The organism is Clostridium sp. CS001, from assembly GCF_020443565.1.
In the GTDB taxonomy this organism is placed as follows: domain Bacteria; phylum Bacillota; class Clostridia; order Clostridiales; family Clostridiaceae; genus Clostridium_AD.
In genome coordinates, this window is record NZ_JAIZZN010000015.1 from 1 (window position 1) to 57,671 (window position 57,671).

At 31.9% G+C, this 57,671-nt stretch carries 50 protein-coding genes and 1 pseudogene (1 of these 51 running past the window's edge); 20 read left to right on the forward strand and 31 right to left on the reverse strand.

Features of this window, described 5'->3' with window-relative positions:
• The 4 genes and pseudogenes from LGK97_RS11235 to LGK97_RS11245 form a co-directional block, all read right to left on the reverse strand.
• The coding region (locus LGK97_RS11235; RefSeq protein ID WP_226259861.1) for a helix-turn-helix domain-containing protein at nucleotides 1-243 on the reverse strand (243 nt) is incomplete at its 3' end.
• Between the two features lie 9 nt (nucleotides 244-252).
• Nucleotides 253-348 (reverse strand): annotated as a pseudogene (locus tag LGK97_RS11240) (transposase); the annotation flags it as partial.
• Between the two features lie 46 nt (nucleotides 349-394).
• The gene (locus LGK97_RS19790) at nucleotides 395-520 is read right to left on the reverse strand and encodes a hypothetical protein (protein ID WP_264175020.1); all 126 of its coding nucleotides are present in this window, start codon (nucleotides 518-520) and stop codon (nucleotides 395-397) included.
• 2 nt (nucleotides 521-522) lie between these two features.
• Nucleotides 523-714, reverse strand: coding sequence for an RNA polymerase sigma factor (locus LGK97_RS11245; RefSeq protein WP_319001563.1), 192 nt, complete (start codon nucleotides 712-714; stop codon nucleotides 523-525).
• Between the two features lie 295 nt (nucleotides 715-1,009).
• Between LGK97_RS11245 and LGK97_RS11250 the strand changes: the two genes are divergently transcribed.
• Nucleotides 1,010-2,029, forward strand: a complete 1,020-nt coding sequence (locus tag LGK97_RS11250; RefSeq protein ID WP_226259863.1) for a GGDEF domain-containing protein — start codon at nucleotides 1,010-1,012, stop codon at nucleotides 2,027-2,029.
• Nucleotides 2,030-2,193: 164 nt separating this feature from the next.
• Here the strand turns inward: LGK97_RS11250 and LGK97_RS11255 are convergent, their stop codons facing one another.
• The gene (locus LGK97_RS11255; protein WP_226259864.1) at nucleotides 2,194-3,978 is read right to left on the reverse strand and encodes an ABC transporter ATP-binding protein; all 1,785 of its coding nucleotides are present in this window, start codon (nucleotides 3,976-3,978) and stop codon (nucleotides 2,194-2,196) included.
• On the reverse strand, nucleotides 3,975-5,705 hold the full coding sequence (locus LGK97_RS11260; RefSeq protein WP_226259865.1) for an ABC transporter ATP-binding protein: 1,731 nt from the start codon (nucleotides 5,703-5,705) through the stop codon (nucleotides 3,975-3,977). The genes LGK97_RS11255 and LGK97_RS11260 overlap by 4 nt, the downstream gene beginning before the upstream one ends.
• A 143-nt stretch (nucleotides 5,706-5,848) precedes the next feature.
• Between LGK97_RS11260 and LGK97_RS11265 the strand changes: the two genes are divergently transcribed.
• The gene (locus LGK97_RS11265; protein ID WP_226259866.1) at nucleotides 5,849-6,679 is read left to right on the forward strand and encodes a MerR family transcriptional regulator; all 831 of its coding nucleotides are present in this window, start codon (nucleotides 5,849-5,851) and stop codon (nucleotides 6,677-6,679) included.
• 16 nt (nucleotides 6,680-6,695) lie between these two features.
• On the opposite strand, the gene LGK97_RS11270 is transcribed toward LGK97_RS11265, so the two are convergent.
• From LGK97_RS11270 to LGK97_RS11290, 5 genes are all read right to left on the reverse strand, one after another.
• The gene (locus tag LGK97_RS11270) at nucleotides 6,696-8,549 is read right to left on the reverse strand and encodes a hypothetical protein (RefSeq protein ID WP_226259867.1); all 1,854 of its coding nucleotides are present in this window, start codon (nucleotides 8,547-8,549) and stop codon (nucleotides 6,696-6,698) included.
• 3 nt (nucleotides 8,550-8,552) lie between these two features.
• Nucleotides 8,553-10,829, reverse strand: coding sequence for a glycosyltransferase family 2 protein (locus LGK97_RS11275; protein ID WP_226259868.1), 2,277 nt, complete (start codon nucleotides 10,827-10,829; stop codon nucleotides 8,553-8,555).
• A gap of 12 nt (nucleotides 10,830-10,841) precedes the next feature.
• The gene (locus LGK97_RS11280) at nucleotides 10,842-11,918 is read right to left on the reverse strand and encodes a bifunctional glycosyltransferase family 2/GtrA family protein (RefSeq protein WP_226259869.1); all 1,077 of its coding nucleotides are present in this window, start codon (nucleotides 11,916-11,918) and stop codon (nucleotides 10,842-10,844) included.
• A gap of 285 nt (nucleotides 11,919-12,203) precedes the next feature.
• The gene (locus LGK97_RS11285; RefSeq protein ID WP_226259870.1) at nucleotides 12,204-13,073 is read right to left on the reverse strand and encodes a methionyl aminopeptidase; all 870 of its coding nucleotides are present in this window, start codon (nucleotides 13,071-13,073) and stop codon (nucleotides 12,204-12,206) included.
• A 21-nt stretch (nucleotides 13,074-13,094) separates the two neighbouring features.
• Nucleotides 13,095-13,775 (reverse strand): DUF5680 domain-containing protein, encoded by a 681-nt coding sequence (locus tag LGK97_RS11290; RefSeq protein WP_226259871.1) that lies wholly within the window; start codon nucleotides 13,773-13,775, stop codon nucleotides 13,095-13,097.
• Nucleotides 13,776-14,079: 304 nt separating this feature from the next.
• On the opposite strand from LGK97_RS11290, the gene LGK97_RS11295 reads away from it, so the two are divergent.
• Entirely contained in the window at nucleotides 14,080-15,357 is a 1,278-nt protein-coding gene (locus LGK97_RS11295) for a M28 family metallopeptidase (protein WP_226259872.1), read from the forward strand.
• A gap of 20 nt (nucleotides 15,358-15,377) precedes the next feature.
• On the opposite strand, the gene LGK97_RS11300 is transcribed toward LGK97_RS11295, so the two are convergent.
• From LGK97_RS11300 to LGK97_RS11310, 3 genes are all read right to left on the reverse strand, one after another.
• Entirely contained in the window at nucleotides 15,378-15,743 is a 366-nt protein-coding gene (locus LGK97_RS11300) for a hypothetical protein (RefSeq protein WP_226259873.1), read from the reverse strand.
• Between the two features lie 80 nt (nucleotides 15,744-15,823).
• The gene (locus LGK97_RS11305; RefSeq protein WP_226259874.1) at nucleotides 15,824-16,867 is read right to left on the reverse strand and encodes a Fic family protein; all 1,044 of its coding nucleotides are present in this window, start codon (nucleotides 16,865-16,867) and stop codon (nucleotides 15,824-15,826) included.
• Nucleotides 16,868-17,045: 178 nt separating this feature from the next.
• Complete coding sequence (locus LGK97_RS11310) at nucleotides 17,046-18,875, reverse strand: UbiD family decarboxylase (RefSeq protein WP_226259875.1); 1,830 nt, start codon at nucleotides 18,873-18,875, stop codon at nucleotides 17,046-17,048.
• A gap of 437 nt (nucleotides 18,876-19,312) precedes the next feature.
• On the opposite strand from LGK97_RS11310, the gene LGK97_RS11315 reads away from it, so the two are divergent.
• The 8 genes from LGK97_RS11315 to LGK97_RS11350 all read left to right on the forward strand — a co-directional run bounded on the left by LGK97_RS11315 (nucleotide 19,313) and on the right by LGK97_RS11350 (nucleotide 28,091).
• The gene (locus LGK97_RS11315; protein ID WP_226259876.1) at nucleotides 19,313-21,244 is read left to right on the forward strand and encodes a U32 family peptidase; all 1,932 of its coding nucleotides are present in this window, start codon (nucleotides 19,313-19,315) and stop codon (nucleotides 21,242-21,244) included.
• 64 nt (nucleotides 21,245-21,308) lie between these two features.
• On the forward strand, nucleotides 21,309-22,580 hold the full coding sequence (locus LGK97_RS11320; protein ID WP_226259877.1) for an aspartate aminotransferase family protein: 1,272 nt from the start codon (nucleotides 21,309-21,311) through the stop codon (nucleotides 22,578-22,580).
• A gap of 15 nt (nucleotides 22,581-22,595) precedes the next feature.
• The gene (locus LGK97_RS11325; RefSeq protein WP_226259878.1) at nucleotides 22,596-24,044 is read left to right on the forward strand and encodes a menaquinone biosynthesis decarboxylase; all 1,449 of its coding nucleotides are present in this window, start codon (nucleotides 22,596-22,598) and stop codon (nucleotides 24,042-24,044) included.
• The gene (locus LGK97_RS11330) at nucleotides 24,031-24,900 is read left to right on the forward strand and encodes a UbiA-like polyprenyltransferase (RefSeq protein ID WP_226259879.1); all 870 of its coding nucleotides are present in this window, start codon (nucleotides 24,031-24,033) and stop codon (nucleotides 24,898-24,900) included. The genes LGK97_RS11325 and LGK97_RS11330 overlap by 14 nt, the downstream gene beginning before the upstream one ends.
• 21 nt (nucleotides 24,901-24,921) lie before the next feature.
• Nucleotides 24,922-25,497, forward strand: a complete 576-nt coding sequence (locus LGK97_RS11335; RefSeq protein ID WP_226259880.1) for a UbiX family flavin prenyltransferase — start codon at nucleotides 24,922-24,924, stop codon at nucleotides 25,495-25,497.
• Between the two features lie 86 nt (nucleotides 25,498-25,583).
• Nucleotides 25,584-26,534, forward strand: coding sequence for an ABC transporter substrate-binding protein (locus LGK97_RS11340; protein ID WP_226259881.1), 951 nt, complete (start codon nucleotides 25,584-25,586; stop codon nucleotides 26,532-26,534).
• A gap of 61 nt (nucleotides 26,535-26,595) precedes the next feature.
• A complete protein-coding gene (locus LGK97_RS11345; RefSeq protein ID WP_226259882.1) occupies nucleotides 26,596-27,351 on the forward strand; it encodes an ABC transporter ATP-binding protein in 756 nt (251 codons plus the stop codon).
• The gene (locus tag LGK97_RS11350; RefSeq protein WP_226259883.1) at nucleotides 27,348-28,091 is read left to right on the forward strand and encodes an ABC transporter permease; all 744 of its coding nucleotides are present in this window, start codon (nucleotides 27,348-27,350) and stop codon (nucleotides 28,089-28,091) included. The genes LGK97_RS11345 and LGK97_RS11350 overlap by 4 nt, the downstream gene beginning before the upstream one ends.
• A gap of 89 nt (nucleotides 28,092-28,180) precedes the next feature.
• On the opposite strand, the gene rlmH is transcribed toward LGK97_RS11350, so the two are convergent.
• From rlmH to LGK97_RS11400, 10 genes are all read right to left on the reverse strand, one after another.
• Nucleotides 28,181-28,660: a 23S rRNA (pseudouridine(1915)-N(3))-methyltransferase RlmH gene (rlmH, locus tag LGK97_RS11355; protein ID WP_226259884.1), complete on the reverse strand. Its 480-nt coding sequence runs from the start codon at nucleotides 28,658-28,660 to the stop codon at nucleotides 28,181-28,183.
• Nucleotides 28,661-28,783: 123 nt separating this feature from the next.
• Nucleotides 28,784-29,581 carry an ABC transporter permease subunit gene (locus LGK97_RS11360; RefSeq protein WP_226259885.1) on the reverse strand — a complete coding sequence of 266 codons (798 nt, stop codon included), beginning with the start codon at nucleotides 29,579-29,581 and terminating at the stop codon, nucleotides 28,784-28,786.
• 90 nt (nucleotides 29,582-29,671) lie between these two features.
• Nucleotides 29,672-30,469, reverse strand: coding sequence for an ABC transporter permease subunit (locus LGK97_RS11365; RefSeq protein WP_226259886.1), 798 nt, complete (start codon nucleotides 30,467-30,469; stop codon nucleotides 29,672-29,674).
• A 5-nt stretch (nucleotides 30,470-30,474) separates the two neighbouring features.
• Nucleotides 30,475-31,359 (reverse strand): ATP-binding cassette domain-containing protein, encoded by an 885-nt coding sequence (locus LGK97_RS11370; RefSeq protein WP_226259887.1) that lies wholly within the window; start codon nucleotides 31,357-31,359, stop codon nucleotides 30,475-30,477.
• A 58-nt stretch (nucleotides 31,360-31,417) separates the two neighbouring features.
• Nucleotides 31,418-32,041: a TetR/AcrR family transcriptional regulator gene (locus LGK97_RS11375; protein ID WP_226259888.1), complete on the reverse strand. Its 624-nt coding sequence runs from the start codon at nucleotides 32,039-32,041 to the stop codon at nucleotides 31,418-31,420.
• A gap of 239 nt (nucleotides 32,042-32,280) precedes the next feature.
• Nucleotides 32,281-32,778 carry an SEC-C metal-binding domain-containing protein gene (locus LGK97_RS11380; protein WP_226259889.1) on the reverse strand — a complete coding sequence of 166 codons (498 nt, stop codon included), beginning with the start codon at nucleotides 32,776-32,778 and terminating at the stop codon, nucleotides 32,281-32,283.
• Nucleotides 32,779-32,913: 135 nt separating this feature from the next.
• Nucleotides 32,914-33,477, reverse strand: a complete 564-nt coding sequence (locus LGK97_RS11385; RefSeq protein ID WP_226259890.1) for a GerMN domain-containing protein — start codon at nucleotides 33,475-33,477, stop codon at nucleotides 32,914-32,916.
• A gap of 14 nt (nucleotides 33,478-33,491) precedes the next feature.
• A complete protein-coding gene (locus tag LGK97_RS11390; RefSeq protein ID WP_226259891.1) occupies nucleotides 33,492-34,277 on the reverse strand; it encodes an MBL fold metallo-hydrolase in 786 nt (261 codons plus the stop codon).
• 25 nt (nucleotides 34,278-34,302) lie between these two features.
• Complete coding sequence (locus LGK97_RS11395; protein WP_226259892.1) at nucleotides 34,303-35,559, reverse strand: UDP-N-acetylglucosamine 1-carboxyvinyltransferase; 1,257 nt, start codon at nucleotides 35,557-35,559, stop codon at nucleotides 34,303-34,305.
• A 210-nt stretch (nucleotides 35,560-35,769) separates the two neighbouring features.
• Nucleotides 35,770-35,928 (reverse strand): DUF1540 domain-containing protein, encoded by a 159-nt coding sequence (locus LGK97_RS11400; protein ID WP_226259893.1) that lies wholly within the window; start codon nucleotides 35,926-35,928, stop codon nucleotides 35,770-35,772.
• A 246-nt stretch (nucleotides 35,929-36,174) separates the two neighbouring features.
• On the opposite strand from LGK97_RS11400, the gene LGK97_RS11405 reads away from it, so the two are divergent.
• From LGK97_RS11405 to LGK97_RS11435, 7 genes are all read left to right on the forward strand, one after another.
• A complete protein-coding gene (locus LGK97_RS11405; RefSeq protein ID WP_226259894.1) occupies nucleotides 36,175-36,723 on the forward strand; it encodes a hypothetical protein in 549 nt (182 codons plus the stop codon).
• Between the two features lie 38 nt (nucleotides 36,724-36,761).
• Complete coding sequence (locus tag LGK97_RS11410; protein ID WP_226259895.1) at nucleotides 36,762-37,310, forward strand: 2'-5' RNA ligase family protein; 549 nt, start codon at nucleotides 36,762-36,764, stop codon at nucleotides 37,308-37,310.
• A 32-nt stretch (nucleotides 37,311-37,342) separates the two neighbouring features.
• Nucleotides 37,343-37,828, forward strand: coding sequence for a dUTP diphosphatase (locus tag LGK97_RS11415; RefSeq protein WP_226259896.1), 486 nt, complete (start codon nucleotides 37,343-37,345; stop codon nucleotides 37,826-37,828).
• Between the two features lie 78 nt (nucleotides 37,829-37,906).
• Nucleotides 37,907-38,335: a DMT family transporter gene (locus LGK97_RS11420; RefSeq protein WP_226259897.1), complete on the forward strand. Its 429-nt coding sequence runs from the start codon at nucleotides 37,907-37,909 to the stop codon at nucleotides 38,333-38,335.
• Between the two features lie 177 nt (nucleotides 38,336-38,512).
• Nucleotides 38,513-39,418: a selenium metabolism-associated LysR family transcriptional regulator gene (locus LGK97_RS11425; RefSeq protein WP_226259898.1), complete on the forward strand. Its 906-nt coding sequence runs from the start codon at nucleotides 38,513-38,515 to the stop codon at nucleotides 39,416-39,418.
• 89 nt (nucleotides 39,419-39,507) lie between these two features.
• Nucleotides 39,508-40,701 carry a S8 family serine peptidase gene (locus LGK97_RS11430; RefSeq protein WP_226259899.1) on the forward strand — a complete coding sequence of 398 codons (1,194 nt, stop codon included), beginning with the start codon at nucleotides 39,508-39,510 and terminating at the stop codon, nucleotides 40,699-40,701.
• Nucleotides 40,702-40,909: 208 nt separating this feature from the next.
• Complete coding sequence (locus LGK97_RS11435) at nucleotides 40,910-41,419, forward strand: ferritin (protein ID WP_226259900.1); 510 nt, start codon at nucleotides 40,910-40,912, stop codon at nucleotides 41,417-41,419.
• A gap of 79 nt (nucleotides 41,420-41,498) precedes the next feature.
• Here the strand turns inward: LGK97_RS11435 and LGK97_RS11440 are convergent, their stop codons facing one another.
• From LGK97_RS11440 to LGK97_RS11460, 5 genes are all read right to left on the reverse strand, one after another.
• Nucleotides 41,499-42,536 (reverse strand): hypothetical protein, encoded by a 1,038-nt coding sequence (locus LGK97_RS11440; RefSeq protein WP_226259901.1) that lies wholly within the window; start codon nucleotides 42,534-42,536, stop codon nucleotides 41,499-41,501.
• Nucleotides 42,537-42,579: 43 nt separating this feature from the next.
• Nucleotides 42,580-43,809, reverse strand: a complete 1,230-nt coding sequence (locus LGK97_RS11445) for a competence/damage-inducible protein A (RefSeq protein ID WP_226259902.1) — start codon at nucleotides 43,807-43,809, stop codon at nucleotides 42,580-42,582.
• A 64-nt stretch (nucleotides 43,810-43,873) separates the two neighbouring features.
• The gene (locus tag LGK97_RS11450) at nucleotides 43,874-44,821 is read right to left on the reverse strand and encodes a phosphoglycerate dehydrogenase (protein ID WP_226259903.1); all 948 of its coding nucleotides are present in this window, start codon (nucleotides 44,819-44,821) and stop codon (nucleotides 43,874-43,876) included.
• Nucleotides 44,822-45,035: 214 nt separating this feature from the next.
• Entirely contained in the window at nucleotides 45,036-47,966 is a 2,931-nt protein-coding gene (locus LGK97_RS11455; protein ID WP_226259904.1) for an insulinase family protein, read from the reverse strand.
• 336 nt (nucleotides 47,967-48,302) lie between these two features.
• Nucleotides 48,303-53,741 carry a diguanylate cyclase gene (locus LGK97_RS11460; protein ID WP_226259905.1) on the reverse strand — a complete coding sequence of 1,813 codons (5,439 nt, stop codon included), beginning with the start codon at nucleotides 53,739-53,741 and terminating at the stop codon, nucleotides 48,303-48,305.
• 402 nt (nucleotides 53,742-54,143) lie between these two features.
• Here LGK97_RS11460 and LGK97_RS11465 point away from each other — a divergent pair, with 402 nt between their 5' ends.
• Nucleotides 54,144-54,488, forward strand: coding sequence for a protease inhibitor I42 family protein (locus LGK97_RS11465; protein WP_226259906.1), 345 nt, complete (start codon nucleotides 54,144-54,146; stop codon nucleotides 54,486-54,488).
• An 82-nt stretch (nucleotides 54,489-54,570) separates the two neighbouring features.
• On the opposite strand, the gene LGK97_RS11470 is transcribed toward LGK97_RS11465, so the two are convergent.
• Nucleotides 54,571-55,434, reverse strand: coding sequence for a methionyl aminopeptidase (locus LGK97_RS11470; RefSeq protein WP_226259907.1), 864 nt, complete (start codon nucleotides 55,432-55,434; stop codon nucleotides 54,571-54,573).
• Nucleotides 55,435-55,609: 175 nt separating this feature from the next.
• Nucleotides 55,610-56,938, reverse strand: a complete 1,329-nt coding sequence (locus LGK97_RS11475) for a CapA family protein (RefSeq protein ID WP_226259908.1) — start codon at nucleotides 56,936-56,938, stop codon at nucleotides 55,610-55,612.
• A gap of 286 nt (nucleotides 56,939-57,224) precedes the next feature.
• Here LGK97_RS11475 and LGK97_RS11480 point away from each other — a divergent pair, with 286 nt between their 5' ends.
• A protein-coding gene (locus tag LGK97_RS11480) for an HD-GYP domain-containing protein (protein WP_226259909.1) crosses the window boundary here: on the forward strand, nucleotides 57,225-57,671 show its 5' end (the start). 672 nt of this gene lie beyond the right edge of the window; 447 of the gene's 1,119 nt are visible here — the first part of the coding sequence; the start codon lies at nucleotides 57,225-57,227; its stop codon lies off the right edge, out of view.

Sequence of the window (57,671 nt, forward strand, 5' to 3'; positions counted from 1 at the left end):
ATTCATTTGAGCATTAGCAAGTGCTAAACTATCCACTTCTTTCAACCACTCAAACTCAGTCTTATATTGTGCAGGCGTAGGATATTTCATTGTTTTAATATCTAATTCTTTATTTTCCTCATATGATTTAATCCTTTCAGCCAACATTCGATTATATACAAACCTAGTGCATCCAAAAGTTTTAGCTAAATATATTCTTTGTTCTTGGTTTGGATATAGTCTGAATTTATATGCCTTTAGCATTTTTTCACCTCATTTCATTCCTTTATTTTCGATATACTTTCTAACTATATCTATAGGAACACCACCTGTTGTTATAAGGCAATAACTTCTACTCCAAAAATACTGATTACATGATACATCACTAATAGTAACTTGTCAAAGAGTTATTATTTTAGGTATCTAACCTAATATAAGCGCCACTATCTTTTAAAGCTTTTCTTACTAAGAAATCTAATTCATCTGGGATAAGAACCTCCATATATCTCTTTTTAATTTCAACTAAGTTCTCATTCTTCATAATTAAACCACCTCATCCTTCATTACAATTTTTAATATTTCAAGGGCTTTATATAATCGAGTTTTTACTGTATTAATATTTACGTTAAGAATTTCTGCAATTTCATCTATCTTCAGATCCTCAAAATATCGCAACTTTATTATCAAGCGAAAATCATCCGGTAGATCATTCAATTTCCTTTGTAAACTAAAGATTCCATTTGATCAACAGAAATATATTATATAGTCTTTATCGACAATTTAGTTTCTTAAACTACATATAATATAATATATGTGCATAATTAAAGGAGGTCCAGCATAAGTGAAAATTACTTTTAAAACAGTCTTCTCACATATTACCTATATTTTTATTCTTTTAGGGTGTTATTTCTTGTCTAAAAGGGTTCCTTCATTCACACCTCCTGTTATACTTGTTATTGAGTATTCTTCATATATTATATTTGGATTAGGCCTTATTTTAAGCCTTCGATTTAATCAAGGGAGAGTTTTCTTGATAATTTTGCTGCTTGCCTTATTTCAATTCCTTTTAAACTATTACCCTCAACTATCAATAAGTACTGCAACTTATTCTCAGATCCTTTATCCAGTGATTTGCATGCTTATACCACTTAATATAGTTGCCTTTTCTCAATTAAAAGAAAGAGGAATCTTCTCCTTCTGGGGAAAAATACGTATCTCCTTTATACTAATTGAGATATTTGTTATATATAAAATTGTTGTGTCTAATGATCCATCAATACAAAAGATATTAAATTATAAATTTATAAGTATCCCTGTAGAGAGCACTATTATGAATCAAATAGCTTTGTTAATATTCTCTTTAACACTAGTATTTTTTATAATTAAAGCCTACTTCAAAAATAGTGTTTTTGAAGTACGATTAATTGGTGTTACTATTTCTGTTTTCACAGCCCTTTTTTTTGTTAATGACAAGATATCTTTTTCTATATTTCTAAGTTCTGCTGGTTTAATGTTAATTACCAGCATCATTGAGGATTCCTACTCTATGGCTTATCTTGATGAACTTACGGGAATACCTTCCCGTCGTGCCCTTAGAGAGGACTTGATGAAGCTCGGGAATAAATATGTTATTGCAATGATAGATATTGATTTTTTTAAGAAATTTAATGATAAGTATGGGCACGATGTTGGAGATGATGTCCTAAAATTAGTAGCTTCTAATTTAGTACAGGTCACAGGCGGTGGAAAAGCCTTTCGATATGGAGGGGAAGAATTTACAATACTATTTCCTGGTAAATCTATAAATGAAGCAATCCCTCATTTGGAAAACTTACGTGAAAAAGTCTCCAAATCAGGATACACAAAAAAATCTTCAAAATCTCAAAATTCAAAATCAAAACGCGGAAGTTCTAGCCAATTATTTATTACTATAAGCATAGGCGTATGTGAAAAAAACAGTAAATACAAATCTCCTAGCGAAGTAATGAAAGGCGCTGACACTTCCATGTACCGTGCTAAGAAAAAAGGTCGAAACTGTGTAAGTAAATAATAGTGATAATATTCAATATCATGAGTTTCTGCACTTTCTCCAATAAGTATAATGTGTTTGCAAATCCATTTTTAATATTTTTGTGGTTATTAGGTTCCTCCAGTACTTATACTGATGCTACTACAATTTCTGTTCTACAAGCGAATTCCCTTTCCATTTCGATATCAATTACACTGATGCTGTCTTCCAAACTGACTATTATAGAGTTTTTCATAGAACCCACCCTTTTCCATTAACTCCTTATGGGTTCCTTGTTCTATAATATTTCCTTCATCTATAACCAATATTAAATCTGCATTACGAATAGTTGAAAGTCTATGTGCAATAACAAAGCTAGTTCTTCCTTTCATTATATTCCTCATAGCTTTTTGAAGTAACATTTCCAATCTAGTATCAACTGAACTAGTTGCTTCATCTAATATTAATATTGCTGGATTTGATATTATAGCTCTTGCTATAGTCAAAAGCTGTTTCTCTCCTTGAGATATGTTAGAAGCTTCTTCATTCAAAAACATATTATACCCATCTGGAAGAGTTTTAATAAAGTGATGTACATTAGCTACTTTAGCTGCTTCAATAATTTCTTCTCTGCTAGCTCCAAATCTCCCATACTCAATATTTTCATAAATTGTTCCATTATATAGCCAAGTATCCTGAAGAACCATACCGAATATAGAACGTAAATCTTCGCGTTTCATATCTCGAGTATCCACTCCATCTATTTTTATAGCTCCTCCTTGAATATCATAAAATCTCATTAATAAATTTATTAATGTGGTTTTACCTGCTCCTGTTGGACCTACTATAGCAACCATCTGACCACTTTCTATCTCTGCACTTAAATCCTCAATTAAAATGTTATCTTCATTATATCCAAATTTGACATGTTCAAAAGTTACATTTCCACATGGATTCGCGAGCTTTATAAAATCAACTTTGTCTGGAATCTCTTCTTTTTCATCTAATATTTCAAATACACGTTCAATTGCTGCAAAGGCTGATTGTATTGCAGCAGATAATTGCGTTACTTGCGAAATTGGTTGATTTATTTGCCATATATACCGAATAGAGGCTTGAAGATTACCAACTGTCATTATTCCACTTATAGCATATATGGCGCCAAAAATTCCAACAACTGCAATTCCTAGATAACTAACTAACGAAACTAATGGAGACATTATACTTGATATAAACTGTGCCTTAAATCCAGTATTAAAAAGTTCTTCATTAATATTTTCAAAATCTTTTATAGCATCCTCTTGCTTTCCATATAGTTTTATTTCATTAAACCCAGTATATGTTTCTTGAACTTTACCATTCAATTTTCCCAAAGCCTTTTGCTGATTATAAAATAGATTTTGTGATTTACTAACTATAAATTTTGACACTAAATAACTTATCGGTATTATAAGTATAGCTAACAATGCAAATTTTATGTTAATTGTAAACATCATGACAATAGCTAGAGTTAGTGACAATATTGAATTTATAACTTGGCTAAAGCTCTGTTGAAGTGCATTAGAAATAGTATCTATATCATTTGTTATACGGCTCAGCACATCCCCATAACTGTTTTTATCAAAATAACTTATAGGTAATTTTCTAATTTTACCTTGAACAGCATTTCTTAAATCTTTCATAATATTTTGAATAGCATTTGTTAATAATGCACTTGCTAAATATGTACATAATGCTCCAACTACATAGATAAATGCCAATATACCCATTACTGTGAGAATATATTTAAAGTTAACTGAAGCTCCCTTAGTCCCTTTTGCTATGTTCACAGCATCTTTGGCAAGACTAGTTGTAATTAATCCTTCTATTTTGGGAGCAATAGCAGTAAAAATAGCAGCTACTACTATAAATAAAATTGCAGCAAAAAACGGTTTCCCATAAGGTTTTACGAAAGGAGAAATTTTTCTTGTATTATCTTTTAACTTTTTCATTGCTCCAGTTCCTCCTTTGTAAGTTGAGATGATGCAATTTCATGATAGATTTCACAGGTTTTTAGTAATTCTTTATGAGTTCCTATTCCTACTATCTCGCCTTCATTCAATACTATAATTTTATTAGCATCAATTATAGATCCTATCCTCTGAGCAACTATTAAAACTACTGAATCTCTAGTTTCGTTTTTTAATTTTTCTCTAAGCATTGCATCTGTTTTAAAATCTAGGGCGGAAAAGCTATCATCAAAAATATAAATTTCAGGTTTTCTAACTAATGCTCTTGCAATAGATAATCTTTGCTTTTGCCCTCCTGAAACATTAGATCCACCTTCACTTATTAGTTCCTCAAATTTTTTAGGTTTACTATCAATAAAATCATAGGCCTGTGCTACCTTGGCAGAATGTTCAAGTTCATCTTTATCTGCATCATTTTTACCAAATTTAATATTAGTGCCTATACTGCCAGTAAACAACAACGTCTTCTGAGGTATAAATCCTATTTTTACACGTAATGCCTTTAAATCATAGTCTCTCACATCTACTCCATCTATCTTTATGTTACCTTCTGTAACATCATAAAATCTTGGAATTAAATTAATTAATGTACTTTTGCCACTGCCTGTACTTCCTATGAATGCTACTGTTTCTCCTTTTACTGCTTTAAATGATATATCTCTTAGTACTGGCACCTCTCCATCTGGATAAGTAAAGGTAACATTATTAAATTCTACAATACCCTTAATATCTGTAGCCTTAATACCATCTTTAGGATTTTTTATAATAGGCTCTGTATCTAATATCTCTTGAATTCTATCAGCTGAAATTTGTGCTTTTGGATACATTATAAACACCATTGAAAAAAGCATAATAGAGAACATTGCATGGAACAAATATTCTATAAACGCTACCAATTGTCCAACTTGTAGCATTCCTAAATTTATCATTTTGCTAGAAATCCCAAAAATAGCAATCACTGCTAAATTCAACAAGACAAAGAAAAGTGGTTGAGCAATTGCCATAAGTTTATATAACTTCTTAGATATATTTGTATAGTCATTATTAATTTCTTCAAATCTTTGTTTTTCATGATCATCATTACCAAATGCCCTGATTACTCTAGTTCCAGTTAAATTTTCTCTTGAAATTCTATTTAATTTATCTAATCTTTTCTGTTGTTTTTCTGAAATTGGATAAGATATTTTAGCTATAATAATTACTCCAAGTACTATGAATGGCACCGTTATTGCTAATACTACAGATAGCTTCAAGCTCGTTCTAAGAATCATCACTAAACTTACAATAAACATAACCGGCGTAAGTAATGCTGTTCTAAGCAATGTGTTTGTAAATTGGAGCACTTGAAAAACATCATTGGTTGTTCTAGTTATCATTGATGATATTCCAAACTTATCATACTCACTATGTGAAAACTCCTGTGATTTTTTAAAAATATCATTTCTTATATCTCTAGTCATACTAGTAGAGATTTTTGAAGAACAGTATCCTAATAATATTGTACCCATGGCCCCAATTATAGAAATTACTACAATTATAATACCCATATATTTTATGTATTCTGTATCCTTATTGGCTATTCCCTTGTCAATCACTCTAGAGATTATTGTTGGAATTCCGAGTTCTACTAATGCAAATCCAAAAACTGATATCATATTAAGCACTAGAAGTAGTTTATATTTTTTTATATATTTTAATATTAATTTCATTCCTGATATTCTCTCCTTTTCCTATGTAGTGTACTTGCTTGTACACCCATTGATTTTATTTACTCTTGAAATATTAGTGCAATAACATTATCATATAATGATAAAGTATACTGTTACCGTATAGTCAAGAGGAGAATTTAGCTATGAATGAAAAGTTTAATAAATATTTTAATACTGGAGATTTTGCAAAGCTATGTAATGTAAAGAAACAAACTCTTTTTCATTACGATGATATTGGCATTTTTTCTCCTGAAATAAAAGATGATAACGGATATAGATATTATTCCTATCAACAATTTGATGTTTTTAATGTGATTACTATTTTAAAAGAAATAGATATGCCTTTGAAGGGGATTAAAGCTTATCTTGATAATAGAAGTCCAAGTACATTAGTTGAACTATTTAAAAGTAAAGTATTAGAAGTAGATTTAGAAATAGAAAATTTAAAAAGAATACGTAAACTCATGGAAACAAAAATTGCTATAACAGAAGAAGCCTGCATAATAGATTATTCTAAGATTAGTTTAGAATTTTTTGACGAGGAGTATCTAGTTCTTAGTAATTCAATTGAAGATGTAACCCATAAGGATTACTTGAAAATTGTATCTGAGCATATGAATTATTGCACCTTAAATCATCTTAACTCAGGTCATTCTATTGGTATCATAATAAATAAAGAAAATATATTAAAAGGAGTATCTGAGAATTACTCCTTTCTATATACAAAACTAGATTCTAATAATGACAGTCCTTTTACTTTTACTAAACCAAAAGGTCTCTATTGCATCGCATATCATAAAGGAAACTACAATAATATCGACAAAACCTATAAAAAAATACTGCAATTCTTAAAATCGTCTAATTTAATCATTGGAAAATATTCTTATGAGGAGTGTCTTTTAGATGAGGTCGCAGTAGAAGGCTACGACAATTATGTAACTCAAATTTTAGTTGAAGTTGAAATCGATATTTAATATGTGCATAGAATAATTATTGTGCCAGCTCAAGGGCCAAAGTATCACCTAGATGAATGATTTTATAGCATCCTTCTTCTCCAGACACACCAAAATACTTTTTCAAGATGTATTTTGCTTCTGAATCACTTTCAACTATAACAAGATTATCATATCCCCCTAGGAGATTAATCAGGTTATCCTCATAAAAAGCACAAATACCATCCACATTTGGTGCGTAAAGCATATATTTGGCTATATACTGCATGTAATAATTCGTTACCTGCCCGTTAGTATCTGATGCATAAAATAAATATCGCTCTTCATCAACTTTGCCTTCTAATGGCCAGTGGTCACCTGTAACCTGATATACCTTATAAGGCAAAGTGGTTTTGTATGAACTCTGGATAGATTTCATACCATTATATTCCGACATCATCAATGTTACAGTCAGTGCAGTAAGAATTATTAATCCATTTTGATACCTTTCTTTACTTTGGACGGACTTATAAGCGCGGTAAGCAGGCATGTCACTGACTTTATAATAAAATGAATTTTCAATATCCACCGTTGCACATAGGATGAGCCCACCTGCAAATAAAATCACGATACTGGATGCATAACGTTCAAATCCAGCTAATACTATAGCCTCCTCAATGGGCATAGAAAAAATATAAAGTCCAAGTATGCCGATATAGTAACTGATAAGGACTATGTCCAAAGCTATTAGTGTCTTCCATAGCTTCCAGTTTTTCTTTATCACAATTACCACAAAGATACTGGCAAGAACAGCTGCAATATTGAATCCTATAATTCCCATCATGGAACGACTTTTGAGGTCAAATACAGATTTTACAAATAGCAAAGTTATTTGCCTGATATCTTCACCGCTTTTGACTTTGGAAAGACTTTGGATATTGTTAGGTGAAATTTCAAATTTATTCCCCACACCCTGAAATCCATATGCCATATGTATCATCCACAAAATATATGGTGTAAAGGAAGCTGAAATAGAAATAAGAACCTTCCCTATATTCTTGTATAGTCGGTTATCCTTATTTCTTAGCAACACATAAACCATATAAATCAACCCAATTCCTGCAAATATGACTCCTGTGCTTTTTATTATCATTAAAAGTCCTGCTAAGGGTATAATTGTAATACATAATTTTGTTATCTCCCTTTGGTACACGTATATGACAACAAACATTACAAGCGTATATATGGGGAGCAGGAAGTCAACTAGAAGGTTGTCTATACGTATTGTAATATTAAATATGGACAACACAGAACATCCTGCCGCTAAAAAAGCATAAAGTAAAAACCGTTTCCTTTCCTTAATTATCCCAAAAATAGCATAAAAACAAGAAAAGATAAGAATACCCTGGGCTGTCAGCATAATTCCTTGCGTATTTCCAACAAAACGGCAAATAAAATAAATAAATGAGGAAATACCCAGTGGATAATTTTTGAAATCAATCAAAACAGATCCTACATCAGGAAATGTGTTAGTAATAAGCATCTGCTTAAGAACAATTGCCCAGTGAGAAAAGTTATCATAATGTATAAGCTTGCTAGTTATTAATAAATAGAAAAAGAACAGACTTCCCACCATGAATGCCACATGAAACAAGGAAGTTTTTAAATTTAAATATGTCCTCCGTCTAACCACTTGAATAAAATATACTATAAACAGCGCTACACCCACAAATAGCAGGAATATGGACCCTGGAAACAAATATCCCGTAAGTCCACAAAAATATACTGTACATGCAATGGCTGAACAAACAAAAGCAGGTATGAATTCTGTTTGAAGTTTCAGCTTTTTCCTTGTTAACATCATGTAACCAAGTATTGAGCAAAGAACCACCATCCACATTATAACTTTCATGATTTAACCCCCATCTTTATCGTCATTTATTATATCATTCAAAACCTGATGGAGCCGATTTTCTTTTATAAGGCTTTTTAAATTTACAAGCTCTAGGAGTTCCTGCGATGAATTCTGCTTATAAACCCCCGTACGTTTTAAAATTAATAAAATTCCACTTTCAGTTTTATAAGTGATTTTCTCATTCAAACTTCCATTGTCATTAAAATTGGAAACTGAAAAGTAATGATAATTAAAATCTACCAGTTTACATGTTCCTCCATCCTCAAAAGTAATCTGCCTGTCTATCTGTATTCTTGGCATCTTTCTCCTGTGTAAAAATGGATGAAACAGGCGATTTCTAATATTTCTGATCATATCATCATAAGCCGTGATCCACATATCCATTTTCTTGGGTAGGGTATGTGTTCTGTCATATATTATCTGTGTATATTGACGTTTGTTCTCATCATCCACCGGTAGAACTTCTGCAGAATAACACCACCCCTTATTCTGATCTTTTACATAAACGATTTTCCCTTCGAGCTTAGCTTTATAGTATGGAGTAGTGATAATGAGCTTTATGGGTTCACTATCCGGGATATAAATCGGCTCCCCTGACCAGAAGGATATGCCATTTTCTGAAACATCCACTGTTATTGCTTCGTAGCTTAAATTCTCATGCTGTATAGTGATATTTTCCTCAGCCTTAATCCGCTCGCTACTTCTATATGCACGTCTTCCCAGCATGAAAAATATAGCATAGAATAATGCAACCGTATTATAGCCCACCCAGAATATGATAATGCTGCTGTAAAACAGTGCCCAGCCATACTTACCATTCACATAATGCACCATAGTCACAACTGACAGTATAAGAAGCACTACATGAGGAATAGCATAAACAATAAACTCTAAACCAATGCCATCAGATTCCTTCTTTTTATTTGTAACCTTAAAATTTCTCTGATGTATATGAAATGTCTCCAGTAATACCGGCACAATCAAATAAGGCATAAATATGGTATCTATAACCTGGCTCCATCTCTGATTTCTGACATCGCTGGATAAGTAACGCATGGACATACTATAAAAAAAGTATGCTGGTAGCCAGAATATTACCACATCCCAGAAACTGCTGTTAACGATTTGAAAACCAAACAAAGCAAACATAATAGGAGCTAAAATGAATATTAATCTATTGAAAAATGACCACCAATATAAGAAACTATTAAAGTAAGTAATTCTTGCTACCATTGGAAGCTCTGAAGTAAAAATTGCATTAGTATTCTGCAAACTCTGTATTACACCTCTCGCCCAACGCACCCTCTGCTTAATCATACTTTTTATAGTTGTAGTAGTGAGTCCAGCAGCCTGAATCTCATCCGTTGCATATGTGATGTATCCAGCCTTTTGTATTCTAATGCTTGTCTCAAAATCTTCCGTAATGGTATTTAACGGAAACCCACCTATTTCATCCATGGCCACCCTTGCAATAACGGTGTTGCTGCCAGTATACGCAACTGCATTAGAGGCATTTCTCATAGTATTGATCTCTTTTGAAAAGAAATCCTGTTCATTTGGAATATTACCCTCTGCATACAAGTTAAACTGAAATAAGTCCGGATTATAGAAGCTCTGAGGGGTCTGGATCAATCCAATTTTTAGTTTCCCATTAACCTCTTCTTCCTTTCTCAATCTCCACCTGTCATCTTCCTTTATGAACTTTGAAAGGAAAAAATATGGGACCGTCTTCATAAGAAACGTATGCTGCGGAATCATGTCTGAATCAAATGTAGCAATAAGAGGAGACGAAGTCTTCTTTAATGCATTATTTAAATTTCCTGATTTCGCATCCTTATTTCCTGAAAGTCCGAAATATCCCACCCCAAATTGCTTGGCTAGAATTGCAACCTCTTCTCTATTTCCATCGTCACAAAGGTATATATGTACTTTGCTTTTATCTGGGTAGTCCATAAATGTACATGCATTGACAGTTTTATATAGGATGTCCACAGATTCGTTATGGGTTGATATAAAAACATCTACATCAGGATAGTATTCGTCTGGTACAATTGGACATTCAAGATGAAACTTATTTATCTGCATTTTTTGGTATAAAAGTTCAAAGGTAGTAAATACCGTTACAGTTTCAGCAACAATCAGTAATATGCCAAATATAATATTAAGTGGCCCTTCACTTAAGGGAAGGGTAAATATCATACGCCAGCCCAAATAAATCGTCATCAATATTATAGTAACAATAAAAATCCTATTTCGCTTTTTCTCTTCATTATTCATGGAAATAACCCCCTAAGCTCGAAATACCCAACGCTGTTGTATGTAGTAACTAAAGATAAATAGACACCCATCGCAAATAAGCTTTGTTATTTTTTCATCTAACCCAAATACAGTGTGTATCATATATACGCCAACTGCTGAAAGAAGCATATTTACCGTGCAGAGAATTAAATATCGGAGTAATCTATTATTACTTACATTATTATTCTTAAACACAAGGTTTTTATTCAATAAATAATTTACTATAACAGAAATACATCGTGCTACCGCAGTTGCAAAAATGATCCTAAGAAAGTCCCTTCCATGCATAACTGCCTTTAGTAAATCAAATAATATCCAAGCAATTCCCATATCAATTACTGCACAAATCAGTGAGGACAAAAAAAATTTAACAAAATCACCCATTATTATGCCTATAATCTTAAGACTATCTCGAACGGCATTAAAATGGGTGCCTCTGTTTTCATTTTCATAAATTGTCTGAATTGGAATAGTGCTGATTGGAATATTAGACCTAATACAAGAAATTAGAACCTGGGTCTCATACTCAAAGCGTTCTCCTTTTATGTCCAACATTAAATCTATAAGATTTGGTCCGAAGGCCCTCAGTCCTGTTTGGGTGTCAGGAATGTATCTCCCATATAGACCCGCAAGCACCGCAGCTGTTATTCGGTTGCCAATAAGCGACTTCGCAGGAATCCCAGCCTTTTTAAAGTCCCTAACCCCGAGCAAAAGTCCATCCTGCATGCCTCCAGCTTCTATTGCTAATTTGTATACATCCTCTTCCGAGTGCTGACCGTCTGAATCTGCAGTTACAATACAGGAATAGCCAACTATATTATCCTTAATATACCTGTATCCTGTCTTAAGCGCAGAGCCCTTTCCAATATTTATATCATGTTTAAGCACGGTACAACCGCACTCCTCTAATGCTTTAAAAGTATCTTGATATTCTTCTCCAGAGCCATCATCTACGATTATAATGCGAGATAATCCATATTGATTCAATCGTTTTATATATCCCAAAATTCTTGCATCTGGCTCAAGAGATGGAATAAGAATGATTGCTCTTTCTATTGTTTGATCCATTTCGACCCCCTTGTTTACTTAAATAAAATTAAATATTTCTTTTTCATCCTGTAACACCAACTTTTTAATTCTTATTATATCAGAATTATCAACAACAAGTATATAATTTTAGTTACTCTAATCAATCGAGAAAAAGCAATACTCATAATACATGGGTATCACAAACTCTATTATAACTGTAATAAATTCCAAGAAGGAGAATCCTCATTTTAAGAGGATTCTCCTTCTTAATTATTTTGCTAAGCTACATAACATATTGTCATCTTTAACCATATTATATGTACTTTATCTTGAAATTATTTCTACGCCATCTTCTGTTACAAGAACTGTATACTCCCATTGTGCTGAAAGAGATCCATCATTTGTAATGGCGGTCCATCCATCATCTTCATCTATAAACACTTCATAACTTCCCGCATTTATCATGGGTTCTATTGTAAATACCATTCCTGGAACTAAAATCATATCCGTTCCCCTTCTTCCAAAATGGTAGACAAACGGTTCTTCATGAATATCTAATCCAACTCCATGTCCTCCAAAATCCCTAACTACTGAATAACCTTTACTTTCTGCATATTCCTGAATGTCAGCCCCAACATCACCTAAGAATCCCCAGGGCTTAACTGCCTGCAATCCTATTTCTAAACATTCCTTAGCCACCTTAACTAACTCTTGAGCCTCGTCACTTACCTCTCCAATCATAAACATTCTTGAAGCATCTGAATAATAACCGTTAAGTATAGTTGTTGCATCTACATTTATAATATCTCCTGATTTAAGTACTACATCTTTACTCGGTATTCCATGACATACCTGACTATTTATTGATGTACAAATACTTTTAGGGAATCCATCATAATTGAGAGTTGCTGGTATTCCTCCATTAGATACTGTATAGTTATATGCTAAATTATCTATTTCTTGAGTTGTCATGCCTTCTTTAATATTCTCACTAATCAAATCTAAAAGACCATTATTAATGTTAGCACTTTCTCTTATTCCTTGAATCTGTTTTTTAGTCTTTATAAGCTCTTTTGTTGGTACTATGTATCCTTTTCTTTTTAAACTTATTAACTTCTCATCAAATTCTAAATGACATGCCTTATATTTCAAACCGCTTCCACATAAGCAAAGATGATTTCTATTTAACATCATAATCTCTTCTCCATTTATCTATTATTTAATTACTCCACCATGAAAAAAACATTCATAAACTTTATTATTATTAAAATAAATTTCCTCATAACCTTGAAACCACTCAAATTCCCCATTTACAATGCAATGATATTTATATTGTCCCTTTTCATATATAATTGGTCCACGATAAGGATTATCTTTAGAAACTAAACTTAATACTTCCTTTAAAAATTTTCCTGAAAATGCCTCATCTAAAATTCTTCCTACATAATTCATTGACCACAATGGAATATCATCTTTCCATAAACCTTCTTCTCCAGCAAATCGTTCCCCCCCTAAATATGTATCAATATATTTAAGGTCACCTTCTACATACTCAAAATCATGAGAATTAGGCCTTGATGCTTTAATTTCGTCACCATTTCCTGCATATGTAGATTTTTTTGCCTTACATAAAAAATCTATTATATCTCCATTTAAATCAATAACTTTATTGGATACTATATATAAATGACAATTCTCTTCATAATCATTAACTAATTTATCAATACTCACATTAAAAAAATCACTTAATGAAATTAGCCTAAAAATGTCTGGATATGAATGTCCAACTTCCCACTTGGCAACTGCTTGCCTTGAAATACCCATAATTTCAGCTAATTTCTCTTGTGATAATCCCCTTGCTTTTCTCAATGTTTGCAATTGTTCTTGAAAACTCATTCTTACTCACCTCTAAAATCAGTATACTACCATTTCATGTATACTTCTAGCAACTAAATATAGCAAAGTTGACAACTATAAGTAGCTTTTATAATGTGGATTCCTTATTGTTATAATCTTTAGTAAGAAACAAAACTTCTTATCTATTTTTTATTAAATATAGATAAGAAGACTTATTTACATTTGATAATTTAGTAAATACATCATTATAGACTCGTCAATCCTTTAGTATTCCCATTTTGAATTTTCTCCTAAGTTTGGTATACTATATATATATAATTACATACACGAAGGGGGCAACGTTATGTCAATCAATAGTCAAAGAGAATTCGAACTTTTAAAGAAAATTGGTTTCGTAAGAACCAGTGGTTCAAAAGAGGAATTAAAAGCTGCAAACATTCTACTTGAGGAAATATCTTCAATAGGATGCAGGGGACAGTTAGAAGATTTTAAAGTTCCTACTTCTAATATTAAGAAAGCAATACTTAAGGTAATTGAGCCTTATGAAAAAGAATATGACATTACACCTTATAACTGCTCAATTAGCACACCTATAGGTGGAATAACTACGGATTTTGTATATATAGAAGATGGTCTTGATGCTAACTTAATAGACCTTAAAGGAAAATTTGTACTTATAAATATGGGTCCTGATCCTAAACTTTATAAAAAACTTATAAAAGCAGGTATCGCTGGTTATATAACAATGTGTGGTAATGCAATGGATGAAGAATCTAAAACTGATATATCTGTAAATAAAATGCGTGAAAAAAATACTAAGCACGGAATAGTACCAGCTATAACTATTCGTATGAAAGACGGTTTCCATATGCTTCAAAACAAAGCTTCCAAGGTAACTGTAGAACTAATTACTGAAGATATAGAACTTCCTTCACAAAATGTTGTTGTAACTCTAGAAGGAACAAAATACCCTGATGAGATAATATCTTTCGGCGCTCATTATGACAGTACTCCTTTTAGTACAGGTGTATATGACAATGGTGCTGGTTCAGTTATTATAATGGAACTTCTTAGACATTTTAAAGAAAATCCGCCAATTAGAACTTTAAAATTTGTATGGTATGGTTCTGAAGAGGTTGGACTTTTAGGTAGTAAAGCTTACTTAAAAGATCATGAAGAAGAACTAGAAAAACATCTTCTAATGATTAACGTAGACGTTGCAGGATCTATTCTTGGAAGAGAAATGGCCCTTGTTACTGCAGAGCAAAGCTTGATTGATTATATTGATCATATGGCTAAAATTAATGGCTTCCCGCTTAAGGTAGAACAAAGCGTATATTCAAGTGATTCCACAGCCTTTGCAGATGCAGGGATTCCAGCTCTTACCTTCTGCCGTTTTGCGCCTAATGGTGGAGCATTCATTCACAGTCGTAACGATGTTATGGAGTTTTTAAGTGCTGAGGCCTTAGAAAAAACTTCCATTATAACAAAGGAATTCAGTAAGTCCATTGTAAACTCAGTAGTATTTCCAATCGAAAGAAAGATTCCAGATAACATGAAAAAAGAATTAGATAAATACTTTGGTAAAGAACCTGAGAAAGATGCTGCGGTTAAATCATAAGCTCATCTAAAAACTGAAACTTAACCCTTTTTACTAATTTCATCTATTATTATAGATTTTGAAATACACATGGCTTTTATTATGTTATTAAGATTAGTGTAATGAGCAGTACCCTCCGCAAATTTCAGCTGTGCTTTGCTACATTTGCTTATAATTGAAGATACGGGGGGTAGTGCTTTTATTAATTCTTCTTTTGTATAAGTGTCCGTTACAACTTCATCTGTTATTAACGCTCTTGAAATATACAACGCTTTTAACCTATTCTTCAGAAGTGTGTGTTGTGAGGTACCCTCCGCAAATTTAGGTTGCATTTTTTCACAATTGCTAATAGTTGAAGATATAACTTGTAGCGCCTCTACTAATTCTTCTCTTGCGTATTCTTTCATGGAATTTTACCCCCTCAAAATCTTAGGTCTTTATATTCTATTACGATGGTTAACTTAATTATAGTAAACTTCATCTTCCACTATAGTTTTTTCCACTTAGAATTTCTTCCTTTACCTACAGCTTCTATTTTTCCTTCAATCTTAAGCTTTTGAAACACTCTATTTATAGTGGCTTCTCCTACATCTGGACATATAGTTCTTATTTCACCTTTAGTAAAATACCCTAGCTTACCTTCTATGGACATTTCTATTCTTTCACTCTTGCTACCTTTCGTATCTGTAATACAACCTACCCTATCCTCTAATTCCTTATATGATTTTATGATAACTCCAAGAAAATATTCAAGCCATATATATAAATTATTTTTCCCATCATGCCATAACATGGATGATTTATTAAGTGCTTCATAGTAGGTTTCTTTGCTATCTTCAATAATCTTTTCTAGACTAATAAATCTTCCAACCTCAAAACCACTTTGATACAAAAGTAAAAGCGTTAGTAATCTAGACATTCTTCCATTTCCATCATTAAACGGATGGATACAAAGAAAATCTAATATAAATGCGGCTATTAAAACCAATGGCTCTATCTCTTCTTTTGCAATCTCCTTTCTATATTCTACGCAAAGACTTTCCATATAACTTGGTGTGCTAAATGCATCAACAGGCTTAAATCTGATATAACTAGCTCCACTTGGCAATATTTCTTCAATGACATTATCAGTATTTTTATAGTTTCCACCCTTAGCTGATGAAAATTTGTATAAATCTCTATGTAATTGTAATAATACAGATGATTTTATAGGTATAGCATCAAACGCACTATGAATAGTATTTAGTACATCCCTATACCCAGCTATCTCACTTTCACTTCTATCTCTTGGCTCTATTTTGTTATCCATTATTTCACGCAATCTTTTATTCGAAGTATAAATACCTTCTATTCTATTAGATGATTCTGCACTTTGTACAATTGCTACATCTTTAAGTGTATTTAATATTTGAGGCGATTGCTTTTTATACAAATCTTGCTTTCCCTTATATTCATTTATAGTAGTTAACATTCTCACTATGCTCATTGGCAATGCTAAGCTATTCAATTTATTATTTTCAAAAGAAATCATTGTAAATTCTCCCTCGTACATATTATATTTTATTATTATCATTTTATCATAAATATAATCATTATGGTTAAAATGATCATATTTATCATTAAAACAATACATTAAAATTTAAACAAACCTTATCATTTAATATCAAATGATAAGGTTTGTTTAGATATTGTACAAATAACATAGGCTTTTATTTAAATTCGCTTAAACTTCCTCCTTTTGAAAAGAAATGCTCAATGTTCCTTTCAACTGCTGAGTCAGGAATTAGTGGCGGTGCATGGTGTGGTTTTATACGAACATCTATAATCATATTATCACAGGACCAGTGCTTGTTTTCATAACAACTATTAACACCATAAATATCATGTGACGGGTTGCTTCTAGTAAATGTAGCCCAGAAAAAATTTTTAAGGGAACAACTTATAAATGAACTATCGTCACAAAGAATAATCATCGGACAAGATGCCATCATACCTCTTGCCTGAATAGCTGAGCATAACTCCTTTAACGTGACTTGAGCCTCTTGATAGTTTAAAAACTTTGGTCCTTCGATAGCAACGACGCCTGGCATCACTAAAAGTGGATTTCTAAAATCACTTAACTCCTTCAATTCCTTTGGTACTTCTTGACACAAGTTTCTTTTTTTATCGCCATAGGCGGCAATTACTACCTTGCTGCCTGTATTTAGTCCCGTTCCCGAATAATCAAGAGTATCAATGGTTGTATTCGTTTGAAAATGAAGGTCACGACGAAGGTCTATACGTTCAAGTATATATGTTAGAAATTCTACTTCTTTATGAGTATCTAAAGGTTGATTCTCTTCAGCTGTAATGAATAAATACTTAGCTAAACTTAGTTGCCCTGTTCCTAAAATTCGATTTGCAAGAGTAAGTATTTCAGCTGGTTGTTTAACCTTCTGGTATGGTGTGTAACGTTCGCTTCCGATTGCAAATAGCAGCGGATGAACTCCAGCTGCATCCACAGCATGAACTTCTTTCACCCCAGGAATTTCTTGTTTTATTGCATTACCTGTTAACTCATGGATAAGCTCTCCGAAAGCAGTATCTTCCTGAGGCGGACGTCCAACAACTGTAAAGGGCCAAATACCATTTTGCTTAGCAAATACCTTATGAACTTTCAGTAAGGGAAAATCATGAATAAGACTATAATATCCTATATGATCGCCAAAAGGACCTTCCGGCTTTGTTTCACCGGGATAGACTTCCCCTGTAATTACAAAATCAGCATCAAGGCTAATGCAATAACCATCAACATAAGTGTAGCGGAAATTACGACCCGATAGTAGACCAGCAAATGTCATTTCACTCATACCTTCCGGTAATGGCATGATTGCGGCCAGAGTATGAGCTGGAGGACCTCCAATAAAAATGCTCACCTTCAATGGAACACCTAATTTGTTCGCTTTTTCTTGGTGAATGCCTATGCCTCGGTGAATTTGATAGTGTAAGCCAACTTCCTTATTCAGCTTATAATCGTTGCCATTTAGCTGAACACGGTACATTCCTAAATTACTATTCATAATCCCAGGTTTTTCTGGATCTTCTGAATAAACTTGAGGCAAAGTGACAAAAGCCCCTCCATCACCAGGCCAATGGTGAATAAGCGGAAGGTCAGAAATTTGTATTTCCTTAAAATCAGCCAATTTATTATTTAGTTTTTTTAATGGAAGTGCCTTTGAAGCTGAAAGTCCAGTGCTAAAATGTTTTAATGGGTTTTTCAATATATTCATTGGATCATTCCGTAATGCAATCACGTTCTTTGTTGCTTCAAAGGTATTCTTAAAAATAAACTTGCTTCTCTCTAGATTACCAAATAAATTTGATACTGCTCGGAATTTGGAGCCTTTTACATTTTCAAAAAGCAATGCTGGCCCCCCAGCTGCGTTAACTCTCATATGTATAGCCGCCATCTCAAGGTACGGGTCCACTTCTTCACGTATCCTGATTAATTGACCAGATCTTTCTAAGTCAAGAATACATTCTTCTAAATTATAATACATTCTTTACTCTCCTTTTTTCTTTAAATAAATTTAATGTAAATATGTTAAATAATCATTATTTTCAATAGTGTGTTTAATTGTATCGTACTCCCTTAGGTAAATAATACAACGAAACAAAGAGTCATGCAAAGAAAATCCCCCATCAAATTATTAATGTATAGTACATACTTATTAAATCATCACCTGCGGTGCTGCAATATTAACAACTTTAGAAGCAGATTTAGACTACCACCAAAGTAATTTTTCTGGTCTAGGCAACTGCCACTTATAGAAGATGGCAGACTTGAAGCTTCCAAAATGTTGTTAAACCTTTCTATCACACTTGTAGAATACTGATATTAGCTGTAATATTATATATGAAAATATTTATTAAAAGAATTGTTATTATGGTCTGAATAAATATTCTGTATGCCGACAAATGATAACGAGGAGGAAATATGGCAAGATTTTTTAATGACAAAAGGATAGAGTTACTAGCACCGTCTGGAACAATGGATACATTTAAATACATGGTAAAAGCTAATTGTGATGCAATTTACCTGGGTGGTAAATCCTTAAATATGAGAATGATGAGAAAAGGTTTTAATTTCTCTGATGATGAGATTAAGGAAGCTCTAAAAATGGCTCATGAAGTTGATAAAAAGGTTTATGTTACAGTAAATAATATGTTAAATGATAACGAAACTAATGAAGCAACAGAATATCTGCAATTCTTAAATAGCATTGCTGTTGACGGAATAATAGTTCAAGACCTTGGTATTGTTCAAATTTGTAAAGAACAAAATTTCAATAACTTTGAAATTCATTCTTCCGTAATGATGAATGTTCATAACATTGAATTTGTAAAAGCATTGCAGGAATTCGGAGTAACTAGAGTAGTATTATCAAGAGAAATGGATTTGAAAACAGCAAAGCACTTACAAAATCAAACTAACATTGAAACTGAATACTTTGTTCATGGAGATATGTGTACAGTAAACGGAGCAAACTGTTATTACAGTTCTATTGTTTTGGGAAATAGTTCCAATCGTGGCCGATGTTTCAAACCCTGTAGATGGCCTTATCTTGTCAAAAAAGATGGCTCTATATATGATACAGAATACCCACTTGCAGCAAAAGATATGTACATGTATGAAAACATTCCTGAGCTTATTGAAGCTTGTATAACTTCCTTTAAAATTGAAGGACGTATGAGAGATACAGATTTTATAGTTAATTTAGTAAATACTTATGGTGATGCAATTGATAGATATATACAAGACCCTATAAGCTTTAATCGTAAAAAAAATGCTGATAAATTGTTTGAAAATCGAAAACGTGATTTTACAACTGCCTATGCTTTTAACAAGCCTGGATTAAACTTTATTAATACTAGATATGAAGGTACAGGTAAGTTTTATTCTACAGGTAAAGTTTTTTCTACTCCAACAGAAGAAGCTGAAATCACTGATAATGCTCTAAGTGAACTTCGAGATGAATTGAGCAGTTATTCTAGCAAATTAACTTATAAAAACAATTTATCCGTAAAAGTAAATAATTACGACCAAGCAAAGCTTTGTATTGAACTTGGTGTAGACCGAATTTATTTACCTTGTGAGGTTTTATTTCCTGATAACTTTATAACCTTAGATCAGTTAACTGAATTAGTAAAACTAAAGAAAAATACTAAGATTTATCTTGATTTACCGCAAATGATGAATGAACTTCAATTTGACATAATTGACCATTATCTAAATGATCATGGACACTTGTTCGATGGGTTATTAGTTTCTAATTTAGGAGCCGTGAAAAAGTATGGACATAAATACTCTTTAATAACAAACTACAATTTAAATATTTACAATGAAAAAGCATCTAAGTTTTACAAAAATTTAGGTGTTAATGAAATCACCATAGCTTTAGAGATAAACCGAAATGAACTACCTAAATTTATAAATTCGTCAGAAACACCTTTAGAATTAATTGTCCACGGACCCTTAAGAGTTATGTACCTAGATCATAACCTCTATGAAAACATTGATGCTTTTAAGACAATTGAACAAAGCGACAATAAATATGTAGATAATAATGTATTAGTTTTAATGACTGACAAAGGTGAAAATCCAGTTTACATAGATCAAAATCTTAAAAATCATTTATTTACTTCTAAAGAGCTTTGTCTTCTTCCAATTCTTGAAGATTTAAGATTTGAAAAATCTATGAATTTGCGTATTGAAGGACAAACTTATACTTTCGATGAATTGAAAAATATTATTGAAGTTTATCAAATTGCTATAGCTGATAAATCTAAATGCAAAGATTTATTTTTGCATTTACAGTCAAAAAGAGCAGGTTTTACACTAGGTGCCCTATCATTTAAATCAGTATAATTATAAGGATGTAAAAAAAGCTTGTTTTTTCACGTCCTCCAATAAAAAAGGAGTGAAATAATTTATGAATTATATAGGTCCTGAAAATATCATTGCGAAAAGAAAAGAATATTTTTATCCTGCAACCTCTTGCTTTTATAAAAACCCACCTCAAATAGTTGGTGGAATGATGCAGTACCTTTTCGACAGCAACCATAAGAAATATGTGGATTTCTTTGCTGGTGTATCCGTTATGAACTGTGGACACTCAAATCCAGAAATCCTTAAAAGTACCATTGAACAACTAAATAAATTGCAACACACTACAACACTGTATTTAACTGAGCCAATGGTTCTACTTGCTGAAAAACTTGCTGAATTACTTCCTGGTGATATTAAAAGAACCTTCTTTTGTGTTACTGGCTCAGAAGCAAATGAAGGTGCTATGGCCCTTGCAAGATTGCATACTAAAAAAAATAAGTTTATTGCATTAAATGGTGGATTACACGGCAGAACACATTTAACCTTAAGTGTTACAGGAATACCAATGTGGAGATTAGATGATAATTTAATGAAGGAAAATGTTTTTTTCATTGAAAGACCCTACTCCCCTACTATTAGTTATGGAGAAGCTATGGAGAATTCTTTACTTCAACTTGAAACTGTTTTAAAAGAACATGGCAATGATATTTGTGCAATGATATTAGAACCTATTCAAGGTAACGGTGGAATTGTAATGTATCCAATTGATTATTTGAAAAAGGTAAAAGCTTTACTTCATGAACATAATGTATTGTTAATTGTGGATGAAGTTCAAACGGGCTACGGACGAACTGGTAAAATGTATTGCATAGAAAATTATGATGTAGTTCCTGATATTTTAGTCACTGCTAAAGCACTAGGCAATGGAATTCCAATATCCACTTTTTCAACAACAGACGAGATTGCAAAATCCTTTACCAAACCTTCTGCTTCTACCTTTGGCGGTAATCCTGTGGCAGCTCAAACTGCACTTAGTGTTCTTAGCTATATTGAAAAAAATGATTTAGTTAGAAAATCAAATGAATTAGGAAAATATCTTAAGCAAAAATTAGAACAATTATCATCACCATTTATTGAGGAAATAAGAGGCTGTGGCCTAATGCTCGGCATACAGCTTCAATCAAAAAATCAAAACTTAACGTCAGCTGAAATTGCAGATATAATTTTAGAAGAGATGAAAGACCTAGGCTTTTTGATAGGGAAAAACGGTTTAAACAGGGACGTTTTAGCATTTCAGCCGCCACTTGTCATCTCTAAAGAAGATATAGACTCTTTGACTTCAAACTTAGAGAAGGTTTTTGAAAAACTTAATTAGTAAAGGGAGAAATATATGGCTTATAGTAACTTGAAGGATTTCATAAACCTTTTGGATGAAAAAGGCTTGTTGAAAAAAATAACTACAGAAGTAGAATCAGAATTAGAAATTACTGAAATTACAGACAGAATATCAAAACAATATGGTCCTGCCCTTTTATTTGAAAATGTAAAAGGTTCAGCTTATCCAGTTCTTATAAATGCAATGGGTACCTATGAAAGAATGAGCATGGCCCTTGGAGCTGAATCTCTAGATGATATTGGCAGTAATATTGAAGAATTTATAGAAATGTCAAATTATATAGGAATAATGAATAAGTTTGAGTACCTTCCAATGCTCCCTGAAATAGAAAGGATATTCCCTATGAAGCTATCTACTAAAGGAGCTTGCCAAGAAGTAATTGAATATGACCCTGATTTAACTAAACTTCCTATTTTGAAGTGCTGGCCTGGCGATGCAGGACCATTAATAACACTACCTCTTGTTATAACTAAAGATCCTGAAAATGGAATTCAAAACACTGGAATGTACAGACTTCAGGTGTTTGATAAAAACACTACTGGCATGCACTGGCATTTACATAAAAATGGTAGAGACATTTATGAAAAATATAAAACCTTCGGTGGCAAAATGCCTGTATCAGTAGCACTTGGATGTGACCCGGCAATTACATATTCTGCTACAGCGCCTCTGCCAAAGACCATTGATGAAATGATGTTTGCAGGATTTTTAAGAAAATCGCCTGTAAAGCTTGTGAAGTCTATTACCAATGACATATACGTACCTGCTGATGCAGAATTTATTATTGAAGGCTATGTAGATATTAATGAGGATTTAAGACTTGAGGGCCCCTTTGGAGATCATACAGGATATTATTCCCGTGCAGATTACTACCCTGTATTTCACGTAACTTGTATAACTCATAAGAGAAATCCTGTATATCCAACAACCATAGTAGGCAAGCCACCTATGGAGGATTGTTATATAGGTAAGGCTACAGAAAGAATTTTCTTACCATTACTTAAAATCCAATTTTCTGAGATTATTGACTTAAATTCTCCCCTTGAAGGGGTCTTTAATAATTGTTTGATTGTTTCTATAAAGAAGCGTTTTCCTGGTCATGGTAAGAAAATGCTGAACTCCCTATGGGGAATTAGCCGAATGATGTATACAAAAATGATAATAGTAGTAGATGAAAATATTGACCCTAAGGATATATCTACAGTGGCTTGGAAGGTATTCAATAATATAGATGCTAAAAGAGATGTAGTTATATCTGAAGGCCCTTTAGATGCTCTAGACCATGCGTCAAATCTTCCTCATTACGGCTACAGACTGGGCATAGATGCTACTAAGAAATGGCCTAGTGAAGGACACACAAGAGCTTGGCCTGATGACATAAAAATGACTGAAGATATAAAAGAGCTTGTTTCAAGGAGATGGTTTGACTATGATATTAACTAAAATTTTTAAAAAAACCCGCGACTATGGTATACTTGTAATGTTTTCCCACACTATTTTTTCTTTATCCTTTGCGCTTATTTCAATGCTCCTTGCAAGTAATGGATTCCCCTCTCCTATTAAAGTATTTTGGATATTACTTGCCTTTATGGGTGCAAGAACCGGTGCGAATGCTATAAATAGAGTTATAGATGCCGAAATAGATGCTAGAAATCCTAGAACTTCTACGAGGCAGCTTCCACAAGGATTATTTCACAAAAAGGAAATTATACTTTTTACAGTAGTATGTTTTTTAATAATGGTTATCTCAGCAGCTATGCTTAATCCATTATGCTTACTACTTTCGCCTATTGCATTATTTCTAATGATTATATATTCCTATACAAAACGATTTACTTGGGCCTGTCACTTAGTTTTAGGTATAACTTCTGCTGCTGCACCAGTTGGAGCCTGGCTTGCAGTAACTGGTAAAATCTCTTGGTTGCCTCTTTTTATGGGAGCAGCAAATACCCTTTGGGTTGCAGGCTTTGATATAATATATGGTTCTCAGGATTATGACTTTGACACCATAAATGGAATTCACTCAATCCCTGCAAGATTTGGTGTAAAAAATGCACTACGTATCGCCGCTCTATTTCACGGAATGGCCTTGATTTTATTAATTGGCGTGGGGATCTTAAGTAACCAGCTAGGAGTTATTTATTACATTGGATTAGTACTTATATCTATTTTATTCATAGCTGAACATAAAATGGTTTCTCCAGATAATCTAACCAATGTAAAAGTAGCCTCTTACGGTATAAATCAAATTATAAGCATTGTCTTTTTAATATGTGGAGTTTTAGATGCACTAATTTAAGAAACCCAAGGGAGATTGTATATGAAGAAAATAGTTGTTGGAATTACAGGTGCCAGCGGAAGTATATATTCAGTAAGGCTCGTTGAGGAGCTTTTAAAAAAAGGAATTTTTGTTCATATCATATGTACTGATAACGGTAAGAAGGTTATGAAATTTGAAACCGATCTAGATATTGATGAATGGATAAAAGAATTAGGAATGAAATATAATCACGTTAAGCTTGAAGATATAAATAATCTCTTTTCTGGCATTGCCAGCGGTTCCTTTAAATTTGATGCTATGATTATACTACCTTGCTCTATGGGAACTCTAGCTGAAATAAGTAATGGATTATCTAAAAATTTATTATGCAGAGCAGCTGATGTTGCCTTAAAAGAAAATAGAAAGCTCATCATCGTTCCTAGAGAAACACCACTAAATGCGATACATCTTGATAATATGCTTAAACTGTCAAAGCTTGGTGTAATCATGCTCCCTGCCATGCCGGGATTTTATCACAAGCCTGAAAGCATGGCAGATTTGATTAATTTTGTGGTTGGAAAGATATTAGATTCTCTTTCCATAGAAAATAACTTATTTAAAAAATGGGAAGGTTAAATCCCTAAATGGGCTTTGACGACTAGTTTTCAAGCGGAACCGAGTAGGTTAAACTACCACCTGTTCCGATTAAAAGGAGGAAAAAAATGAATAAACTAAAAAAAATATTATCAATAATTACTGCCACTTCACTTGTGCTATCCTTAACTGCTTGCTCGCCTAAAAATGAAGCTGCACCGGTTTCGAAGCAAACATTGAATTTTGGAGCAATGTCTTCTATAGATGCAGTACCAATTGTAATTGCAAACGAAAAAGGATTTTTCAAAAAAGAAGATTTAGAAGTCAATTTACAAACATTCAAAAACTCAAAGGATAGAGATGCAGCTTTTCTAGGTAGAAATCTAGATGGGATAATTGGTGATGAAGTAGCCATTTCTCTTTATCAAAATGCAGATTTTAATGTAAAAATAACTGGAGTAACCGACGGTGATTTTATGCTAATAGCAAATTCTAAATCAGGAATAAAATCTATAAGTGATATTAAAGGTAAAAGTGTAGCCATATCAGAGAAAACTGCTATTGAATACACTCTAGATAAAGTATTAGAAAAAAATTCTCTAGAACCTAAAGATGTCAAAAAATCTGTAGTTCCTGCTATCCCTACCAGACTTGAAATGTTAAGAAATAATAATGTTGATGCAGCATTGCTTCCAGAACCCTTTGCAACCCTTGCAATAAAAGATGGAGGAATACTTCTTGGAAGTGCCAGTAATCTAGCTACATATCCTTCAGTGACAGCTTTTACTCAAAAAGCAATAGAGAGTAAAAGCACTGAAATTAAGGCATTTTATAAGGCTTACAATGAAGCTGTAGATTATATAAACAGTACACAAATTTCAGAATATGAAGATACAATTATAAAAACTGTTGGCTATCCTGAGGATATGAAAGGCAAAATCACCTTACCTAAATTTAGAAAAAATGCCCTTCCATCAGAAGCTGAAGTTAAGTCAGCTATTGATTGGACTGTTAAGAATGGACTTGTTAAGAAAACACTAAACCCTAAAGATTTAATGAGTGATATAGGGACTAAATAATTTTTGAAGGCTTAATGATTAATAAGTATTAAGCCTATAAATGGAATTCAGGGGGAATCCTATGCTTGAGATAAAAAATCTTTCTGTTAGTTATAAATCTGAAAAAAGGCTAATAAATGCCCTAGGACCTGTAAGTATGCAAATTGAATCAGGGGATATTTACGCAATTATAGGACCTTCAGGCTGTGGTAAATCTACTCTACTAAATGTGCTCAGTGGAATCTTAAAAGACTATGTAGGGCAAGTACAACTTGATAGTGAAGTATTAACTCCAAAAAAACATAACATTGGCTTTATACCTCAAAATTTTGGGCTGCTCCCTTGGAAAAATGTTCAGAAAAACTGTACCCTCTCTCTTAAGATAAAAGGAAAAGTTTTAGATAGTTCAATTAATGAAAAAATTGACTACATGCAAAACAAATTAAATATCCATACATTAAAGGATAGATATCCTAATGAGTTAAGCGGTGGGCAAAAGCAAAGAGTTTCCATTGCCAGAGCCTTTATAATGAATCCTGATTTACTTTTAATGGACGAGCCCTTCTCTGCTTTAGATGCATTAACAAGAGAAGAAGCTCAAGAGCTTTTCATCGATATATGGAATCAGTATAAAACTACCACAATATTAGTAACTCACAGCATTGAAGAAGCCATATATATGGGAAAAAAGATCGTAATAATGTCCCACTGCCCAGGTACCATAGTTAAAGTAATTGATAATCCTCTATTTAATACTGAAAACTTAAGGCAAAATGAAGAATATCTAAGATTATCTTCATATATTAGATCTATAATAAAAAAGGGATGGAAAATATGAAGGCGTTTAAAAAAATCAATATTTTTATACAAGGCTTTGTAACATTTAATATTTTGTGGTACATTTTTGCAGTGATTGTTAATATGCGAGTACTTCCAAAGCCTACTGACGTATATTTGAACATGAGCAATTTATATGGCGAGAAACTTTATATACATGTTTTAGTAAGTCTCTATAGAGTGGCCAGTGGACTTAGCATATCTCTAATTTTAGGAGTTTCTATAGGTCTCCTTATGGCCTATTCAAGAGTATGGAATAAAATATTAAATCCATTAGTTTACTTTACCTATCCTATTCCAAAAACAGCATTACTACCAGTAATAATGCTACTATTCGGACTAGGAGATAAATCAAAAATTATTATTATTGTATCAATACTTGTATTTCAAATTATTGTATCAGTAAGAGATTCAGTGCTTAATATTCCATCTGAAACTTATAATCCAATAAAAAGTCTTGGTGCTTCGAAGCCTCAAATATTCATACACATAACTTTACCTGCTATTTTACCGGAACTTCTTACTACCTTAAGACTATCAATAGGGACTGCTCTATCAATACTATTTTTTACTGAAGGTTATGGCACTCAATATGGAATAGGCTATTATATCCTCGATGCATGGAGTAGAATTGACTATACCGGAATGTATGCAGGAATTATAATTTTAAGCCTTTTGGGTTTTGTTCTATTTATTTTAATAGATATCCTTGAAGAGACTGTGTGTAGATGGAAAGCTTAATAATCTGTTTTTAATACTTATAAAGCATATTGAAATTATCAATATGCTTTACTTATTTCTATTTATACTAGCACCAATAAGCTCTATATTTACTTATGGTATGGTTCCCCGCTTATTATCCTAAACCCTCTATAAACCTGTTCCAGCAGCATCACTCTAAATAATTGATGTGGAAATGTCATCTTTGAAAAGCACAGTTTATAATTAGACCTCTCTAAAACTGCCTTAGATAAACCCAATGACCCACCAATTACAAATGCTATGTTACTCTCACCCTTTATTCCCAAATCCCTTATGTAATTTGATAACTCCTCTGAGGATAACATGTTACCCTTGAGTTCTAGCGCAATTACAAACATATTATCTTTTATGTTCTTTAAGATTGTCTCCCCTTCTTTTTCTTTTATTATAAGTTCTTCTTTTTCAGAAGCATTATCTGGAGTTTTCTCATCGCCGAGTTCTACTATATTAAGCTTGCAATATCTAGATAGTCTTTTCGTATATTCATCTATAGCGCTTTTTAAGTATTTCTCTTTTATTTTTCCTACGCAAATTATAGTTATGTTCATTGCAATTCTCCTTTGATTCAGTCTTATTGTGATATTATACATATAATATCGTATTTATAAACTAAAAACAAATAACATGGAGTAAAACCCCATGTTATATTTATCAAACCCTTAATATTATTACTATATGCTCATATCTCTTTTATTATAAAATGTGTACGTGATCTTTAGCATAGCCGAAATGATTATAACTGATAATACTACAAAGCTCAATTGAAAACCAACCCCAGACATTAAGTCTTTAGCCTCATAATATTTAAATAGTGTAATATATTTAAGACCTTCAAGTTTGCTATTTATGTCTATTGCTACAGACATTATAAATGAAATTAAGAGCACCGCTGTACCTATTGCTGTGGCCATTTTTGGGTTCTTTACAACAGCTGCTATAGCTGTGCCAATAAGCATAAACATAATCTGCAATATAAACATTCCAAGCATTAATATGACTATATCACCACCTACTTCCTCCCCTTTGCCTAACTTCCCCACTACAATAATTGAGGAAACCAAAGTAATAATATTAAATACTATTATATTTGCAAGACCTGCCAATAGTTTTGATGTTATGACCTTATTTCTTGAAATAGGTTTAACTAATAGAAACTCTACAGTTTTATCACGTTCTTCTTTTGAAATTATATCAGCACCAAGCATAACTGCATGGGTTGTTGCCATAAGGACTAAGTAAAAGAAGATCATTCCGTAAAAACCACTGGCTTTTGAGAAATCAAAAGTACCAATACCCATAATAGCTTTCATAGATTTAGGCATTTCAGCAAATAAATCAGTCATAGATTGACTTCCCGATGATAATCCAACATACTTGCCCATTCCAGCACCAACCATAAATAGTATGCTAAATGCCCATATAATAAGACTTTTTCTATGCGCCTTCATCTCTACCATAAATATATTCATAAATAAACCTCCTTATTTCCCGAGAAATTACTAATTGTAAGATTTAAATTATAACCTCTATGTTTCAATATTAACTACTTCTAAACAATCTTAAACAGCATGAATGTCCTTTTTACAATACACATAATAACTAGCTGTAATTGCCACAATAATAAATGCTATTTCTATTATAATAAATGGCGCTTCATAACTAGAGTTTTTTATAATATAGTTTGTATCAAAATACTTAAAGGGAGTAATATAACGCACTGCTTTATCTCCTATAACAGATCCAAGCATTGAAACAATGAAAAACCCAAATACAGTGCCAAGGGAAGTAGGTAATACTGATTTAATCTTGTGGGATAAAACAGAAACTAAAACTCCGAGTGTAAGAAATATAAGTTGAATGAAAAACAATGTAATAGAAACCATAAAAAATATCTTATAACTATAATCTTCTACCTTTACAGTTGATGCCATAATGCTTGCAACCGTTAAGTAGATTACATTTGTAATTACCAATGAGGTTACCGCTGCCAAAAGCTTTGATGTTATAATCTGTGCACGAGTAACTGGTTTTGTTAAAAGGAAATCTGCGGTTTTTTCCCGAACTTCCTTTGATAAAATAGAGGTACCCAGGTTCATAGCCTGAATGGCTCCACACAGAGTTATATATAAAAATGTATAGGAGTAAAACCCTATCATAGAAGACATACTGTCGACGGAGAGTCCAAATGCTTTTCTCACTGGCTCTGGAAATCCTTCCATTAACTTTTTAAATGCATCCGCTTCTTTAGCAAAGGATGGATATATTGACAAGAAAAGAGCAATAATAGCAACTAAAGAGCACGTCCATATGATAGTGGATTTTCTATAAGCTTTCATTTCGTGTAGAAACATATTCATAGCTATTAGTCCTCCTTTTCATAGTAATGCATAAAGATCTCTTCAAGATCTGGCTCTTCAATCCAAAGATTAGCTATTTCTATTTCGGAAATCTTTTTCATAATTAAGTTAATATCGCCCCTAAATAAAAAGCTTATTGTGCTATCTTTTATTTCTAAAGCACTAACTCCACTGAGGTTAAAATAATTATCCTCTATTTTTGATTTTATCTCTATTTTAAACTTTTTATGGTTATTTTCTTGCAAGGTACTTATCTTTTCAACCTTTATTATTTTTCCCTCTTTAATAATAGCAACACGATTACATAATCTTTGAACCTCGCCTAGAATATGAGAAGATAGCAATATTGTTGCACCCTTTTTATTCTCCTCTTCAAGCAAGTCAAAAAACTTTTGCTGCATAAGTGGGTCAAGTCCGCTAGTAGGTTCATCTAGTATAATAAGTTTAGGCTCATGTAGTAATCCTTGGACAATACCAACTTTCTTTTTATTACCAAAGGATAAATCATCAATTTTTTTATTAAGATCAAGGTCCATTATCTCTGCCAGTTCAGTAATTCTCTTGCTACAGTCTTTTTTGTAAAAGCTAGCTGAATACTTAAGTAAGTCAATAACCTTCATATTATCATAATAAAAAACTTCCGATGGTAGATATCCTATTTCTTTTTTTATCTCAGGACCAAATTCAATGCAGTCCTTACCAAAAATTGTAGCGCTACCGGACGTGGGATAAATAAGTGATAATAATGTCCTTATAGTCGTCGATTTCCCTGCACCATTTGGTCCGATAAATCCGAAAATTTCTCCCTCGTAAACATTGAAACTCACATCTGTAATTCCTCTTGCCTTGCCATAATTTTTAGTCAGATTTTTGATTTCAATAACATTCATTTTTAAATCCTCCTTGTAATTCTTTATGTTTAATTAAAATATATGTGTCACCTTAATATTATTTATAGAAAGAAGTTTTAAATATATCTAAATAAGCATCCATTTCTGCAAACAATTTTTCATAGTCAAGCCCTTTAGAACCCGGTGCTCTTCCCTTTTCTAATTCACTTGTTCCAAACCCATCAAGTGTCCACATTATAATATTCATAGACTTACTTACATCTAATCCATCACGAAACTTGGATACATCAATATTATTAAATATTTTACTGTAATTACTCTCAATAAGGGTTTTCTTTCTTTGTTCTATTTCACTTTTTACCTCATTACATTCTTCTGCTATTGCCACTTCAAAGAATTTAAAAATCATTGAGTATTTATGACCAAGCTCCAGTTTAAAGGATGCTATTTGACGAAGTTTAATAAATAGATCTGTTTCATCTGTATCAACCTTTATAAAGAATTCATTCATGCAAAGTTCTATAAAATGATCATATGCAAATAGAAAAAGATTCTTCTTATTTTTGAAATAGTGAAATAAAATCCCTTTTGATATTTCTGCTTCTTTTACAATTTCATTTGTTGATGCCTTCTCAAAACCTTTATCTGCAAACTCTTTAATAGTTGCACTTAATATCTTCTCCTGTTTTTCTGGGTTTAAGTTTAAAAACTTTGAAAACAAATCACCCTCCCCTTTCGCAAGCTATAGATGTTCTATAGATATTACAATATATGCTAATATCATTTTAGCATCATTGACCACTGTGGTCAATAGTCTTTTTATATGTTTTTTTCTAATCAATGTCTTACACAATCTTTAACATACTGCACCTACATTATTATATTCCGAACATATCCAATAAAACTCAAAATTAAAAAAACCTCGCACAAAGTGCAAGGTTTCTTTATAATCTTATGTAATTACTTTCCACAACATTTCTTATATTTCTTTCCGCTTCCACATGGGCAAGCGTCATTTCTTCCAATCTTATCTTCATTAACTACCATCTTAGAATCTCTGTATGCTCTTTGAATTTCTTTTCTTTTTTCCTTTGAGAATATTCCTTCCCACTGTGGAAGTTCATATAGATAATCTGCTTTTGCGTCTAGCATATTAAAATAAAGTTTTTCAAAATCTATTTTAAAGTCTATATTTGTGTCAGCCTCAGTCGCTTCTAATTCTACTGATTGCAAAAGGCTGTCGTTTATTCCATCAATAAATCCCATAAAGTATATGTTTGATACATCGAAATGCTTTGCAAGCTCTTCAATTGTACCTTTTACTTCATCTTTGTGGTTTGATAGCAACTTAGTATAAATACGCTTTTCTACTTCCCCATATTCTTGCCAAAACGCAGGTTCTCCTCTACGCTTAACATAATCAACCACCATATCTGTCCACTCTTTATATAAAGCCATTTTATAGTCTCCTTCAAATCATAATATATTTTGTTATATTCCATTATTATAATAAACATTTAGTTAGTTTTCAACATATATGTTTAAAACATTTAAATTAAATGTACTATTATCATCTATTTTGATATTATACGTCTACTTTTTAATTGGAATCATTTCGCCTTTACCAAAGGGTTTTGATATATCAAAATTTCCACCTATAGTATCTATGTCTTTGTTTTCCATTGTAATTTTAATCTTTTCTACAGTCGGCAATTGAGTCAGTGAGGCCACAATACCCTCTAGACAGCTTTTTTCCTTTATTTGCGTCATGCTCACTTTAGCTTCTTTACTTAAGTTCACATAAGCAATATTATCCTTAATAGAAAAGCTTAATAGCCTAGTTTCTTTAGGAAGTATTGGATTTAGATCACTTTTTACAGTAGGACCTTTTATTATTTCCTGCATAATTGTTTCCCCAATAAGCTCTTCTTTGTTAAGCATTCTATCATCTTTAATTAATTGCATAGTAGTACCATCTCTAGATCCATCAAAATAAATACTAAATTGAATAAAATCATCTTCTCCTAGTGGAAGTTTTAGATTTTCAAGTTTTTTATTATTTGTTACACTTTTCTTATCCTTCTTTTCACAGCCTAGAAATCCTATTGTTGAAATAACTAACAATAAACACAATAATATTTTAATAACTTTTTTCATGTTTTGTCTCCCCTTTAAAAATCAATTACATCACTTGGCATATCTCTTCTAGCTAAATTTAAAGAAATGTCCCTACCTACTTCAATATAATTCTCTTTAAGTACACTAACCACTGTTTGGTAAGCTAAGTCAGGGTAATTATTAGTCTTACTCAAATGTCCTAAAATAATATGCTTTTGTTTATCATTCATTATCTTAACTATAGCCTTTCCACATGCTTCATTAGATAAATGCCCCACATCACTTAATATTCTTCTTTTTAAGGGATAGGGATAAGGGCCAAACTTAACCATTTCCACATCATGATTACTCTCAAGTAAAATCACATCTGCATCTTTTATCATATTTTCTACTTCTTCTGAAAAATAACCTAAATCTGTAGCTATACATACCTTCTTTTTTCCACTGTATAAAGCAAAACCTACAGGTGCAGCTGCATCATGTGATATATTGTAATTTACTATATGCATGTCCTTTATGTCTACATAATTATCTTCAATAATCTTTATATTGCTTTCCTTTATCTTACCTATTTTGCCTTCCATAGCTCTCCATGTATTTTCATTGGCATATATAGGTGTGTCATATTTTCTAGAAATAATTCCTGCACCCTTTATGTGGTCAGAATGTTCATGAGTAATAAAAATACCATCTATTTGATTAGGATTTTGATCTATTTGTTTTAGTGCACTTTCGATGCTTTTTCCTGGCATACCAGCATCTACTAAAATTCTTGTGTTTTGTGAAGCTACAAATATACTATTTCCGCTACTTCCACTATATAATGGGCAAAAAATCATAATTGTCTCCTTTAATTTGAAATTGTTATACGGTAACTCTCCTTATGTCTGCCCCTATGCTTCTAAACTTTTCTTCTATGTTTGGATATCCCCTATCAATATGCTCTATGCCTAAGATTTCCGTAGTACCCTCTGCAATAAGCCCTGCTATAACTAAAGCTGCTCCTGCTCTTAAATCTGAAGCTGTTACAACTGCACCTGTAAGTTTATCTACACCCTCTACTGTAGCAATAGTACCATTGACTTCTATATTTGCGCCCATTTTCCTTAATTCATCTACTTGCTTAAATCTAGATTCATATATGCTTTCATTTATTGTACTTCTGCCCTCTGAAATGCATAACAATGCATTCATTGGTTGTTGCACATCCGTTGGAAATCCTGGATAAGGCAGTGTTTTTATATTTACACCCTTTAGTCTACGTTGAGACTTAACCGTAACACTATCCCCACCTTCATGTACCTCCGCTCCCATTTCAATAAGCTTTGCAGAAATTGATTCAAGATGTTTTGGAATAACATTATTTATAGTTACTTCCCCACCGCAAGCAGCCGCTGCTATCATAAAGGTTCCTGCTTCAATCTGATCTGGGATTACACTATAGCTACATCCTGCTAATTCTTTTACACCTATGATTCTTATAACATCAGTACCTGCACCTTTAATATTTGCCCCCATAGAATTTAAAAAATTAGCTACGTCAACAACGTGTGGTTCTTTTGCAGCATTCTCTAAAATTGTTGTACCCTCTGCAAGGGTTGCAGCTGTCATGACGTTTATTGTGGCACCTACGCTAACAACATCAAAATAAATACTAGTTCCAATTAACTTATCAGCTTGAACTTTTGCAGCACCGTTTTCAATAATTACCGTTGCTCCAAGCGCCTCAAACCCTTTTATGTGTTGATCTATAGGTCTTTCACCTATAGGGCAGCCCCCTGGAAGATCTACGTTGGCCTTTTTAAACCTAGCTAAAAGTGCCCCAATCAAATAATAAGATGCTCTCATTGCTCTTACGTCCTCTGAATTAGCATCTATGCTGTTTATGTTTGTACTATCTATATCAACTGAGTTTTTGTCTCTTTTAATTTTGCAACCCAAACTTTCTAATATTCTTTCAATACAATTAACATCCTCTATATCAGGAATATTTTCAATGATACATTTACCCTTACTTGCAATTATCGCTACTGGTAAAATTGCCACTGCTGCATTTTTAGCACCGCTTATCTCTACCTGACCCCATATATGCTTTCCTCCATTGATTACCAATTTATCCATATTTGTATCATCCTCACTAACATTATATATTAAGTTGTTCTTATTTTCTATATACTATTTAATTATATCATAACTACATTATATTCTAACATTTATTTTACAAATGTGAAACCATATTATTTTGTTAAATACAGGATTTCTAAGGATGCTCCTAATTAATTTGCAAATAATATAAAAATCACCCGTAAAATACGGGTGATTTTTATATTATTACTCTGCTTTAAAACTTCCACAATCTGTACATTGCTGATTTTTAGCAACTGCTTCATGCTTTACAACTTCGATTTTTTGTAAAGTACAATAATTATCATCTTTGCAGTGGTAACTACATTCACTTACGATGCAACCAATACTGTCATTATGTTTCATAATAAAGCACCTCCTTAATTAATTACAAAGCTATTATTAGCATAATTAAAATAAATTATGCTAATAATTATAAATGAATATATTTCTATGTTTCCATACTTTTGCCTTCATAAACTTTGATTGTAGCCTTTATACATAAGTTTACATAAGAAATACAAAACTCAAAAAATATGTTATAATACAGGTATAATTTAATTAAAATAACAGGGACCAATTTTGGTTATTAACTTTACTTGGAGGAAGAATATGAAATACTTTTTAGTTGCGTTATTTGATGATGAATCTAATTCTATAATTCAAAATATTCAAAGAGATGTTTGCAGAAAATATAAACTATACAAGAACTCTCCTAACCTTTATATACCTGTAAGCGCTATTACAAATCCTGATTTAGAAAAATTAGATTTGGTCATTTCTAAAATTATAAATCCTTATAAAAGATTCAAGGTGGACATAAATAACACTATTAACTTAAGTGAAAATCTTAGCCAGGTTAATCTTAAGGTTGAAGATAAAGGGTATATCTTCCGTTTAGCAAGAAGTATTACAGATACTTTAGATTTACATGGTTTTAATGTAGACAAGAATAATGATAATATTAATTTAAATATACTACTAGCTAATGCAAATCATGTTATTAAAAAATCACATAGCTTAGGAAAACTCTATATTGATGACTCAATAAAACAAGATGAGTTTTTTAAATTTGCAAAGATTTCTAGACTTGAGCTATGGCGACAAGTTACTAATAAAAAAGAAATGCCAGTTAAAGTTTATAATCTTCGAGATTATTAAGAATATAACTTCATGTTTTGGATTCGGAGGGGGATAAAATGATTTATTACTTAGTTTGCTTGTTTGATGATGTTTCTTATAAAGCTATGGAATCTTTACAAAAGGCAATCTGTAAAAAATATAACCTGTACGGCTCTTACACAAACTTGCCATTGCTTCATATAACCATAGAAACTATAGACGACCCTGATCTTCAGACTTTAGATATTTCCCTTAGAAATATTCTTAAGGATTACACTAAATTTCAGGTTGAAATAAAGGGGGCAATTTGTTTTGACCCTCCCTATAAGTCTGTAAACTTAAATATTGAAAATAAAGGTACTATTTATGAATTATCTAAAAATATTAATTCTATTTTAAAATCACAGGGTTTTAAAGTTAGGCAAGACATTGAAAACTGGAACTTGCATATTTCACTAGCTAGTACAACTTTTGCTGACAGAGAGTGGTCTGATAATGAGTACTTTTCCGCTTGTGAATTGCTTAAGTATGAAAACTTCAATGAAACTATAACAATAAATGCTGTGGAACTTTTGAAACCTATAAATGATAAAAACCAAATGATAGTTAAAAGATATGATTTATAAAACATACAATTTAGGATAAAGGCGGTTCAGATATGAATTTACAAAGATTATTCCAAATGCAAAATACTTTAGATAAACGAATTGAAACAGAGCATAACCTTGAGGGCATGCCCTTATTACATAAAAAAATACTGGCTCTTCAAGTTGAACTAGGCGAGCTAGCAAATGAAACCCGTTGTTTTAAGTTTTGGAGCACAAAAAAAGCTTCAAGTAAGGATATAATCCTTGAGGAGTATGTTGATTGTATTCATTTTATATTGAGCATAGGACTAGAAAAAAACTTTCAAGCTATAACTTTAAATGTTAACCATATTGCTTTTGAATTATCTGAGCAATTTTTAACCTTATATACAAACATCACTGACTTTATAGTTTGTTCTTCACTTGATAATTACTTAATTATCTTTCAAAACTTCCTTAGTCTAGGTAACAGCCTAGGATTCTCCACAGAAGATATTGAAAATGCATATTTACATAAGAACAATATTAATCATGAAAGACAAGATAATGGATATTAACCTTCATAAAATTTAAACCTATCTTTTTCATATTACAATACATTCTGGGCAAACTAACTCAGAGGAGTGTGATTGTAATTGGGTTTAGTATTTTCTATAATTGCAGGTATATGCATGAGTCTCCAAGGCGTTTTTAACACTAGAGTAAGTGAAAAGGTGGGTCTTTGGGAAACTAACGTTATCGTTCAAGGAACTGGTTTCATTGTCACCTTAGTAATTCTTCTTATAGCTGGCAATGGTAACTTAAAAGTTATAAAAGAAGTTAATAAGATATATCTATTAGGTGGCGCTTTAGGTGCAATAATTATATTTACTGTTATGAAAGGCATTTCTAGCCTTGGACCAACCTATTCCATTGCAACTATACTAGTTGCTCAACTATTAGCTGCTGGTATAATTGATAGCTTTGGAATGTTTGGAGCCACACAAATTAAGTTTGCCGTAACTAAGTATGTTGGCATTGCTATTATGATTGTAGGTATAGTAGTATTTAAATGGAAAGGGTAATAATCTCTTTCTATTTTTTTATATATTTTTTTAAGTTATTTTCAAAATACCTATTGATATTATCTATAGATACCATCATAATTATAAATGTACACTGCATGGTATAAATGTTAATGCTTCAAGCTAACGTTTATTCATTATTGCTTGTAAATAATAACCTTATTAGGAGGATCATGTATGGATTTTAAACAAATTGAAGCCTTCATTAGCGTTGCCAAATTCAAAAGTTTCTCTAAGGCTGCTAATACAATTTTCTTATCCCAACCCACAATAAGTTCTCATATATCTAGTTTAGAAAGAGAATTAAATGTTCAACTATTTGACAGGACTTCTAAAGAAGTTTTCTTAACCCCTGCGGGCGAATCTTTTTTAGAATACGCAATTAATATAATAAGCACTCGCAATAATGCAATTTCTAATCTTTCTGATTTTAATACTAATATATCTGGAAAGCTTAATTTATCAGCTAGCACTACACCTTGTAACTCATTGGTGCCTGATCTTATAAAGAAATTTAGTGGACTTTATCCGGATGTTCGCTTCAACATTACGGAGCAAAGTTCTGGAGATATAATAAAGTCTATTTTAGATCTTGACTGTGAAATCGCTATGGTTGGCTCTACCATTGAAAATTCAAAAATTAAAAGTTATAAACTTATGGAGGATGATTTGGTTTTAGTATCTAGTACTGACCTAAATATCCCTGATGAAATAACTTTAAATGATTTGTTAAAATACAAACTTATAATTAGAGAAAAAAACTCTGCAACTAGAAGTACTCTTTATACAGCACTAGAAGCAAAAGGCATAAACCCAAAACTTCTAAATATATTTTGTGAAGTTAATAACTTAGACAACCTTCTTCAGCTTGTAAAGTTAGGTACTGGCGTATCTATAATTTCAGAGAAAATATGTCTTGACTATATTGATAGTAGCAAGATTAAGATAAGTAAAATTGCAGATTTACTTTTAAAAAGAAACTTGTATTTAATTGTTAACTCAAAACGTACTTTGACTCCAATTGCTAATGCATTCTTTGACATGTGCAAAGAAATATTTTCACTAGAAGCTCCTAAAGAATAAAACCTAGCGGTTTTATTCTTTTTTTTCATTAACATATCTTGAACCTTTGCATATACTATAATAATGTAACAATATATTAGGAGGCATGTATGTTTTCCTTTAAGAATAAATTGGATCCTACCTTACGACACTCTTTGCTCAGTAAGCTATATGAGAACTATAGGGTAATAATATATTGCAAATCCCTTGAGATAAAAACCCTTAACAAAATCAAATCCTTAAAATGCGATATCCTAAGGCACATCCCCTCCATAAGCTGTATTTGTGCTATCTTAACCCCAAGTGCTATTGATAGATTGTTAGAATATCCACAGATAACATATATATGTTTTGATTCTTATGCTCATTTATGTGGTAATAGTATTTTATCTTCTAATGGCATATCCTTTCAAAGTAACTATGAGCTCACTGGGAAAGGCGTTGGAATTGGAATCATTGATAGTGGTGTTTATCCCCATTGTGATTTATTAAACCCTAGCAATAAAATTAAAAAATTTGTAGACCTTGTAAATAATCTAAACTATCCTTACGATGATAATGGTCACGGAACCTTTATCAGTGGACTTATTTGTGGTAGTGGCTATGGTTCAAAGGGTATGTACAAAGGAGTTGCAAAAGAAAGCCATCTTTACATGATTAAAGCCTTTAATAAACTAGGAAAGGGCTTTATATCTGATATTCTGTTTTCATTAGAAACCTTAATAAATGAAAGTAGTGATTTCAATATTAAAGTTCTCTGTCTTCCTTTTGAAACCCTGGAAACTAATGAATTTGTACTTTCTTTATTCTCAACACTTTTTGAGCTTGCAGTATCAAAGAATCTAGTAATAATAGTCCCAAGTGGGAGCAGTAACAATATAAAAAGTTCTATCCGTGGTATCTCAACCCTTGCCAATTGTATCACTGTAGGTGGCTACGATAGCACTAAAGATCCAAAGATATATGAATATTCTTCTTGTGGACCTTATCAAAAACTTGATAAACCAAATTTGATTGCTGCTTGTGTTGATATTTGTTCCTTGACTTCAGATACAAAATTTATCTCTGAAAAGAACGGTATGAAATTGTATCCTCCACATATTACTAATTTATACACCTCTTACACAGGAACTTCTTGTTCTGCAGCTTTTATAAGTGGTATATGTGCCTTGCTTTATGAGAACAATAAAAACCTATGCTTCAAAGATACACTAGCACTGCTAAAACTATCTTGCAGTTTAATAAATTTCCCAAAGTATATGCAAGGTGCAGGAATTATAAATTTAGAAAAATTATTGCCATAAACTACTTTGTAAGGCTCTTATGTAAATATAACCATAATATATTCAATATATTTACACAATGGTACATTTGGTGTATACTATGAATATCAGTTAATATTTATCATTAGTTAGAAATAATTATTAACAATTAAATAATAACATTATAAATTAAAATTTCTAAAGGTGTAATCAGTATTTTGTACCTTAGAAATACGAGGAGGATTATATTATGATAAGCGAAAGATTATTTAAGGAACTAAATAAACAAATAAACTTTGAATTTTATTCTGCACACATTTACCTAGCCATGGCAGCCTATTGCGCCGCAGAAGATTTTGATGGCATTGCTAACTTTTTTACAGTTCAAGCTGAGGAAGAAAAATTTCATGCTATGAAATTTTATAATTACGTAAATGAAATGAACGGAAGAGTTGTCTTAGAAGGCATGCCTGACCCTCAAATTGATTATAAATCAATTCTTGATGTTTTTGAAATAGCCTATGACCATGAAAAAATTGTAACAAGCAAGATTTATAACCTTACTGACATAGCTACAGAAGAAAAGGAACATGCTACTATAAGTCTACTTAAGTGGTTTATTGATGAACAAGTTGAGGAAGAAGCTAACTTTAGCGGTCTTATAAAAAGACTTAAAAGAATCAAAGATGACCCTACAAGCCTTTATATGCTAGATACTGAGCTTGCAGCTAGAGTTTTCGTTCCACCTGTTACTAAATAAAGTTTATAACGCAGAATGCGCAACATATATTTCTAGTAGTTTTTTAAGGCACATATCAAGTTGATATGTGCCTTTATGTTTATAAACCCTTTATAAGCGTAAGCAAGTCACTATATATCCCATAAGCAGTCTGCTGAATTTCAGGATTTTTTTCTATTATTTGCACTTCTCCCATTAAATCTGTTGTTATACCCAATATAGAAGATGTAGCATCTATATTGCTTAGTATATCTTTGTTACTTATATAAACTGGGTGTACTTTACCTTTTGCTATATTATCCTCTATATATCCTTCACATAGCAGCTTAATTTTGCATTGTTTTTCATTTGCCTCTTCTATATCTTTTAGAGTAATATCTGCAATTCCTTGTCTATCAATTTCTGTAGGGTTTATATTTGTGTCCATTAACACATTTAAAAGTGCTGCAGTTTTTGCTGCTGCATCCCATCCATCTATATCCATAGAAGGGTCTTCTTCAGCAAAGCCTCTTCTTTTAGCTTCTTTAATAGCATCTTCATAACTATTTCCACTTTCCATTTCCTCTAGCACAAAATTTGTAGTGGAGTTTAGTATACCTTTAAAAGATAAAACCTTACATCCTGGTAGTGTGTATTTAACAAAGTTAAAGATGGGGGTTCCATCCATTACAGTAGTTTCATATAAAAACTGCAATCCCCTCTCTTTTGAATTATCTCGTAGTTTTTGATATTTCCAAGCTATAGGACCTTTGTTCCCTGTGATAACATGCATCCCTTTTTCAAAAGCAGTTTCAATATGATTTATGGCTGGTTGCCCATCATAAATTGACAAGGTACTTAATTCAACTAGTACATTAGCCTTGGAGTTTTCAATAACCTGTAGGGTTTCCATTTTCACAGCATCCTCTGCGTTAACATCGAACTTTCCAATCACTTCAGCTTCATATAGAGCTTTTTCTAAGTTTATTCCATTTGAATTTATAATAGAGCCCTTTGATCTACCTGCAATAGCAGTAACTTTAACGTCATAACCCGTGCTATTTTTAATGTCCAGGCTTTTAGTTATTAACATCCTACAAAATTCCTTTGCTGCATTTCCAAATCCCACTAAACATATATTTATTTCCTTATTATTCATAATCCCCATCCTTTTCTTTAGTTATATCTTAGGTTATCTTAATCTATAATAACTCTCTTCTAAGCCAGTCTAATAATTGCATAGTTGCCCTTTGACGTATTCTCTGTCTATCACCAGATAACCTAAGCATCTTAGTTTTAACCTCACCATTTATGCATAACCCTACATATACAAGGCCTACTGGTTTTTCTTCACTACCACCCTCCGGGCCTGCAATACCTGTTGTAGAAAGTCCAATATTCGTACCTGCAGTCTTTGCTATGCCTTGTGCCATCGCTCCTGCAACTTCGCTACTCACAGCACCATATTTATCTAAAGTCTCTGCCTTTACTCCTAATCTACTAATCTTGGCCTCGTTACTATAAGTTACAGCACCTTCCATAAACACAGAAGATATCCCTGGATAATTTATAAGTACACTTGCTACCATCCCACCTGTGCAAGACTCAGCAGTAGCTATAGTTAATTTCTTATTTACAAGCATCTCACTAAGTACACCTTCTAGAGTTGTTTCACCCTCACCATAAATGTTACTTCCTAATCTGCTGCGAATTTCTGCTTCCATTGGCTCAATAAGTTTTTCGCCTTCTTCATGGGTGTCAGCCTTTGCTGTAATTCTAAAGGTTACTTCTCCATCTTTTGCATAAGGTGCTACTGTTGGATTTGTTTGATTATCTAATATATCTTCTAGCAGCTCTGCTGCGCTACTCTCACCCACACCAACAACTCTAAGCACCTTTGACACCAAAACGCCTTGCTGAAATTTTTGAAGGTATGAAACTACGGCTTCCTCAAACATTGGTTTCATTTCTCTCGGTGGACCAGGTAAAAGTACAACTGTCTTACCATCTTCCTCTATTATGCACCCTGGTGCTGTGCCATTATTATTAGGAAGAATAATAGCATCCTCAGGGAAATACGCCTGCTTTAAATTATTTTCAGTCATAGGTCTATTAATGTCTTTAAAATGACTCTTAAGAATCTTTAAAGAAGCTTCACTTACTACACTTTCTTTTCCAAAAAATTCAAAGGCTACTTCCTTAGTTAAATCATCCTTTGTAGGTCCAAGCCCTCCAGTGGCTATAACTAAATCGGCTCTGCTAAAGGCTAATGTATAAGCTTCTAAAAGCCTCTCTGGATTATCTCCAACCACCGACTGATGATATACTGATATGCCTAAATCTGCAAGTCTCTTGGCAATATATTGTGCATTTGTGTTTACAATATCCCCAAGCAATATCTCTGTACCTACTGCTAATATTTCTGCTCTCATTTTGTGCCTCCTTAAAATATAGTGCCACCCACGTGGTAAGTGGCAAGTTGAAAATAGCAAGTTTCTAATATCCTCTTTTTAAATCTACCACATTTATTAGTTTTTCACCTTGTATATACCTCTTCATATTATCATATATAATGTTAAATCTTCTCTCATTTCTCATCTCTGACATCCAAGAATTATGTGAAGTTAATATAACATTATCTAAATCCCATAGTTGGCTCTCCTGTTTTAAAGGCTCTTGTTCATAAACGTCTAAAGCAGCCCCTGCTAGTTTACCACTTCTTAAATTCTCAATTAGAGAACTTTCATCCACAATGCTACCTCTAGATACATTTATAAAAAATGCTCCCACCTTCATTATTTTAAATCTATATTCATCAATTAAATGATGAGTAGCCTTAGTATAAGGTATTGTGCACACCACAACATCACATAACCTTAACATTTCATTTAGGTCACTCATAGCATAGCATTTATTAAAAAAGTCAACATCTCTACCATTTGTATTTACACCTAATATGTTTACTCCAAAGCCTTGGAATCTTTTTGCTGCCTCTACTGCTATGGTACCTGTTCCTATAAAGCCTATAGTTTTACCATAGACTTCAAGTATCCCTGTATCCATCTTCCACTTCTTTTTAGCCTGATTTTCATATAACCCCTTACTATTTTTAAACAGCTCTAGGGCTTTTAATATAATCCACTCTCCCATAGGTATACTGTAGCCACCATTATTATTAGTGGTTATAATAGAGGTATTTTTAATATAGTCTATGGGCACTTGATCAATGCCTACACTAGATAATTGAATCCATTTTAACTTTTTCATTTCTTTTATGTCTAGGGTTTTGAAAGGGTCATAACAAATTAAAACTTCTACCTCACCTAAATCTTCACTATAAATGAGATCTTGCTCATTCACTACCTTTATATCATATCCAAGAGATTCTATATCCTTCGTTTTATCCCTACCGTAGTCATATGTGAAAAGTGCTTTAATAGCCATAAAAGTTTGCCCCCTTTATCTTAAATCTTTATTTTATACTTACTTAATAATATACTACAAATACTTGTGTTTATCTTCTATATTTCAGAAAATTTAATATAAACCTCTTGATTCCTATTTACCTTTTAATGGATGCCACTTGCCACGTGGGTAGCACTATTATTGCTTTAAAAAAGGTGCCACAAGGCACCTTCTTATTATTTAAATACATTCATTATTTAAATACGTTCACTAAGTTATCAAATATTTCTTTATTATCTTTAAGTTTGCTTTCATTTCCTAGAACACAATAACAGTTTTCTTTTGTAATATCTGCAAGCATTGCTTTAAAGGACTTAATGTCTTCAGGCTTTGTACTTAATACTTCTTTTCTTTCCTTTTGTCTTTGCTCCTGAGAAATACCTCTTATATAGTATGCTGTAGCTCTTTCACCCTTCATGGAAGGTGTTAATGGTGAATCAAGCTCACTGATGGTTCCTATAATGTATTTAGTCATTTCTCTTTCTGAGGCTTCAAAGGTTCCTATATAATCCACTATTCCGTCGTAAGCTGTTAAAGTTTCTTTAACGTTTGGATCACGATAGGATACAAAGACTATGTTTCCACTTCTAACTATGTTTGCAAAGCCACCATATGCGCCACCTTGCACACGTACTCTATTCCATAGGTAATCTAAGCTTGCTATAGTTTTAAGCACTAGCATCTGTCCTTTGTACTCATAACCTTTTTTAATGAAGTTATAACCTTTAGCTACATATTGAACATCTGAGGATGTTAATAATGCTTCATTGTTTTTGCTTAACTCAAAGTTACATTGTGCATCTGGCAATTTTTCTTCGCCTAATATATTTACTATCTTTGGAAGCTCCATAGCAAATGCAGCATATATGTCCTCTTCACCTGTAACACTTACCATAATATTATCCTTGTTAAATATAAGTTTTGACACTTTCTTTAAGTTTTCAATAATTTTTTCCGCCTTGTTATCAAAGTCTTTTTCAATTTCATCGATAAACTTATAGAAGGCAATTCCTGAAGTCTTTTCTATATAAGCTGAAGCCGGTGAGAAGTAAGAAGTAAGTCTTCCTGCCGCTGTAATATGTCCTCTATCTATAATTTTCATTTCCTGTCTTGATTTTAATTGCTGGATTAACTCTTTCAAACGTTTCTTTTCATCAAATTTAGTAGTACTAATTATCTCTGCCATAATCTCAAATAACTTAGGTAGCTTTGGTACTAAAGCTTTAGTCTTTATAACAAATTTAGGGCTGTATTTTTCGTAATCTTCATTGTCTCCATATACATCTGTAGTAAAATGAATACCTCCAGTATGGATATTAATTTCATTGGATAAATCAGAATAATTATTACTCTCTGTGTTTACCCTTCCAAGCATTGTTGATAGTAGTGTTATATAAGGGAGCAGTTCCATATCTACTTTTTTAGCATCGAATAATATGTTTATATATGCAATTTTATTAGTAAATATATCATGAGAAAGTACCTTTACTCCTTGCTCCTCTTTTTCTTTTAAAGGTAAGTGCTCTACCTGCTCTTCAATATCTGAGAGTTCTAGTAGTGGAATAGTTTCAAGAACTTCCTTGCTGTCTGGTGTCATTTGTCTTTCCTTAAGATCTTTTGTTCCTTGCATAATATTCTTTAATTCATCTTCTGAAAGGCCCTTTTTGAATTTTTCTAGTTTTTCTTCTACAATCTTAGATTTTTGCTCTGCTAAACCTTTCTTACCATTCAAAATAACCATAGAACTATGAGTATTATTTATTAAATACTTCTCTATAAGGTCTTCAAAATAATTAGTGGTTAGCGCTGCCTTTATTTTGCTCAAGTATTCTTCATATTCTAAATGCATAATTGGGTCTTTATCATAAAGCCAGCTATCCATACTAGTTATATAATAGAACAAGCCTTTTGGAAATCCACCTAAATCAGCTTCTCTTAATTTAAACTCTGTTATGTTTATACAAGCTTCTATTAATTTTTTATCTAAACCATTTTTAACTAAGTCCTTTAAGGTTTTAAACACAATTTCTTTAAATCTTTCTTTCTCACTTTCATTTGAGTTCTTCACCACTATACTAAATACTGGTTGCAATATACTATTATCAAAACTTCCGAATACATCCTTGCCAAGATTTGCATCTATAAGCGCTTTCTTCAAAGGGGCAGCAGCACTTTCTAGTAACAAATACTCTAAAATCTCAAAAGCTAAATGGAGCTCAGGCTTACTAATATTATCCCCTGATACAAAGTTCATACTTAAGTAAGTTTTATCTTTCTCTTCATCATCGCAAGAAATAGGATATTCTACTTTAACCTCTTTCATACTGCTAAAAGGTTTTTGAAGATTGATAGCTGAATCCACTACAATTCTATCAAAAGCCTTTAAATACTCTTCGTTAATAAATTGTAGCTGCTTATCAATGTTTCCATCCCCATATAGGAATATATAGCTATTTGATGGATGATAATATCTTTTATGAAACTCTATAAACTCTTCTTGTGTTAAATCTGGAATAAACTCTGGATCTCCACCAGATTCTACGCCATAAGGAGTGTTTGGAAATAAGGATTCTTGAATCTTACGCATAAGACAACCCTCTGGAGAAGAAAATGCACCCTTCATTTCATTATAAACTACACCTTTATAAGTGAGTTTGTCTTCCTTATTTTCTAACTCATAATGCCAACCTTCTTGCATTAATATTTCTGGCTGCGAATATATGTTTGGATAAAAAACTGCATCTAAATATACATCCATAAGATTAAAAAAGTCTTTTTCATTTTTACTGGCTAAAGGGTATATAGTTTTATCAGAAAAAGTCATTGCATTTAAAAATGTATTTAGTGATCCTTTTATTAGCTCTACAAAAGGCTCCTTTGTTGGAAACTTTCTAGACCCACAAAGTACTGAATGCTCAAGAATATGTGGGAGTCCATTACTATTTTTAGGTGGTGTCCTAAATCCTATAGAAAATACCTTGTTGTCATCATCATTTTCTATATGTAATAACCTTGCACCACTTTTCTCATGTTCAAATAATCTTGTCACTGAATTTAACTCTTTTATATTTTTCTCCTGGGTTAACTTAAATCCATGATATATACTTCCTATGGTAAATTTCATATTTATCCTCCCCTTTATTTAATCAAAAGTTTAAAATGTCGTTAAAGCATCATCTTTCATATGGTTAAATGTTTGATTTTATATAACCTCATCACCTTCTAAGTGGTGGTTACCTATCTACTTCCATTATACTCCAAAATATTAACAAAACAACTGATTTTATCTATATCTAGTTTCCCTCTCTTTTAATTTACCTATACTATATAAATAACAAAATTCATGTTGTCCTAAGAGTTCCAAATACAAATAATATTTTTATAATTAAATCATCATCTGCTATGTTGTTAAATGTCCGTGATTAAACCCCATAGCAGCTAACTTGCCATGGGGTTCATTCTATAATATTGGGACTATTATCTTACCTAGTGTACTGGCAAAATTAAAATCCTCAACCCCAAACTCTTTTGTCTGAGTGGATTCAGTTAAGTATAAAATCCCTTTTACAACATCATCTCTTATCAGTGGAATAACCATGATTGACTGCCAATTTGGCACACCTGTAACTGTATCGTACTCAGTTATTATGTCCCAATCTATCTTACATACTCCCTGCTTGCTATTAGTTACAGATTGTATTATGTCTTTATTGTAAGTCTCTATATTTATCCATTGATTTTCGAAAACTTTTCTTGAATATTTCTCTAAACAATTATCATTATCTAGAATAAACAAAATACCCTTTTGTGCTTCTGTAATTTCTATAATTCTACCTAGCAAATTATATATTTTATCTTCTCTTGTTTTGTCTATGTTTATGAGCTCAATCAACTCTATCATGGCAAGTACATTTCTATGGTCTTGTATTACATTACCAGATATTATTCCAGTAAGCCTATCTGTTCTTTTTGCCTTTTTAGAAAACTCACTATTCCATATAGCATACCTATTCCTCCCCTGATGCTTTGCAACATAAAGAGCTTGGTCTACTCTCTCAACTAATTCATCTTGCCATTCACCGTGAAGGGGGAACTCTGCAACACCCAAACTTACAGTAATGGGTCTATTATCAAGTATCTTTTCTTGTTCAATTTTACTTCTGAGTTTTTCAGCTACATGCTCGGCGTCATTAATGTCTGTATTGGGAAGGATAACAATAAATTCTTCCCCACCATATCTTCCTACAATATCTGTTTCTCTAATATTGGACATTACAACATCACAAACTCTTTTCAAAGCATAATCCCCTGTTCTATGTCCAAACTTATCATTCACCATTTTAAAGTGATCTAAATCATACATTATAAGAGAGAATTTGCTTCCTGCCTTGCTAGACACCTCAATTTGCTCATCTAATGCCTCCTCTAGATATTTCCTAGTAAGAGTCCCTGTAAGTTTATCTATAGATGAACTTAACCTAAGCTTATACTTTTCAAGTATTATACCTATAACCTTACTAAGTTCTAAGCAATCTTTCATGCTTTCTTTGTTAATATTATTTAATACCCTATTGGATTCTATATATACATATCCAACAACATGATTACTTCCATTTCTTCTTTTTCTTTCATTTTTGAAATAATCTTTTTCATTGGTACCTTCCATAATAATTGGAATGCAAATAGATGCTTTCAAGGTATTATGGCTATAGCTTCTATCTCCATTTATATTTGTGTCTACATATCCATCCGTTACTAAAACTGGACGTTCCCGACTTAACGCTTTGAATAATACTTCTTCACCCTGTGGTAGTTCGTATCTTCTATCACTAGATGCAATAACTCTAAACTCTTGGTCATTGTCACTTATAATAATGGTACCTCTAGTTGCTAAGGTTATATAAGATAAGTAGTCAATTATAAGCTCTAAGTTTTTTGCATTATCTGACTGTAAGTTTTCTAATACATCACTTATATCGTGAATATCTTCATGAAGAGAAGATGAATATATCTTCTTGACAGACTTTATAAAATTCTTGTTATTTAAAATATCCTTATGATTTACCTGCTCTAATAAATATGATAACTCTTTTTCATCATTAACACTAATAACTTCTTCAGCTATCATCGTAGTATTCTTATTACTCTTATAATAATTATTGATACATATAAACCTATTAAAAGGCTTCAATGCGTTGTTTTGTTTCATATAGGTTAATCTATATTCTAACGGTACTTGTAAGATTATATCTTTTAATATGCCACAGGCTTCAAAGTAGTAAATTACTGCATATAAGTAATCTTTCTTATCTAAATAGCAATTTCCAATCTCAGTATTTACTTTCCAACTTATGTCTATCTCTTTATATCTTTTGGAGTATTCTAAAACCTTACTTAAAGCCTTACTATTTTTCTTTTTATCTAGTACTGCATCAATATATAGCTTCTTAACGTATACCCTACGATCCTTTATATCAATATTAATTTTATTAACTTCAGTAAAAACAGGTGGCATAAGCTCCTGCCTGCGATTTTCATGCAAAAATATTATTGCATCATATAATATATTTAGTCTACTGCTCATAGATGATACCTTACTAGCTATGGTTATTATCTTTTCAATAACCTGGCTTAGGTTTCCACCATCCACTAACAAATAAAACTTTATATATTCATTTAAAATCTCCGCTCTCCATTTGAATACAGATTCATCATATTCATATATGCTAAGTGCTTCATTAATATAAAAATTTGCTTTATTTAAATCTCCTAACCTATAGTTTAGCTCTGAGGCCAGAAGGTAGAATTCCCCTATATCCTTTCCTTGATTTGGGTACTTACCCAGCTCTTTATTGCAAATCTCATAATACTTATAGGCATTCCCGTAATCACCTAAATTTAAGTACACACTGGCCATGGATGTATAACAATAAAAGATACTGCGCTCGTCTTCATACTTTCTGCACTTTTCCAGTGACTCAATAAAATATTGCAAGGATATTTCATACTGCTCTTTTGAAAAATATGTTGCGCCTATATTTATCAATGCGCCTATTTCGCTACTACTCATATTATTCTTTTCACATAATTCCTTAAGTTCTAAAAAAACCATTAGAGCTTTATCCTCTTCTTGATAGTAGTCTCCATAAATAACACCTATATTATTTAAGGATTTTAATAATATAGGAATATTATTATATTTAATGCATAGCATTATATTCTCTTCAAAAACTAGCAACGCTTCATCTGTTCTACCGCTTCTTAGGTAGGCTAATCCCTTATGATTGTAAAACATAACTTTTAGCTCTTCATATTCTCCAATACACATCCCTATACATCTATTACATATATCTTGTACCTTTTCATACTCTTGATTTCTGTCACATATGGAGGCCAATATACTTTGGGCTTTAAGCATACCTAAAATATAATCTGCTTTTTCAAGCATAAGCTGTGCTTGTCCAATATAATAAACAGTGCTATCTATATCATTTTTACTTAGGAACACTGATGCCACTTTAATTAAGCTATCTATTATATACTGGGAAAGCTCAGTGTCTTCCTTGTATTTTTGTATTGATAAATAGTAATTTATAGCTACTTCCATATTTCCCTCTTGTTCATGTAAGTCTGCAAGATCTATTATAATCTTAACATTCTTAACTTGGTCCACTGAATAGTCCATTATGGCTACAGCCTTAGTTAAGTTCTTTATTGCACCACTTCTATTTTTTAGCACTCTCATATTCTCAGCATTTTTAACATAATAATGAATTATCTTTTGCACTTGTTTAGATTTCTCTAAGTGGTAAATTAATTCCTCAATATATTCTGTTCCACCCTCTGCATATTGAGTTTCAAGTACCTTTGCAGCTAATTTGTGCATTGCCGCAGAATCTTCCTCTGTGATTTTTTCATATATAAGACTTTTAAGAAACTTATTATAAAAATCAAACACAAATCCTCTATCCTCAATTTTTTTACACAGTATTCCAGAAGAAATGAAAACCTTAACGGCTTTATCTAAATTATCATAAGGCGCCTCAACAAAGTTACCAATCATATCTAAAGAGACGGCACTTTTAAAAATAGATATTGTTTTTAAAATACTATAACTAACTTCCCCCATTCCTTTTACTTGATTTAAAAGTACTTCATGCATATCTGACGGAATTATAAACTTAGAATATTCATAATCCTTAGTCCAATATCCCTTATCTTTATCTATATAAATATATCCTTTATTATAAAGACTCTTTATAACTTCCTCCACGAATAATGGATTGCCTTTGGTTTTATCATATACACTTTCTGCAAGCTTATATGGCGTATTAAGCATATTTAAGAGTCCTTGAACCATTTTAGCCACTTCTATTTCACCAAGTTCTTCTAAGAATAAATTGGTAACACCATTACTAAGTGTTATATTTTTTATGAATTCTAGGAACTTTTTATTTGACACACACTCCCCATCACAATAAGACATAACTACCATGATATTTTTATTTGGGGACTTCTTTCTTATAAGATATTCTATAAGCTCTATTGTAAAGTCATCTGCTAAATGGAAGTTATCGATAATTATAACTATAGGTGTATTATTTATGCACTCCTCAATAAAGCCCATTGCAGAGTGAATAAGTCTAAACTTCTCTTTATCACCACTCAATGGTTCAGACGGCATTATACTCTTTTTACCACCTAGTTCTGGTATAAACTTCACTAACTCCTGCTCGTACCTTTCTAATACTTCTGGTTCACACTCAGAAATAAATTGCTTTAGTATATCTAAAAAAGCCTTATCACTATTTTTACTTGAAGCATCTAATATAAAGCTACTATAAGTTCTTACCTTCTTTATAGAAAAAAGATACTTTATCTCCTTAAGAAAGCGTGTTTTACCAATGCCAGTTTCTCCATGAATTAAAATAGTAGAATTATAATGGTTTTTATCTTTAATAGATTCATAGGTATCAATAACCTTCATGATTTCTTCATCTCTACCTATAATTTTTAAGTTAAAATTCAATTTTTCAATTTCTTCATTTCTATGTGAAGTGTATTCCTTATGAAAAAAAATATTTATATCCGTTACTAAATCTGAAATACTTTCGTATCTTTTTGAAGTATCGCTATTAATCATTTTTTCAATAATACTTTTTATTCTTTCATCAAAACCCTCATTGCCTTTAAATATCTCTTGAAGCTTATAATCATCAAGACTCTCAACTTCTTCACCAATAACATAATTACTATTCTTACTTTTCATATATAAAACAAAGAGTAGCATACCTAGAGAGTAAATATCACTAAGAACACTAACTTTACTTCCTTCTAATATCTCCGGTGCCTTAAAGTACTCTTGACTATCTTGCACCTTCCAAAAATCCTGTTTTTCAAGCTGCACTGTTGGAATATCCTTAAACTTAATACACTTCTCATTACTAGCATCTCCGTCATCAACTATTATATTAGCCAAATTAACCTCACCATAAATAACACCTTTTAAATGGAGGTAATTTATGCCTTTGCAAGCTTCTATAAACAAATCTAATAATTCTTCAACTTGCATACCAGTAACCATATCCAAAATATTAAGACTATTTTGAACGTACTCGGTTGTGTAAAAGTAAACCTTATCATTCAACTTCTTATTGTCTAAAAGATTAATTAAAGAAAACTCATATACTGATGTTATGTTTTGACATACTATATTTGTTAAACTAGCAAACTCTTTTGTATAAAATTCTATTAAATCCTTTTGTATATATTCTAAATTAAGAATATTTAATTGAAGTGTATCGTAATTTTTCATTATGTCATTTACTACATAACTGGAAACTATCCTATTTTGTTTTATGCATCTCACTATTCTATATCTGTTATTAATAATTTCCATATAATCACGTCCTCAAATATCAATTAAATTTTCATTTTCTTTAAGTACTTATTTAATGTCTCGATTTAGAATATATTAAAAAATATAATGCTTTTTTAAATAGTATCATGAATTTCCTAAAATGTATACCATATTATTACATTTATTATAATGTTTTAAATTTTTGCACTTATATATCATTATACCAAACTATTATAGTCTATATAGATTTTTTTTATGAAATATCAAATATCACTACTAAGGCAACGATTACAATAATCTTGTTGCATGAATAAAAAAAACGGATTTGAGAAACAATAGTAATAATTGTAACGTATACCTATAATATGTTGTCTTATGTCGCTTAAATTATGAAATTTAGTGACTTACTTCCTATATAGATATCTTAAGGATGGTGATTGTTTGAATCAAGAATATGAAAAGCTTAAACTAAATACTCTTATTTTGAACCATAAGTTTATAAATTTAATCCCTAACCATAATCATATGCTTATCGAACTCACTGAGTCCCCTTCCACTGGATATTGTTGGCACCATACAATCTCAGATTCCTCAGTTGTTTCTTTAGAAGAAAAAGAAGTCTTTGACTTTAACAAACCAAACATAATAGGAGGAAGTCTCCAAGTTATTTGGATATTTAGATGCTTGAAACTTGGTGAATGTAAAATACACTTCTCTTATTATAATAGCTGGAAAAGCGATCCTTTTCCTATAGATGAATATATATATATAGTGAAAGTCGAGTAATTCAAAATAAAAGCCCTAGGTTATGACTTAGGGCTTTTATTTTAAAATATTATTCATAAAGTTTATGGAACTATATATAACATTAAGTTAGTATTTCATATCCAGTTTCAGTAACACGTATAGTATGCTCCCATTGAGATGATAATGATCCATCTACTGTAACTGCCGTCCAATCATCCTCTAACACATCACTATCTGGGCTACCTATGTTAATCATAGGTTCAATAGTAAAAGTCATGTTAGGAAGCAATATCATGCCTTCTCCCTTCTTGCCTATATGGGGTACAAAGGGTTCTTCATGGAATTCTAATCCAACACCATGCCCACCATAATCATATACTACAGAGTATCCATGGCTTTCTGCATGCTCCTGAATAGCATTACCTATATCTCCAAGTGTATTGTAGGGTTTAACTTGTTCTATACCCTTTTCTAGACACTCTTTTGATATGCGCACTAGGTCTATGGCTTCCTTGGAAGCTTCTCCTATTATATACATTCTATTGGCATCTCCATAATAGCCTTCTAATATGCAAGTCACATCCACATTAACTATATCACCATCTTTTAAAACAGTGTCGTCAGGTATACCATGACATATTACATCATTTATTGATGTACATACGCTTTTCGGAAACCCTGAATAGCCAAGCGGTGCTGGATATGCATTATGTTCAACAGTATATTCGTGTACCCAAGTATTTATATCATTTGTAGTTACTCCAGCTTTTATCCTATCTGAAACCATATCAAGTATCTCATGAGTTAGTTTACAACTCTTTCTAATCCCATCTATTTGTTCCTCTGTTTTCATAATATCTCTAGGTATTTTGTATCCTACCTTTTTCTCTAAGTTTCCTATGAATATATCTTGGTCCATATGACACTTCTTGTACTTCTTCCCACTGCCACACCAACAAATATCATTGCGTGATAATATGCTCATTTTGTTTCCTCCAATTAAAGTTATTCTAAAAATCAATTATAGTTAAAGTTCAGCTATGCTTGATATTTTCATCTCTTATTATAGTTTATAATTTCAAGTATTAAAACTTATTTTCATGTTTTTTGTAAATTACTTAAGGATAATCGTCATAAATCTTTCGGTATTAAGCACATATCTAATTTATGACCTGTTTAGTAGCTCTTTCTATTATACTACTATCTTCACCCATTAGCACTCTTGTGCTCTTCTCAGAATTTTCAGCTCTCCATACCTCCACCTCTTCATTAAGATTATATTGACCTTTACTTTCTAATGCATCAGTTAATGGTACAATTTCATAAACCAACTTATTATCATCACTATATTTATGTACCCAAGTTGGGATATAAGATACTTCACTTATTGTAATCTCCTTAGAGGTCTTATTTTTTCTAATCTGTATGTTAACTATAAGACCATCCTCAGTATATCTATTGTTAGTTCTTTCGTATTGCTGATTTGAAATGAAGTTCCCCATAGAGTACACTACCAAGGACTTTTTACCAGTTTCTTTAGAGGTTATAAATTCAATGGGTTGAATAACATGCGGATGACTTCCTAAGATAACATCCACACCATAATCGCACAATTCACTTGCGATACTCTTTTGATGCACATTAGGCTTTCTTTCAAATTCGTTCCCCCAATGAATAATAAATATAATTGCTTCTGCACCCTGGCTTTTCATTTCATCAATTTGCGTTTTAATTTTATTTAAATCTTCTTTGATGTATTCATAGCTAAAAGTATTTAATAAGTTTACCACATCACTAGGAATTTCTAGTGCATTCAAAGTCTTGTTTTTCCCCTTTCTTGGGGTTTCGTAGCTGTAGCTTATAATCCCTACCTTTATACCCTTCACATCTTCTATTATATAAGGTTTTTCACCTACACTTTTCCGTGTACCAACTACCTTAAGGTTCCTTTTTTGAATTTCTGTTATAGTACTGAAAACACCGAGACTTCCGCTATCAATCGTATGGTTATTAACTGTAGATAATACATCAAAGCCACAATCCTTTGCTGCATCAACAATACTACTAGGAGAGTTAAACCGTGGATATCCTGTGTACTTCTGATTTTCTCCAGCTAAAGTAGTCTCTAGGTTTGCAAGAGCTATATCTGCAGCTTTTATATGGTCTTTTACATACTTAAAATTATTATTAAAATTATATTCCCCTGTATTCGCATTAAGTTGTGCTTTAAGCTGATCCTCATGGACTATTATATCTCCTACAGCTACAACGCTAGCTTCCATATAATTTGGGTTTTCCGTTAACTGCAAATCTTCTTTAATTGATATGCTCTCTTTAACAGGCAAATTATTTTTACCTTGCAGGCTATTTATACTTTCTTGCTTTTGTCCATTTTTATAATTATCACCTTGTATGTTAATAATCATTGTCCAGATAAGTACAGCTAAACATATACATATAATTATTAGAGCTTTAATAGATTTCTTCATACTACATCACCACTTTACATATTAATTAAGAGAAATTAAGTACAAAGACAATTATACCATTTTATGTATATAAATAATTATAATTCCAAATACACTTTCTCCTATTTTTCTTAAGATAATTATACATATTATGCCATCAAACCATATAATATATTGCAAAGTATAACTTTATTACATTTTTAATAACTAATGGTATTATTTTTCCCCTTTATACTGTAAAATATATCATAAGTGAATATTTTGAATTCTATATTTTATGTTGTTCATATTGGGGTGGGATGTAATTATGAGACTTGTACCAATCGAAGTTGCTAAACCAGGAGATTGTTTAGCTAAGACTATATTTGATGATGATGGAAGAGTTCTGTTAAGAGAAGGTGTTGCGTTAACTGACGCTTTTTTAATAAGAATCAAACGTCTGCAAATATTTTCTATATATATTAATGATGAATATAGTGAAACTATAATTGAAGATGTAATAAAACCTGAACTACGCCAAACTGCTATAAAAGCTATAAAAGAAACATTCTATAGCTTTGAAAAATATAGTCAATACTCCAGCAGTGCAAGTTTTAATGAAAAAAAATTTGCTAAGGAAAAACAATCTTATTTTGAATCTATAGGAAGCATTGCCAAAGATATAATTGACGAAATTATAAGCAAAAAAAATGTAATGATTAATCTAGTAGATATTAAGAGTTTAGATAATTATACTTATCAACATAGTGTTAAT

Excerpts from the sequence above, each read along its gene's own strand:
- LGK97_RS19790 (WP_264175020.1), bottom strand. The coding sequence starts at position 520 with ATGAAGAATGAGAACTTAGTTGAAATTAAAAAGAGATATATGGAGGTT.
- LGK97_RS11255 (WP_226259864.1), bottom strand. The coding sequence starts at position 3,978 with ATGAAAAAGTTAAAAGATAATACAAGAAAAATTTCTCCTTTCGTAAAA.
- LGK97_RS11260 (WP_226259865.1), bottom strand. The coding sequence starts at position 5,705 with ATGAAATTAATATTAAAATATATAAAAAAATATAAACTACTTCTAGTG.
- LGK97_RS11265 (WP_226259866.1), top strand. The coding sequence starts at position 5,849 with ATGAATGAAAAGTTTAATAAATATTTTAATACTGGAGATTTTGCAAAG.
- LGK97_RS11270 (WP_226259867.1), bottom strand. The coding sequence starts at position 8,549 with ATGAAAGTTATAATGTGGATGGTGGTTCTTTGCTCAATACTTGGTTAC.
- LGK97_RS11275 (WP_226259868.1), bottom strand. The coding sequence starts at position 10,829 with ATGAATAATGAAGAGAAAAAGCGAAATAGGATTTTTATTGTTACTATA.
- LGK97_RS11280 (WP_226259869.1), bottom strand. The coding sequence starts at position 11,918 with ATGGATCAAACAATAGAAAGAGCAATCATTCTTATTCCATCTCTTGAG.
- LGK97_RS11285 (WP_226259870.1), bottom strand. The coding sequence starts at position 13,073 with ATGATGTTAAATAGAAATCATCTTTGCTTATGTGGAAGCGGTTTGAAA.
- LGK97_RS11290 (WP_226259871.1), bottom strand. The coding sequence starts at position 13,775 with ATGAGTTTTCAAGAACAATTGCAAACATTGAGAAAAGCAAGGGGATTA.
- LGK97_RS11295 (WP_226259872.1), top strand. The coding sequence starts at position 14,080 with ATGTCAATCAATAGTCAAAGAGAATTCGAACTTTTAAAGAAAATTGGT.
- LGK97_RS11300 (WP_226259873.1), bottom strand. The coding sequence starts at position 15,743 with ATGAAAGAATACGCAAGAGAAGAATTAGTAGAGGCGCTACAAGTTATA.
- LGK97_RS11305 (WP_226259874.1), bottom strand. The coding sequence starts at position 16,867 with ATGATTTCTTTTGAAAATAATAAATTGAATAGCTTAGCATTGCCAATG.
- LGK97_RS11310 (WP_226259875.1), bottom strand. The coding sequence starts at position 18,875 with ATGTATTATAATTTAGAAGAATGTATTCTTGACTTAGAAAGATCTGGT.
- LGK97_RS11315 (WP_226259876.1), top strand. The coding sequence starts at position 19,313 with ATGGCAAGATTTTTTAATGACAAAAGGATAGAGTTACTAGCACCGTCT.
- LGK97_RS11320 (WP_226259877.1), top strand. The coding sequence starts at position 21,309 with ATGAATTATATAGGTCCTGAAAATATCATTGCGAAAAGAAAAGAATAT.
- LGK97_RS11325 (WP_226259878.1), top strand. The coding sequence starts at position 22,596 with ATGGCTTATAGTAACTTGAAGGATTTCATAAACCTTTTGGATGAAAAA.
- LGK97_RS11330 (WP_226259879.1), top strand. The coding sequence starts at position 24,031 with ATGATATTAACTAAAATTTTTAAAAAAACCCGCGACTATGGTATACTT.
- LGK97_RS11335 (WP_226259880.1), top strand. The coding sequence starts at position 24,922 with ATGAAGAAAATAGTTGTTGGAATTACAGGTGCCAGCGGAAGTATATAT.
- LGK97_RS11340 (WP_226259881.1), top strand. The coding sequence starts at position 25,584 with ATGAATAAACTAAAAAAAATATTATCAATAATTACTGCCACTTCACTT.
- LGK97_RS11345 (WP_226259882.1), top strand. The coding sequence starts at position 26,596 with ATGCTTGAGATAAAAAATCTTTCTGTTAGTTATAAATCTGAAAAAAGG.
- LGK97_RS11350 (WP_226259883.1), top strand. The coding sequence starts at position 27,348 with ATGAAGGCGTTTAAAAAAATCAATATTTTTATACAAGGCTTTGTAACA.
- rlmH (WP_226259884.1), bottom strand. The coding sequence starts at position 28,660 with ATGAACATAACTATAATTTGCGTAGGAAAAATAAAAGAGAAATACTTA.
- LGK97_RS11360 (WP_226259885.1), bottom strand. The coding sequence starts at position 29,581 with ATGAATATATTTATGGTAGAGATGAAGGCGCATAGAAAAAGTCTTATT.
- LGK97_RS11365 (WP_226259886.1), bottom strand. The coding sequence starts at position 30,469 with ATGAATATGTTTCTACACGAAATGAAAGCTTATAGAAAATCCACTATC.
- LGK97_RS11370 (WP_226259887.1), bottom strand. The coding sequence starts at position 31,359 with ATGAATGTTATTGAAATCAAAAATCTGACTAAAAATTATGGCAAGGCA.
- LGK97_RS11380 (WP_226259889.1), bottom strand. The coding sequence starts at position 32,778 with ATGGCTTTATATAAAGAGTGGACAGATATGGTGGTTGATTATGTTAAG.
- LGK97_RS11385 (WP_226259890.1), bottom strand. The coding sequence starts at position 33,477 with ATGAAAAAAGTTATTAAAATATTATTGTGTTTATTGTTAGTTATTTCA.
- LGK97_RS11390 (WP_226259891.1), bottom strand. The coding sequence starts at position 34,277 with ATGATTTTTTGCCCATTATATAGTGGAAGTAGCGGAAATAGTATATTT.
- LGK97_RS11395 (WP_226259892.1), bottom strand. The coding sequence starts at position 35,559 with ATGGATAAATTGGTAATCAATGGAGGAAAGCATATATGGGGTCAGGTA.
- LGK97_RS11400 (WP_226259893.1), bottom strand. The coding sequence starts at position 35,928 with ATGAAACATAATGACAGTATTGGTTGCATCGTAAGTGAATGTAGTTAC.
- LGK97_RS11405 (WP_226259894.1), top strand. The coding sequence starts at position 36,175 with ATGAAATACTTTTTAGTTGCGTTATTTGATGATGAATCTAATTCTATA.
- LGK97_RS11410 (WP_226259895.1), top strand. The coding sequence starts at position 36,762 with ATGATTTATTACTTAGTTTGCTTGTTTGATGATGTTTCTTATAAAGCT.
- LGK97_RS11415 (WP_226259896.1), top strand. The coding sequence starts at position 37,343 with ATGAATTTACAAAGATTATTCCAAATGCAAAATACTTTAGATAAACGA.
- LGK97_RS11425 (WP_226259898.1), top strand. The coding sequence starts at position 38,513 with ATGGATTTTAAACAAATTGAAGCCTTCATTAGCGTTGCCAAATTCAAA.
- LGK97_RS11430 (WP_226259899.1), top strand. The coding sequence starts at position 39,508 with ATGTTTTCCTTTAAGAATAAATTGGATCCTACCTTACGACACTCTTTG.
- LGK97_RS11435 (WP_226259900.1), top strand. The coding sequence starts at position 40,910 with ATGATAAGCGAAAGATTATTTAAGGAACTAAATAAACAAATAAACTTT.
- LGK97_RS11440 (WP_226259901.1), bottom strand. The coding sequence starts at position 42,536 with ATGAATAATAAGGAAATAAATATATGTTTAGTGGGATTTGGAAATGCA.
- LGK97_RS11445 (WP_226259902.1), bottom strand. The coding sequence starts at position 43,809 with ATGAGAGCAGAAATATTAGCAGTAGGTACAGAGATATTGCTTGGGGAT.
- LGK97_RS11450 (WP_226259903.1), bottom strand. The coding sequence starts at position 44,821 with ATGGCTATTAAAGCACTTTTCACATATGACTACGGTAGGGATAAAACG.
- LGK97_RS11455 (WP_226259904.1), bottom strand. The coding sequence starts at position 47,966 with ATGAAATTTACCATAGGAAGTATATATCATGGATTTAAGTTAACCCAG.
- LGK97_RS11460 (WP_226259905.1), bottom strand. The coding sequence starts at position 53,741 with ATGGAAATTATTAATAACAGATATAGAATAGTGAGATGCATAAAACAA.
- LGK97_RS11470 (WP_226259907.1), bottom strand. The coding sequence starts at position 55,434 with ATGAGCATATTATCACGCAATGATATTTGTTGGTGTGGCAGTGGGAAG.
- LGK97_RS11475 (WP_226259908.1), bottom strand. The coding sequence starts at position 56,938 with ATGAAGAAATCTATTAAAGCTCTAATAATTATATGTATATGTTTAGCT.